This is a genomic window from Marivita sp. GX14005 (assembly GCF_023370775.1).
GTDB lineage: Bacteria > Pseudomonadota > Alphaproteobacteria > Rhodobacterales > Rhodobacteraceae > Marivita.
On record NZ_JAMCCQ010000006.1, the window covers coordinates 56,358 to 110,868 of the forward strand.

62 protein-coding genes and 2 pseudogenes (2 of these 64 only partly in view) are annotated in these 54,511 nt (G+C 60.1%); 23 read left to right on the forward strand and 41 right to left on the reverse strand.

All coding sequences use genetic code 11. From position 1 onward, the window contains the following. The 5 genes in view from M3465_RS16055 to M3465_RS16075 are tightly spaced (at most 43 nt apart) and all read right to left on the reverse strand, a layout consistent with a single transcriptional unit that may run on beyond the window. Nucleotides 1-1,880 carry the 5' portion of a VirB4 family type IV secretion/conjugal transfer ATPase gene (locus M3465_RS16055; protein ID WP_249502761.1) on the reverse strand. The gene continues 496 nt to the left of window position 1, outside the view, so the window shows 1,880 of its 2,376 coding nt (coding positions 1-1,880); the start codon lies at nt 1,878-1,880; its stop codon lies beyond the left edge, outside the window. After that, a complete protein-coding gene (locus M3465_RS16060) occupies nt 1,870-2,148 on the reverse strand; it encodes a VirB3 family type IV secretion system protein (protein ID WP_008282962.1) in 279 nt (92 codons plus the stop codon). The genes M3465_RS16055 and M3465_RS16060 overlap by 11 nt, the downstream gene beginning before the upstream one ends. Further along, nucleotides 2,141-2,434, reverse strand: coding sequence for a TrbC/VirB2 family protein (locus M3465_RS16065; protein WP_008282963.1), 294 nt, complete (start codon nt 2,432-2,434; stop codon nt 2,141-2,143). The genes M3465_RS16060 and M3465_RS16065 overlap by 8 nt, the downstream gene beginning before the upstream one ends. Beyond that, entirely contained in the window at nt 2,431-3,045 is a 615-nt protein-coding gene (locus M3465_RS16070; RefSeq protein WP_249502762.1) for a lytic transglycosylase domain-containing protein, read from the reverse strand. The genes M3465_RS16065 and M3465_RS16070 overlap by 4 nt, the downstream gene beginning before the upstream one ends. A gap of 43 nt (nt 3,046-3,088) precedes the next feature. Continuing rightward, nucleotides 3,089-3,442: a hypothetical protein gene (locus M3465_RS16075; protein ID WP_076535508.1), complete on the reverse strand. Its 354-nt coding sequence runs from the start codon at nt 3,440-3,442 to the stop codon at nt 3,089-3,091. Between the two features lie 210 nt (nt 3,443-3,652). Here M3465_RS16075 and M3465_RS16080 point away from each other — a divergent pair, with 210 nt between their 5' ends. Together M3465_RS16080 and M3465_RS16085 are read left to right on the forward strand one after the other, a co-directional pair. After that, nucleotides 3,653-3,904 (forward strand): hypothetical protein, encoded by a 252-nt coding sequence (locus M3465_RS16080; protein WP_349305047.1) that lies wholly within the window; start codon nt 3,653-3,655, stop codon nt 3,902-3,904. A gap of 124 nt (nt 3,905-4,028) precedes the next feature. Then, nucleotides 4,029-4,286 (forward strand): helix-turn-helix domain-containing protein, encoded by a 258-nt coding sequence (locus M3465_RS16085; protein WP_017470289.1) that lies wholly within the window; start codon nt 4,029-4,031, stop codon nt 4,284-4,286. Between the two features lie 517 nt (nt 4,287-4,803). On the opposite strand, the gene M3465_RS16090 is transcribed toward M3465_RS16085, so the two are convergent. The 6 genes from M3465_RS16090 to M3465_RS16115 all read right to left on the reverse strand — a co-directional run bounded on the left by M3465_RS16090 (nt 4,804) and on the right by M3465_RS16115 (nt 8,855). Further along, the gene (locus M3465_RS16090; RefSeq protein WP_249502763.1) at nt 4,804-5,499 is read right to left on the reverse strand and encodes a hypothetical protein; all 696 of its coding nucleotides are present in this window, start codon (nt 5,497-5,499) and stop codon (nt 4,804-4,806) included. Between the two features lie 353 nt (nt 5,500-5,852). Further along, nucleotides 5,853-6,164: a SpoIIAA family protein gene (locus M3465_RS16095; RefSeq protein WP_007803481.1), complete on the reverse strand. Its 312-nt coding sequence runs from the start codon at nt 6,162-6,164 to the stop codon at nt 5,853-5,855. After that, nucleotides 6,136-7,101, reverse strand: a complete 966-nt coding sequence (locus tag M3465_RS16100) for a cation diffusion facilitator family transporter (RefSeq protein WP_249502764.1) — start codon at nt 7,099-7,101, stop codon at nt 6,136-6,138. Before M3465_RS16100 ends, M3465_RS16095 begins: the two co-directional genes overlap by 29 nt. Beyond that, nucleotides 7,091-7,654, reverse strand: coding sequence for a transglutaminase-like domain-containing protein (locus tag M3465_RS16105; RefSeq protein WP_007803479.1), 564 nt, complete (start codon nt 7,652-7,654; stop codon nt 7,091-7,093). The genes M3465_RS16100 and M3465_RS16105 overlap by 11 nt, the downstream gene beginning before the upstream one ends. A 69-nt stretch (nt 7,655-7,723) precedes the next feature. Then, nucleotides 7,724-8,344 (reverse strand): cation efflux transmembrane domain-containing protein, encoded by a 621-nt coding sequence (locus M3465_RS16110; protein WP_008327361.1) that lies wholly within the window; start codon nt 8,342-8,344, stop codon nt 7,724-7,726. Nucleotides 8,345-8,426: 82 nt separating this feature from the next. Continuing rightward, on the reverse strand, nt 8,427-8,855 hold the full coding sequence (locus M3465_RS16115; RefSeq protein ID WP_007803476.1) for a MerR family transcriptional regulator: 429 nt from the start codon (nt 8,853-8,855) through the stop codon (nt 8,427-8,429). 213 nt (nt 8,856-9,068) lie between these two features. On the opposite strand from M3465_RS16115, the gene M3465_RS16120 reads away from it, so the two are divergent. The 10 genes and pseudogenes from M3465_RS16120 to lnt all read left to right on the forward strand — a co-directional run bounded on the left by M3465_RS16120 (nt 9,069) and on the right by lnt (nt 16,520). Next, nucleotides 9,069-9,635: an SCO family protein gene (locus M3465_RS16120; protein ID WP_007803475.1), complete on the forward strand. Its 567-nt coding sequence runs from the start codon at nt 9,069-9,071 to the stop codon at nt 9,633-9,635. Between the two features lie 5 nt (nt 9,636-9,640). After that, nucleotides 9,641-10,063: a disulfide bond formation protein B gene (locus M3465_RS16125; protein ID WP_007803474.1), complete on the forward strand. Its 423-nt coding sequence runs from the start codon at nt 9,641-9,643 to the stop codon at nt 10,061-10,063. After that, on the forward strand, nt 10,060-10,719 hold the full coding sequence (locus M3465_RS16130; protein ID WP_054540605.1) for a DsbA family protein: 660 nt from the start codon (nt 10,060-10,062) through the stop codon (nt 10,717-10,719). The genes M3465_RS16125 and M3465_RS16130 overlap by 4 nt, the downstream gene beginning before the upstream one ends. 22 nt (nt 10,720-10,741) lie before the next feature. Beyond that, nucleotides 10,742-11,212 carry a copper chaperone PCu(A)C gene (locus tag M3465_RS16135; RefSeq protein WP_008327335.1) on the forward strand — a complete coding sequence of 157 codons (471 nt, stop codon included), beginning with the start codon at nt 10,742-10,744 and terminating at the stop codon, nt 11,210-11,212. Next, entirely contained in the window at nt 11,212-11,838 is a 627-nt protein-coding gene (locus M3465_RS16140) for an SCO family protein (RefSeq protein WP_007803468.1), read from the forward strand. The genes M3465_RS16135 and M3465_RS16140 overlap by 1 nt, the downstream gene beginning before the upstream one ends. After that, entirely contained in the window at nt 11,835-13,208 is a 1,374-nt protein-coding gene (locus M3465_RS16145; RefSeq protein WP_249502765.1) for a M23 family metallopeptidase, read from the forward strand. Before M3465_RS16140 ends, M3465_RS16145 begins: the two co-directional genes overlap by 4 nt. Before the next feature lie 3 nt (nt 13,209-13,211). Beyond that, a complete protein-coding gene (locus M3465_RS16150) occupies nt 13,212-13,670 on the forward strand; it encodes a DUF411 domain-containing protein (protein WP_007803465.1) in 459 nt (152 codons plus the stop codon). A 22-nt stretch (nt 13,671-13,692) separates the two neighbouring features. Continuing rightward, nucleotides 13,693-14,475: a ZIP family metal transporter gene (locus M3465_RS16155; RefSeq protein ID WP_249502766.1), complete on the forward strand. Its 783-nt coding sequence runs from the start codon at nt 13,693-13,695 to the stop codon at nt 14,473-14,475. Between the two features lie 4 nt (nt 14,476-14,479). Next, complete coding sequence (gene lspA, locus M3465_RS16160) at nt 14,480-14,953, forward strand: signal peptidase II (protein WP_007803461.1); 474 nt, start codon at nt 14,480-14,482, stop codon at nt 14,951-14,953. Further along, a pseudogene (gene lnt / locus M3465_RS17170) lies at nt 14,950-16,520 on the forward strand (apolipoprotein N-acyltransferase). Before lspA ends, lnt begins: the two are co-directional and overlap by 4 nt. A 261-nt stretch (nt 16,521-16,781) precedes the next feature. Here the strand turns inward: lnt and mntR are convergent. Continuing rightward, complete coding sequence (gene mntR, locus M3465_RS16170) at nt 16,782-17,240, reverse strand: manganese-binding transcriptional regulator MntR (protein WP_008327326.1); 459 nt, start codon at nt 17,238-17,240, stop codon at nt 16,782-16,784. A 97-nt stretch (nt 17,241-17,337) separates the two neighbouring features. Here mntR and M3465_RS16175 point away from each other — a divergent pair, with 97 nt between their 5' ends. Continuing rightward, entirely contained in the window at nt 17,338-17,613 is a 276-nt protein-coding gene (locus M3465_RS16175; protein WP_012187175.1) for a hypothetical protein, read from the forward strand. On the opposite strand, the gene M3465_RS16180 is transcribed toward M3465_RS16175, so the two are convergent. Then, nucleotides 17,607-19,961 carry a heavy metal translocating P-type ATPase gene (locus M3465_RS16180; protein WP_249502767.1) on the reverse strand — a complete coding sequence of 785 codons (2,355 nt, stop codon included), beginning with the start codon at nt 19,959-19,961 and terminating at the stop codon, nt 17,607-17,609. The genes M3465_RS16175 and M3465_RS16180 overlap by 7 nt on opposite strands. A 177-nt stretch (nt 19,962-20,138) precedes the next feature. Here M3465_RS16180 and M3465_RS16185 point away from each other — a divergent pair, with 177 nt between their 5' ends. Continuing rightward, nucleotides 20,139-20,426: a hypothetical protein gene (locus M3465_RS16185; protein ID WP_369817429.1), complete on the forward strand. Its 288-nt coding sequence runs from the start codon at nt 20,139-20,141 to the stop codon at nt 20,424-20,426. A gap of 47 nt (nt 20,427-20,473) precedes the next feature. Here the strand turns inward: M3465_RS16185 and M3465_RS16190 are convergent, their stop codons facing one another. From M3465_RS16190 to M3465_RS16200, 3 genes and pseudogenes are all read right to left on the reverse strand, one after another. Further along, entirely contained in the window at nt 20,474-21,139 is a 666-nt protein-coding gene (locus M3465_RS16190) for a L,D-transpeptidase (protein WP_007803448.1), read from the reverse strand. Nucleotides 21,140-21,332: 193 nt separating this feature from the next. Continuing rightward, nucleotides 21,333-22,055 carry a cytochrome c biogenesis CcdA family protein gene (locus M3465_RS16195; protein WP_007803446.1) on the reverse strand — a complete coding sequence of 241 codons (723 nt, stop codon included), beginning with the start codon at nt 22,053-22,055 and terminating at the stop codon, nt 21,333-21,335. After that, nucleotides 22,043-22,162, reverse strand: a pseudogene (locus tag M3465_RS16200) (IS5/IS1182 family transposase); the annotation flags it as partial. The gene M3465_RS16195 and the pseudogene M3465_RS16200, both read right to left, overlap by 13 nt. Before the next feature lie 109 nt (nt 22,163-22,271). Between M3465_RS16200 and M3465_RS16205 the strand changes: the two are divergent. Next, entirely contained in the window at nt 22,272-22,916 is a 645-nt protein-coding gene (locus M3465_RS16205; RefSeq protein WP_249502768.1) for a hypothetical protein, read from the forward strand. Nucleotides 22,917-22,923: 7 nt separating this feature from the next. Here M3465_RS16205 and M3465_RS16210 read toward each other — a convergent pair whose 3' ends face one another. From M3465_RS16210 to M3465_RS16230, 5 genes are all read right to left on the reverse strand, one after another. Further along, the gene (locus M3465_RS16210) at nt 22,924-24,261 is read right to left on the reverse strand and encodes an APC family permease (protein ID WP_249502769.1); all 1,338 of its coding nucleotides are present in this window, start codon (nt 24,259-24,261) and stop codon (nt 22,924-22,926) included. Nucleotides 24,262-24,309: 48 nt separating this feature from the next. Beyond that, nucleotides 24,310-26,598 carry a copper-transporting P-type ATPase gene (locus tag M3465_RS16215; RefSeq protein ID WP_222864283.1) on the reverse strand — a complete coding sequence of 763 codons (2,289 nt, stop codon included), beginning with the start codon at nt 26,596-26,598 and terminating at the stop codon, nt 24,310-24,312. A 135-nt stretch (nt 26,599-26,733) separates the two neighbouring features. Continuing rightward, nucleotides 26,734-27,654: a prolipoprotein diacylglyceryl transferase gene (gene lgt / locus M3465_RS16220; protein WP_007803438.1), complete on the reverse strand. Its 921-nt coding sequence runs from the start codon at nt 27,652-27,654 to the stop codon at nt 26,734-26,736. Between the two features lie 105 nt (nt 27,655-27,759). Then, nucleotides 27,760-28,146, reverse strand: a complete 387-nt coding sequence (locus tag M3465_RS16225) for a DUF302 domain-containing protein (RefSeq protein WP_007803435.1) — start codon at nt 28,144-28,146, stop codon at nt 27,760-27,762. Nucleotides 28,147-28,286: 140 nt separating this feature from the next. Continuing rightward, nucleotides 28,287-28,895 carry an EF-hand domain-containing protein gene (locus tag M3465_RS16230; protein WP_235974531.1) on the reverse strand — a complete coding sequence of 203 codons (609 nt, stop codon included), beginning with the start codon at nt 28,893-28,895 and terminating at the stop codon, nt 28,287-28,289. 343 nt (nt 28,896-29,238) lie between these two features. Between M3465_RS16230 and M3465_RS16235 the strand changes: the two genes are divergently transcribed. Further along, nucleotides 29,239-29,850 carry a hypothetical protein gene (locus M3465_RS16235; protein WP_054540624.1) on the forward strand — a complete coding sequence of 204 codons (612 nt, stop codon included), beginning with the start codon at nt 29,239-29,241 and terminating at the stop codon, nt 29,848-29,850. A 76-nt stretch (nt 29,851-29,926) separates the two neighbouring features. Here the strand turns inward: M3465_RS16235 and M3465_RS16240 are convergent, their stop codons facing one another. The 4 genes from M3465_RS16240 to M3465_RS17115 all read right to left on the reverse strand — a co-directional run bounded on the left by M3465_RS16240 (nt 29,927) and on the right by M3465_RS17115 (nt 33,230). After that, nucleotides 29,927-30,592 carry a L,D-transpeptidase gene (locus tag M3465_RS16240; protein ID WP_054540601.1) on the reverse strand — a complete coding sequence of 222 codons (666 nt, stop codon included), beginning with the start codon at nt 30,590-30,592 and terminating at the stop codon, nt 29,927-29,929. A 42-nt stretch (nt 30,593-30,634) separates the two neighbouring features. Beyond that, nucleotides 30,635-31,147 carry a disulfide bond formation protein B gene (locus M3465_RS16245; protein WP_502846124.1) on the reverse strand — a complete coding sequence of 171 codons (513 nt, stop codon included), beginning with the start codon at nt 31,145-31,147 and terminating at the stop codon, nt 30,635-30,637. A gap of 113 nt (nt 31,148-31,260) precedes the next feature. Further along, nucleotides 31,261-32,523, reverse strand: a complete 1,263-nt coding sequence (locus tag M3465_RS16250) for a multicopper oxidase family protein (RefSeq protein WP_249502770.1) — start codon at nt 32,521-32,523, stop codon at nt 31,261-31,263. A 125-nt stretch (nt 32,524-32,648) separates the two neighbouring features. Continuing rightward, entirely contained in the window at nt 32,649-33,230 is a 582-nt protein-coding gene (locus M3465_RS17115) for a L,D-transpeptidase (RefSeq protein ID WP_012187183.1), read from the reverse strand. A gap of 179 nt (nt 33,231-33,409) precedes the next feature. Here M3465_RS17115 and M3465_RS16260 point away from each other — a divergent pair, with 179 nt between their 5' ends. Then, nucleotides 33,410-34,246, forward strand: coding sequence for a DUF305 domain-containing protein (locus tag M3465_RS16260; protein ID WP_012187184.1), 837 nt, complete (start codon nt 33,410-33,412; stop codon nt 34,244-34,246). Nucleotides 34,247-34,258: 12 nt separating this feature from the next. Further along, entirely contained in the window at nt 34,259-35,023 is a 765-nt protein-coding gene (locus M3465_RS16265; RefSeq protein WP_173585990.1) for a MauE/DoxX family redox-associated membrane protein, read from the forward strand. Between the two features lie 21 nt (nt 35,024-35,044). Here the strand turns inward: M3465_RS16265 and cueR are convergent, their stop codons facing one another. Then, a complete protein-coding gene (cueR, locus tag M3465_RS16270; RefSeq protein ID WP_038008399.1) occupies nt 35,045-35,443 on the reverse strand; it encodes a Cu(I)-responsive transcriptional regulator in 399 nt (132 codons plus the stop codon). A gap of 12 nt (nt 35,444-35,455) precedes the next feature. Beyond that, nucleotides 35,456-37,966 (reverse strand): heavy metal translocating P-type ATPase, encoded by a 2,511-nt coding sequence (locus tag M3465_RS16275; RefSeq protein WP_054540621.1) that lies wholly within the window; start codon nt 37,964-37,966, stop codon nt 35,456-35,458. A gap of 152 nt (nt 37,967-38,118) precedes the next feature. On the opposite strand from M3465_RS16275, the gene M3465_RS16280 reads away from it, so the two are divergent. Further along, nucleotides 38,119-38,319, forward strand: a complete 201-nt coding sequence (locus M3465_RS16280) for a heavy-metal-associated domain-containing protein (protein WP_007803412.1) — start codon at nt 38,119-38,121, stop codon at nt 38,317-38,319. A 42-nt stretch (nt 38,320-38,361) separates the two neighbouring features. Here the strand turns inward: M3465_RS16280 and M3465_RS16285 are convergent, their stop codons facing one another. The 7 genes from M3465_RS16285 to M3465_RS16315 form a co-directional block, all read right to left on the reverse strand. After that, entirely contained in the window at nt 38,362-39,093 is a 732-nt protein-coding gene (locus M3465_RS16285) for a DsbA family protein (RefSeq protein WP_009807488.1), read from the reverse strand. A gap of 1 nt (nt 39,094) precedes the next feature. Then, nucleotides 39,095-39,577 (reverse strand): c-type cytochrome, encoded by a 483-nt coding sequence (locus tag M3465_RS16290; RefSeq protein WP_007803408.1) that lies wholly within the window; start codon nt 39,575-39,577, stop codon nt 39,095-39,097. Next, on the reverse strand, nt 39,574-40,968 hold the full coding sequence (locus M3465_RS16295) for a multicopper oxidase family protein (protein WP_249502771.1): 1,395 nt from the start codon (nt 40,966-40,968) through the stop codon (nt 39,574-39,576). The genes M3465_RS16290 and M3465_RS16295 overlap by 4 nt, the downstream gene beginning before the upstream one ends. A 43-nt stretch (nt 40,969-41,011) precedes the next feature. Further along, the gene (locus M3465_RS16300; protein WP_054540598.1) at nt 41,012-41,929 is read right to left on the reverse strand and encodes a c-type cytochrome; all 918 of its coding nucleotides are present in this window, start codon (nt 41,927-41,929) and stop codon (nt 41,012-41,014) included. A 2-nt stretch (nt 41,930-41,931) separates the two neighbouring features. After that, on the reverse strand, nt 41,932-42,504 hold the full coding sequence (locus M3465_RS16305) for a c-type cytochrome (RefSeq protein ID WP_054540597.1): 573 nt from the start codon (nt 42,502-42,504) through the stop codon (nt 41,932-41,934). Nucleotides 42,505-42,876: 372 nt separating this feature from the next. Further along, nucleotides 42,877-43,335 carry a c-type cytochrome gene (locus tag M3465_RS16310; protein WP_054540596.1) on the reverse strand — a complete coding sequence of 153 codons (459 nt, stop codon included), beginning with the start codon at nt 43,333-43,335 and terminating at the stop codon, nt 42,877-42,879. A gap of 28 nt (nt 43,336-43,363) precedes the next feature. Next, nucleotides 43,364-43,924, reverse strand: coding sequence for a L,D-transpeptidase (locus tag M3465_RS16315; protein WP_054540595.1), 561 nt, complete (start codon nt 43,922-43,924; stop codon nt 43,364-43,366). A 201-nt stretch (nt 43,925-44,125) separates the two neighbouring features. Between M3465_RS16315 and M3465_RS16320 the strand changes: the two genes are divergently transcribed. After that, nucleotides 44,126-44,383 carry a DUF2933 domain-containing protein gene (locus M3465_RS16320; protein ID WP_239521101.1) on the forward strand — a complete coding sequence of 86 codons (258 nt, stop codon included), beginning with the start codon at nt 44,126-44,128 and terminating at the stop codon, nt 44,381-44,383. Between the two features lie 283 nt (nt 44,384-44,666). After that, complete coding sequence (locus M3465_RS16325) at nt 44,667-46,796, forward strand: protein-disulfide reductase DsbD family protein (protein ID WP_249502772.1); 2,130 nt, start codon at nt 44,667-44,669, stop codon at nt 46,794-46,796. A 28-nt stretch (nt 46,797-46,824) separates the two neighbouring features. On the opposite strand, the gene ccmI is transcribed toward M3465_RS16325, so the two are convergent. The 7 genes from ccmI to M3465_RS16360 all read right to left on the reverse strand — a co-directional run bounded on the left by ccmI (nt 46,825) and on the right by M3465_RS16360 (nt 53,512). Further along, nucleotides 46,825-47,976 carry a c-type cytochrome biogenesis protein CcmI gene (gene ccmI, locus M3465_RS16330; protein ID WP_054540592.1) on the reverse strand — a complete coding sequence of 384 codons (1,152 nt, stop codon included), beginning with the start codon at nt 47,974-47,976 and terminating at the stop codon, nt 46,825-46,827. Then, entirely contained in the window at nt 47,973-48,446 is a 474-nt protein-coding gene (locus tag M3465_RS16335; RefSeq protein ID WP_054540591.1) for a cytochrome c-type biogenesis protein, read from the reverse strand. The genes ccmI and M3465_RS16335 overlap by 4 nt, the downstream gene beginning before the upstream one ends. Next, nucleotides 48,443-49,009 (reverse strand): DsbE family thiol:disulfide interchange protein, encoded by a 567-nt coding sequence (locus tag M3465_RS16340; RefSeq protein WP_054540590.1) that lies wholly within the window; start codon nt 49,007-49,009, stop codon nt 48,443-48,445. Before M3465_RS16340 ends, M3465_RS16335 begins: the two co-directional genes overlap by 4 nt. Nucleotides 49,010-49,017: 8 nt before the next feature. Further along, nucleotides 49,018-51,018 (reverse strand): heme lyase CcmF/NrfE family subunit, encoded by a 2,001-nt coding sequence (locus M3465_RS16345; protein WP_054540589.1) that lies wholly within the window; start codon nt 51,016-51,018, stop codon nt 49,018-49,020. A gap of 64 nt (nt 51,019-51,082) precedes the next feature. Next, nucleotides 51,083-51,388 (reverse strand): SHOCT domain-containing protein, encoded by a 306-nt coding sequence (locus M3465_RS16350; protein ID WP_235974530.1) that lies wholly within the window; start codon nt 51,386-51,388, stop codon nt 51,083-51,085. Continuing rightward, complete coding sequence (locus M3465_RS16355; RefSeq protein ID WP_054540588.1) at nt 51,324-52,790, reverse strand: ATP-binding protein; 1,467 nt, start codon at nt 52,788-52,790, stop codon at nt 51,324-51,326. Before M3465_RS16355 ends, M3465_RS16350 begins: the two co-directional genes overlap by 65 nt. After that, the gene (locus M3465_RS16360; protein ID WP_054540587.1) at nt 52,790-53,512 is read right to left on the reverse strand and encodes a response regulator; all 723 of its coding nucleotides are present in this window, start codon (nt 53,510-53,512) and stop codon (nt 52,790-52,792) included. The genes M3465_RS16355 and M3465_RS16360 overlap by 1 nt, the downstream gene beginning before the upstream one ends. 188 nt (nt 53,513-53,700) lie before the next feature. Here M3465_RS16360 and M3465_RS16365 point away from each other — a divergent pair, with 188 nt between their 5' ends. Continuing rightward, nucleotides 53,701-54,174: a rhodanese-like domain-containing protein gene (locus tag M3465_RS16365; RefSeq protein WP_054540586.1), complete on the forward strand. Its 474-nt coding sequence runs from the start codon at nt 53,701-53,703 to the stop codon at nt 54,172-54,174. Between the two features lie 88 nt (nt 54,175-54,262). Continuing rightward, nucleotides 54,263-54,511: the 5' portion of an ion channel gene (locus tag M3465_RS16370; RefSeq protein ID WP_040104431.1), read on the forward strand. Its footprint extends 189 nt past the window's final position; the window shows 249 of its 438 coding nt (coding positions 1-249); it begins with the start codon at nt 54,263-54,265; the stop codon falls past the right edge of the window.

Here is a 54,511-nt window from a genome sequence, read left to right on the forward strand (position 1 = left end):
GCCATCCGTTCCTTGTCGGCCTCGCTGTCGAGAATGCCGGTCAGATCGAAGCCCACCACATCGCCCTTGAGCGAGAACGTGTCCTCGAGGCTCTGCCCGAAGATCCAGCCATAGCGGCCGTCCTCGGTCCATTCGAGCAGGCGCTGGTGCAGATCGCCGCCATCGTCGGTGGACACAAAAAGCGATGCGAAATCCCGCCAGTTCCGCAGGGCCGGGTTTGTGGCCTGCGCGTTCTGGCGCACGACTTCCTGGATGCGATTGGTCTGGGCAGGAGTGAGCGGCTTGTCGGCGCGGTAGAGCAGGGTGGCAAGCCAGTCCGAGAGCCAGGCGGTGCCGCGCGCATCGGTCTCGGTCCAGAGCGGGTTGAGGCCCGTGGGCTGACCGGCGTTCAGGGACGCGTAGCGCCCGCCATTGGCGCGGACCGCCATCTCCATACCAAGACGGTAATCGAAGACGAAGATCCGCGCGCCTGCGCGACGGGCTTGCGTCATCAGAAAGGCGGACAGCACCGATTTGCCCGACCCGGGCCGACCCATGATCAGGGTATGCCCGCTGGTCGGTTCTTTGTCCGGGCTGCCCTGCTCGTGGTAGGAAAACCGGTAGGCGCTCTGCTCCGGCGTGGGCAAATAAGTGACGACCCGGCCCCAAGGGGTAAGTGCTGCGGGTTTGCCGAGCTGCGTCCGGTGGAAGGCCGCAAAATCCGCGAAGTTGCGATTGGTGACGGCGCTCGCGCGGACACGCTTGGGCTGGTTGCCGGGGTGCTGGCTGAGGTAATGGGCCTTTGCGGCGACCCGCTCGCCGATCATTTTCACGCCCTCGGTCGCGGCGGCATTCACGATCTCGGCGCTGAGCGTCTGCAGCTCTTCGAGCGTTTCGCAGAAGATCGTCACGACCATGTGGTGCTCACCGAAGCTCTGCCGCTTGGCCTCCAGATCATCGGCGGCGATGTCGAGCGCTTCCATAAGCGATAGGGCGGCGTCCTGGCTCGCCTGCATCTGGCGCTTTTGCCGCTTGATGCGGCCCGCCATGAGGTTCGAATTGATCGGCGTGAAGGAGTGCGTCACGATCATGTCGACTGGCAGGTTCAGCATGTCGAACATGGTGCAGGAGGTGCCTTCCGAGTATTCTCCGATGGTGAAGCTCTTGCCGTAGCGGTGGCCCACGACGCCCTCGGAGAGCTCGAAATGGTCGCCGTGAAACGTCACGCGGGTATTGGCGACGTTGAAGGACAGAAAGCCGTAGGTGTTGGCCGGGTAGAGCGGCAGCTCGGTGCCCGTGTTCAGCGCGCCCAAAAATCCCACCAACTCTCCCGATCCTGCTGACAGCAGGCGCGGCTTGAGCTCGGTAAGCCCCGAGAGGAAGACGTTCACGGCCTCACCGAGGCGCTGCAGGCGTTTGCGGGTCTCCTCCTTCAGTCGGTCCGGCGCGCTGCGGCTCAGGAACGGCAGGAGGCTTTTCGGGGGCGGACGGTGAATGACGGTGAGCGTCAGCGTCTTGTCGCGCAGCCCGCTGGTCTCGAGTTTTGCGCGCCAGCGCCGGTCCACCTCGCCTGCGAAGCTGTCCTCACGGATCGGGTCGAGATCAGGTTTGATGGCCTTGGAGACCTTGTGGACGTAATAGCTGAATTCCGGCCCGAGCTGCGCGACGATGCGGGCAAAAAGCGCCGTCACCTTGTCGAGATAGGCATCGTCGGTCGTGTAGCTGTTGATCCCCTCGAGCCGAATGCAGCGGAAGAGTTCGTTCACCCGGGTCCGCACGGTCTGGTCGTCGACGAGGCTTACATAGGGCAGCATATGCGCGAGGCGGGTCTCGCGCCCATACCAGTCTGGCGTCATTGTGCGGGCATCGAGCGCAGCACCACGGGCGTCATCACGGGGCATAGCTGTCCCCGCCATGGATGGACCTGTTGCGCGTGGGCGGTGTCTCCTGCAGGGCCGTCATCATCACGTCGATGAAACGCGGGTCCCAATCTGCGGCCTTCCACAGCACCGGATAGAGCAGGGCGGCGAAACCCAGCACCGCGATGTGCTGGACCCAGACGAACAAGAGCACAGAGCCGAAGAGCCAGACCATCGCGTACATGATGGGCAGGCCCAGAAGCTTCGGCGGGCGCACGAGGCCCAGAAAGAGGGGCGAGCGTTCAGCCACCGGCGAAGACCGCGGCAACAATGGTGGGAGCGGCGGCAACACCAGCGATGCCCACGAGGACCCAAAGCGCTTGGCGCAGGTCGATGATGTTGAAGAACCAGCTCAAGAAAACGCCGAGGACCGCGAGTGTGGCGATGACCACACCAAGAGGGCCGGTCAGCGCATCGACAATGCCCTGCAACAAGCTCTGGATCGGGGAGAGATCGATGCTCTGTGCAAGGGCGGGCTCGGCAATGAACAGGAATAGCGCCAGCGAGGCGACAAAGAGGTTTGAAATCTGTTTCACGAATTTGATCCTTCCAATCGGGCCACGACGGCCATGACACGGGCCACGTGGTTCTGGGTTTCTCGGTAAGGGGGAATGCCACCGTGTTGGCGCACGGCGTCGGGACCGGCGTTGTAGGCCGCCAGCGCCAGATGCGGATCGCCGAAGCGCTCCAGCATCATCGCGAGGTAGCGGGCAGAGCCGTCGAGGTTCTGCAGCGGATCACGCGGGTCGACGCCCAGATCACGCGCCGTCGCAGGCATCAATTGACCAAGGCCAATAGCACCTGCACTTGAAATCGCATCCTGCCAGTAGGCGCTCTCAACCTCGATATTGGCCCGATAGAGAGCCAGCCAATCCGTCACGGAAAGCCCCGCGCGACGCAGGCCGGGATGGCCGGCATAGCGCAAGGCCGTGGTCTGAATCCCGGAGAGGACATCGGCGCGGGGCAGGGGAGTCGGGCGGGCAAGGGCCGCGACTTGGACGCCCTCTTGCTCGGCCTCTACCTCGCCGAAGATCGCGATCCCATCGGAGGCCGAACCCTGACCAATCCCGTCATTGTAGTTTCGAGCAAAGCTGCTTTGGGAGCGTGACGGGATCAGGGAGCCGTCGCTCTCCATGACCAGGACCATTTGAGCTGAGGCAGGTGCTGCGACCAGCCAGAGACAGACGAGGTTAGCTGCCAGCGTCCTTGTCTGATGGGGCGAGCTTGTGGCTCCGGCTTGTCCCCGCTTCAAGCGGCAGGTCGACATGCGCAAAGCCAAGGCCAATGAAGAATGACACCACGCCGGAGATCGTCTTGAACTCGCGGATCTTGATATCGTTGTAGGTCGTCCGCGTGCGGGCGGTGACGAGGAGCTTTTCCACGCCCTCGTCAGAGACAACGCGCATGATCCAGACCCCGTAATAGCTGGGGCCTTTCTTATGAGCCGACTCCTGGCACAGGATTTCTGCGCTATAGCCGCTTTCCACGAGTTCGCGGAACCTGGCTTCCGTAACCACATTTGGTGCTTCGATGTCCCAGTTCATGGCCCGGCTCACGCTTTCTCCAATGGCGCGACCCCAGGCATTCCTACTTGAAGCCCAGAGTTACGATAGTATATTATCAACCGCAAGATGTAATATCGTGCTTTAGCTGTAGTTTGGTTACGCAAACACTAGTCACGGCCAGTGTCCGCGATCAAGGAGATAACAGGTTTGAGAAACCCAAGGTTGACATGCCTGCTCCCATTGCAAGCTATGGCCCTTCTGATCTGCGTTCCTGGGCCGGTTTTGGCGGAATCCTGCTTCGCCCCGGCCCGTCCTTTCCTGCCAAGCGATTCGCAGGCCGCGCGGGACTATGCGGATATCATCCGCGGCGACTTCGAAGATTACATTCAGGATATCCAGAGCTACTTCCGTTGCCTCGACGGTGAACGGGCCCGCGCCTTCGAGGAAGCGCGCGAAGTCAGCGAGGAATATGGCCGGTTCCTGCAATTGGTAGGGGATTGATGGGCAACCTCGGGAGCATCAGACTTGCAGCCCATGGAAACCAGACGCCGATAACACCCTCATATATCTACTTTTTAGATAACAGATTTCATCCGCTAGCGACGTCACAAAAGGTATGTGACGCGTGGCAAAGACAATCAGAAGCAAGGGACAAGTGGCACTCTGTCAGGCGTTGGTCGACGCCCGTGTCAAAGCGGGCCTTGGTCAGAAAGACCTGGCAGACAGGCTCAGATGCCACCAGTCCCTTATTGCCCGCCTTGAGAGCGGCCAGCGCCGGGTCGACGTTGTCGAGCTGGTCGTCTTGGCGCGCGCCATCGGCTTTGACCCGTTCGAGGTTCTGGCGATCGTTGAAGCCGCCACGGAGCCCGACCACAGGATTTGAAGCCAATGAATTGTTGAGAACACGGGAACCCACTTTCCCGGTCTGATGATCATTTCCTCATCGAGGACCAGGTAGCCAACATCAAAAAAGCCCGGCGCGCGGTCGTAGTGAACGCTCTGCAATCCCACGCCGCAATTCGCAGCGCCACAGTGCAGGAAGTCAGTAAACAGTGAACGATGATAGGGGTGAGGGCGTCGCGATCGCCAATCTGATCGGGACCGATGGGTGCAGTGTTGTTGGTTGGGTTTATCGCTGGAGTACAGGCTCACATGCGGTGATGTGGGACGTCCAAGGGCCCCAGCCGGTATCGGAAACCCGGCCGGATATAAGTGACTAACAGAAGCAAGAAATCGACTTCGATGCGCTGACGAGGATCGGAAGAAGCGACGACGGGTGAACAGAGCGAACCAGCGGTGTTTGCCTAAACGCCAAACAGCATGTGGACCGCGAAGCGTATGCGGTGCGGTCGTGCAAGCCAAAGAAGCCGTCTTCCATGACAAATCTACGTGGCGGCAGGTCAGTAGTTCACCTGCTCGAACCCGTAGTTGCCGTCATAGTCACGCCAATCGACGAAGACGGATCGGTGATAAATGCCAGGGCAATGCTCGCCCCAACGTTCAAGTCCCACATGGGCCTCGGGCATGGCAGTTATCGAAGATCGCTGCCATGAGAAATCGCCTTGGGTCCCGTAGGTGCCGAGGACCACGGTCGCGCTTCGGTTACAATCCCCATCGCGCCCGGACTCGTGCTGTCGTGCATACCGTACATCGAAGACGCGGATGGACCGCACGAAATTGAACTCTGGCCCGCTGATATCGATGTCCGCGCGGTCCTGAACGAGCCGCAGGGCGAGGTCGGTGGGAACGAGATTATCTACTGGCAAGGATTGAAGCGGTCGACGGCTGTCGGTTCGGTACAAGGCTTCAAAGATGCCGCCAGCGTTGTTTTGTAACCGATCGTTCTCGTAGGAGGCGCCCATGGGACAGCGCCAGATTTGCAGCGGTGGTTCGACCGGCCAAGGTGTAATCCGCCGGATAAATTCGGCGCGGGCTCGGGCGCAAGGGACGGAAGCAGGCCAGCCGCCAGACAGGCACAAGAGGATCGCGCAATCGATCGGGTATGTCTGCGCGCGGGCAGGTATTGGCAGCGAAGAACCTGTCACGGTCAAAGCGACTGCGACCGAGGGGAGGAGCTTCTTGAGTAAATGGCGCATGCTGTGGAGCCTCCGTGATAGGAGTTCAGCATACATACAATAATATACTATCGCAACGCTAAGTATAAATTCGCATAATGAAGTTTATGTTAACCAACTGGCGCCCTGAGCCGCTAAAACATTACGATTTGATAATGCCCCGGCAAGGGCAGTGCCACCGTACCAAAGTTACTCCTTTGCGAAAGGAGCGACCATGTTCAGAACTTTCGGATTGCTCTTGGGTCTCGCAACTGCTGTAGTTCTTTTGTTTATGGTTTCGAACAGATGCTGTCTTCTGCGAAGGCATCTGATTGAAAGCTACTCTACCTTTCACTTGCCCAGGCGATTGCCGCCTTCATTTCCGCCGGGTCGAACTAACGGAGTTCTGCCGTGGTCAGCACGTCGGCGAACCTGGTTCCCCACTCCAACAAAGCCCCTTCGCCCACCACAGCGACGCGGCGGAAGTCATTCCTATGGGCTGTGTCGATTTTCAGATCTTCGAGCAGAGCGGACGGCCCATCGTAGCCTTCGAACCTCGTGAGATCGAGAACCAGGCCGGGCTTACTTGTCTCTTGCAGGCGCTCATGAAGCAGGGCGTGCATCCGTTTCAGGTCGCTTTCGCTGAGCTTGCCCTCGCAGGCGAGGCCAATCGTGTCGTCATGAGCTGTCAGTGTCTCGGTGAACATGGTTTTCCTCCTCTTTTTCCGGTTTGCCGTGACCGTAAAGGTCAGCGTTTTCGTGTGCGCGGTCTTCGTGCTCAAATTCCAGACTCGAATGACCGATGCTGAAATCGTCCTTCAGCCGGTCCTTGATCGCGGCCTTGATCTTTTCGATTTGACCCCAGCCGTCCGCTGTCAGCACGACGTGGCAGTCCAGAGCCGCCTCGTGCTCCTGCATCTGCCACAGATGCACGTGATGAACGTCCGCGACACCATCCACACCCCGCATCGCCTGAACGACGGTTTCATTATCGATGTCCGGTGGACTGCCGAGCATCAGCGTCCGAATCGGACCGCCGATCTCGGTAAATGCGAGGTAGAGGATGTAGAGAGCGATGCCGATGGTGATCGCCGGGTCGACCCACCGCATGTTGTAGAGGAGGATGAGCGAGCCGCCGATGATGACCGCCACGGAGGCAAAAGCGTCCGATAGGTTGTGCAGGAAGAGCGCACGGATGTTCACGCTGCCTTTCTGCATCGAATAGGTGAGCAGCGCCGTCAACGTGTCGACGACCAGTGCCACACCGCCCAGGATCACCACCGTCCAGCCCTGTACCTCTGGTGGGTCGATCATGCGCATGCCACCCTCGTAGATCAGGTAGAAGCCGATCAGGATAAGTGTCGTGTAGTTGATGAGCGCTGCGACGATTTCTACCCGCCCATAGCCGAAGGTCATGCGCTTGTCCGCCGGGCGGCGAGCGATCTTACGCGCGAAGAAGGCGATCACCAGCGACGCCATGTCCGAGAAATTGTGGAGGGCATCCGCGATCAGCGCGAGGCTGCCGGAAAGGATCCCGCCGACGATCTGCGCGACCGTCAGGAGGCCGTTGGCCCAGATGGCGATGGAGACGCGACGATCACCGGATTGAGGATCGATGTGGGCGTGGCCGTGATCATGCGGCACGGTTCGTCTCCTCATGGCGGTGGTTCGGCCGATCGAATCCGGGGACCGGCGGCAAGATTCCGCGGCGGATGCGGCGAACCCTGGCATTCATCCAGTGACGGATGACGTGGCGATAGAGCAAGTCGCGCACAAATCCGAAGTTCTGGCGGTGATTGACCCATCCGTCGCCCAAGTCCACCTCTACCCAGGAGTGGAGGATTTCGGACGGCGCGAGGGGATAGACGAGTTCCGGAACGACGCCTCTCTGAAGCGCCTTGTGGATTGTGAACCCGTGCAGTCGGCAGCGAACTCCCACGCCACGCAGCAGGGCCATGAGGAGCGTGCCCTTGGTGTTGCACTGCCCGTGGCCATCTGCGAGGACCTCGGACGCCGGAATGTCGTCGGCGCGGTTGTAGCCGAAGGTAATCTCGTTCCTGACGAAATCGTAGATGGCCCCAATTCGGTCGTCGCTGGGAAGGTCTGCCCAGCCGCGCTCCTCGATCAGTTTTGCAATTGAGGTCGCGTCAAAATCCAGCAGCCGGGTTTTGGCCAAATGAGGGTCGGCGGGGTTCACGGGATACCTCCTCGAATCGTTCACGAGAATATGTAGTTGCTACAGTCACTGTAGCTTCAAGCCCCGATTTCAGGCCGAGTCCTTGGTTACCTGATCGTCATTGTGCACCGCCTTGTGGTGTTCACCATGCGCGTCTCTCAGGATTCCGACGCCACCCCAGGCCGCGATGCCGGCGACAATCACGCCCACGACAAGGTCCGGCCAATTCGTTCCGAGCCAGGCTACGAGCCCGCCTGCGACGACGATTCCGAGATTGGCCGCGAAGTCGTTCCAGCTGAACGTATTCGCCGCTCGGATGTTTACGTCTGGATCGCGAAGCCGTGCCAGCAGCCAGACGCAAAGTGCGTTGATGGCCGCCGCTACCAGCGCCATGACAATCATGATCGTGCCAAGAGGATCCGATCCGCCGACGTAGCGGCGCCACGCGTCATACAGGATTCCAAGGGCGAAGAGGATCAGCAGGCCGCCCGAAACGTTCGCCGCTCCGCGCTTCCACTTGGCGGAGCGGGACAGCGCGAAGAGGCTGATCGCGTAGACGAAACTGTCCGACAGATTGTCGAGGCCATTGGCGATAAGCGCGCTTGACTCGCCGAATGCGCCCGAGGCGAAGAAAGCGACTGCCAGCCCGATGTTGAGACCCAGCACGATCCAGAGTGTGCGTCTTTCCGTTGCGTTTCTCTGCTCCGCCATGCCGGGTATCCAAATTAGTGAATTGCCAATGAGTAACTAACACCGGGCTTTTTGCGTTCCGATCAAAGGTCGTCGAAATTGCTCAGGCGCCGATCTCTTCATGGTCGGTCAGGCATTCGGAATGGTCGCGCAGTACCTCGAGCACACGGCAATCAGAAGTCTGTCCGCCGCTGCACTCATGCACCATCCGCTTCAATTCCGTCCGCAGCGCCTCGAGCCGCGCCAATCGTTGCTCGACCTGTTTGAGTTGCCGACGGGCTATTGCATCCGCCTCAGCGCAGGACTTTCCCGGATGATCGCTGAGATCGAGGAGCTCACGGATCGCGTCCAACGAGAACCCCAGTTGCCGTGCGTGCCGGACGAATGACAAGCGGTCGAGTTCGGCGTCGCCATAGCGTCGTTGGCCCCCCTCGGTCCTGCCGGGCTCAGGCATAAGTCCGATCTGCTCGTAATACCGGATGGTCTGCACCTTTGTTCCGGTCTTCTTCGCCAGCGTCCCAATCGTCAGCATTTCCGCTCCCCACATTACCTACAGTGGGTGTAGCTTTATGCGGTGCGCATCACAAGCTTCACCCGAGTTTCACAGATCGGTGATTGTTGGCCGATCGATGACAATCACGCTTGAACCTACAGTAGCTAGAGGATGTAAACGCACACAAAATATAGAATCAGGTTCGGGCGGAGCGGCGTGAGGCTTTCAGGTCTTCAGAAGGTATTGTGGGTGTTGGCGGGCGCGGCGGCGTTCGTTTTCATCTGGCTGTTGCTATGGTCCGACTACCGTGCCGATCTTGCCCGCACCGAGAGTGAACCACCGTTTCTTGCTGATTTCGAACTGACCGATCATCGCGGCATGGTCCAAACGGACGAAGATTTCGCAGGGCGCTGGATGCTGGTCTTCTTTGGCTTCACCAATTGCCCCGACGTCTGTCCGACAACACTGTCCGAAGTCGCGGCCGTGATGGAGGGCCTGGGCGATGAGGCAGCAATGGTTCAGCCGATTTTCATAACGATTGATCCGGAGCGGGATACGCCGACTGCACTTGCCGAGTATGTGCCCCTGTTCGACGCAGGGATCATCGGGCTGACCGGTACACCGGAGCAGATCGCCGCGACATCCGAAACCTTTCCGATATTCTTTGAGCGGATCGAGCAGGCGACTGCGCCGGGCGGATACACGATGGGTCACACGTCGCATCTTTTCCTTTTCGACACGCAAGCAGGCTTCGCGGACTCCTGGCCCTACGGCACGCCCGCCGAAGAGATCCTCGCCGATCTGAGACAGAGGATCTGATCGTCATGACCCGACTTTCCGGAGAGACGGCCCTTGGCCTGGCCTGGATCATCGCGCTCACCGCGTCGCTTGCCGTGCTCTTCATCGGCGAGGTTCTGGGGCAGACACCTTGCGTGCTCTGCTGGTTCCAGCGTGCCTTCATGTTCCCCTTGGCCATCATCCTCGGGCTTGGGCTGTGGTGGCAGGATCGGCGCGTGGGTCGCTACGGGATCGCGCTGGCTTTGGGCGGTGCCGCCGTCGCGCTTTGGCACTTGGGCCTCTATGTCGGCGTTATCCCCGAGCGTATCCAGCCCTGCACGGCGACCGGCCCATCCTGTACCGACGACAATCAACTGGTCTTCGGCATTCCGATTCCTTTGATGGCGCTCGTCGCCTTCGCGATGATCGGTCTGCTGTCGGCTCTCTCACTGAAGGAAACACAAAAATGAAACGACGCGGCCTCATCCTGTCCGTTCTCGCGCTCGGGGTCGCCGGTTTCGGCGGTGCCGCCTGGTATGCCACCCGCCCCGACCCGATTGCCGCGTCCGATCCCATCGACCCTGAAATGGCCGACGCGCTGATCCGACCCTATTCCCCGATCCTCGGGCCCGAGGATGCGCCCGTAACCATCGTTGAATTCTTCGACCCGGCCTGCGAGGCATGCCGCGCTTTCTATCCGGTCGTCGAGGATATCATGGCGGAGCACGGAGACGCGGTGCGCGTTGTAATCCGCTATACGCCTTTTCACGGCGAGGCGTCGGTAGAAGCGATCCGTGTGCTCGAGGCGGCGCGCATGCAGGACGTGTTTGAACCTGTGCTCGAGGCAGTCTTGCGAGAGCAGCCCAGATGGGCGTCTCACGGGACCCCGGCACCCGGATTGATCCTTGAGATTGCAGCAAGCGGAGGTCTGGATGTCGAAGCTGCCCGGACACAGATGCTGGCCCCCGGTGTTGTGGCGGTGCTCAACCAGGACCGCGCCGATGTCGAGACAGTCGGGGTCCGCCAAACGCCCACGTTCTTCGTGAACGGCAAGCCTCTCGATCCGTTCGGTGAGGCCGAATTGCGGAGGCTGGTGGCAGTGGAAGTTGCGGCAAGCCAAAGCTGATTTGCGGAGGCAGGAGAAACGAGTGGTGAAGAAGTTGAGATATACCAATGCATTGGCCGTGCTTTTGACGGTTGCAGGGCTGTCGGCCCCCGCACTGGCCGGTTCGGAGGATGTCGTGGTCGAGAATGCGTGGTCCCGCGCCTCGATCGGCGTCAACAGGCCAGGTGCCGCCTATATGACCGTGCGCAACACGGGTGAAGACGCCGTTACGCTGACCGGACTTGCGACACCGCTGGCAATGATGCCCGAGATCCATGAGTCGAAAACCAACTCCGATGGCGTCAGTTCCATGGCGCCTGCAGGCGAGATCACGATTGAGCCCGGCCAAAGCGTGGCATTGGAGCCGGGCGGGTTGCACGCCATGCTCATGAAGCTGCAAGAGCCGATGACCGAAGGCGAGAATTTCCCGCTGACACTGACCTTCTCGGATGGCGGCAAGGTGACGGTCGAGGTCCCAATCCTCGGAATCGCCGCGCGTGGACCGGAGGGCTGATGCAACGTCGGCAGCTCCTTCTATACGGCGCAGCCGGTGCCGGCGTTCTTGGCCTGACGCTCTTCGTGGGCTGGTGGCGGGTGGACGGGCCCGGTGCGCCTGAACCAAAAGGGCAGCGGCCCCTGCCCCTATCGGCGATGGAGTTCCGGCTGACCGACCACGAGGAAAATGAGGTAGGGCCTGGCAACCTGATCGGTCGTCCCACAATGGTGTTTTTCGGGTTCACCTACTGCCCGGACGTCTGCCCGACGACCCTATCGGATATTTCCGGCTGGCTTGAGGAACTGGGCGACGAAGCATCAGAGATGAACGTGGTCTTCATCACGGTCGACCCGGAGCGGGACACGGTCGAGGCCATGGCCGAATATGTCGGCTATTTTCATCCGGTCATTCGTGGCTGGACGGGGCCGGAAGACCAAATTGCCCGCGCTGCAGAAGGGTTTCGTGCCTCATTTGAGCGCGTCCCGACTGAGGGCGGCGGCTATACGATGAACCATACGGCAAGCGTATTCCTGTTCGATGCCGAGGGTGAGCTCGTCACCATGATCGACTATCACGAGCAAAGAGAATTCGCGGTGCCGAAGATCCAGCGCGCACTGACAGAAGACGTAGAGGGGGCAACATGAAGATAAGAACTGTCTTGGCGGCCGTTGCGGTCGCAGGCGCATTTTCGGTGACCGCCATCGCCATCTCTGGCGTTCTGTCCAAAGAACCGGTGCCCCCTGCGATTGCTGAAGCGACCCTCTGGACTCCCAATCCGCTTGCGCCGCCTCGGATTACCGAAACCAATTCGGTCCGCCCTACACTCGCCCAGGCGGATATCGCATTCGAGTTCAGACCCCGGCCGCTCCTGACCGTTTCCCCCGCTGATACCTCCTTGCCATCTATCGAGCCCCCGCTGGTCACCTGGTCGCGGGAGATTGCGTCCGGCGAGACGCTTGATGCGGTCCTTTCCGATGCGGGGCTGGATGCTTCGGATTGCGCCGAAATCGCCTTGGCGATTGGCACGGAATACGATCTGCGCCGTCTGCGTCCGGGTCACATCATTACGGTGGTTTCCACAACGGACGACAACCCGCGTCGTGTAGAGCTCGCCGTCGAAGACGGTGTCCGGATAGAGGCGGTCTTCGGCGAACAGCTTGCCGCCCGCGTGTTGGACCCGGATCCCGAATTGGTGACTTTCGCCGGCGAGGCGGTGATCGAGAGCTCGATTTTCGCCGCCCTGAACACGGCAGACATCCCCGCCCGTTTTGCGGTGGACCTGGCGCAGATGCTGGGCGGCACCGTGGATTTCCGTCGTGATCTTGCGGGTGGCGAGACGATGCGCCTCCTTTGGCGCGAGGCCCGAGACGGGAACAAGAGGATTGGTCAGCCCGAGCTTGCCTTTGCCGCACTGGATATCGATGGCTCGGTCTATGAAATCGTCTGGCCGAACGACGGCAGCGGCCAAGCGACGATCTATGTCGACGGAGAAGTCCTGCGCGTGTTTGCGCAACCGGTCGAAGGTGCACGGCTGAGTTCTGTGTTCGGGCGCCGCACCCATCCGGTCTACGGCAATGTACGGATGCACACAGGAGTCGACTTCGCGGCGGCGCGCGGCACGCCGGTACAGGCGACGGCGCCGGGCCGCGTTAGCTTCATCGGCCGACGCGGTGGGTATGGCCGGGTCGTCGAGATCGCTCATGGCTCCGACACCCTGACGCGCTATGCGCATCTGAGCGCCGTACCGGACGGGCTCACACAAGGGCAACGCGTGATGGCCGGAGATATGATCGGGCGGGTCGGTGCGACGGGTACCGCGACAGGCCCCAACCTACATTACGAAGTGCTGGTGGACGGTCGCCCAACCGACCCTCTCTCTGACGACCGATTGGCAGAGGCGGCCGAGCGTGAAGCGGACGACACGGCCGCGCTTGAGCGACTGCGTGAGGCGCGTTCACTTCTTGCTGAGAGGCTCGCCAGCGAATTTGCACAGACGACAACCGAAAGGCTTTGATCCATGAAACGATTTACTCCCGCCCTTGCCATCGCATTTGCCTTGCTTCCTGCGGCGCAGGCCGTCGCAGAGGCGATTCAGATCGACGTCCGGAAGACAAACGGCTGCGGCTGTTGCCTGTCCTGGATGAAGCACCTCGAGGAGAATGGCTTCGCGCCGATGGGCGAGGACATGTTCGGAGGATCTCTTGTGCGCTTCAAACTCGACAATGGCGTGCCGCAGCGCATGGTCTCCTGCCATACGGCTTTGGTCGACGGCTATGTGATCGAGGGCCACGTGCCGGCGGCTGACATCCAACGCCTGCTGGAGGACCGGCCAGACGCGGTAGGCCTGGCGGTGCCGGGAATGCCCTACGGGTCGCCCGGCATGGGACCGGAGGACGACCGGGAGGCTTACGATGTCTTCCTGATCCACGAAGACGGATCGACCGAGGTCTACACCAGCTACTCGGCTCCTGACTGAACTCGCGGCAGAACCTTAACAATTGGAACCCCTCTCCCCCATAGCGCTTGGCTTTCTTGGAAGCCTGGCCGCCGGATCGCTGACCGCGGTCGGGGCGGTCCCCGTTCTTTTTGGGCGCATCCCGTCCCGGGCCACGCGCGATCTGCTGCTTGGCTTCGCGGCGGGTGTCATGCTCGCGGCTTCGTTCTTCTCGCTGATCATCCCGGCTCTCGACGCAGCTGAAGGACAGTTCGACAACGGTGCTCTCCCGGCGGCCATCGTATGTGTTGCGATCCTGCTTGGCATGGGCGCGGTCGCTCTGATGAACGAACGGCTACCGCATGAACATTTCAAGACGGGGCGGGAAGGTCCCGACGCCGCATCGCTGCGGCGCGTCTGGCTTTTCATCATCGCGATCACTATCCACAATTTTCCCGAAGGGCTTGCCGTCGGCGTCGGGTTCGGGGTTGACGGTTTGTCGGGCGGGTTGCCACTTGCGATCGGTATTGGATTACAGAATGCCCCCGAAGGTCTGGCGGTGGCGGTTTCGTTGCTCGGCGAGGGCTATTCCAGGCTTCGCGCCTGGGGCATCGCCGCTCTGACCGGTCTCGTCGAGCCCGTCGGTGGACTTCTCGGCGCAGGGATTATCAGTCTTTCGCAACCGCTGCTGCCCTGGGGTCTCGCCTTCGCAGCAGGTGCGATGCTCTACGTCATCAGCCACGAGATCATTCCGGAAACCCACCGATCCGGCCATCAGAACAGGGCGACGCTCGGCCTCGCCGTTGGTCTTGTGATCATGTTGTTCCTCGACGTCTGGCTGGGATAAGCTGATGAGAACTTGCCTCTTCGTCGGTCTGCTTGCTGCGCTGATCGCCTTTCTTGTCGATCAGGCAACGAAGGCAATCGTTGTGTCCAATGCGACTGTTCTTAGTTCCGGCGTATCGGTCTTTCCCGGCTTCAATCTCATCTACCTGCGCAATGACGGAGTGACCTTCGGGCTTCTCGGCGGCGCGCCGTGGTGGAGCCTTGTCTTACTGGCGCTTGGCATCTGCGTCTGGCTGGCGTTCATGCTGGTCCGTACCAGCAGCCGGGTCGAGGCCATTGCCTATGGTGCGATCATCGGCGGTGCACTCGGCAATATTCTGGACCGCCTGCGCTATCGTGCGGTGACGGATTTCCTCGATTTCTACATCGGGACGGCGCACTGGCCTGCCTTCAACATGGCCGATGTTTTTGTGGTTGGCGGCGTGATGCTGCTGCTCATTGCGCCGTGGGTTGGCGCTCGACTTCAGACCGATTCATGAAGCCGGGATTGCCGCAGTTCGTTAGTGAGGACCTGAACCTGTTCCAGCGCATGGGTCTTGCCCTTGCTGCCGGCGGATTGACGGTTTTGACTCTTCCGCCGTTTTCTTGGCTCATCGCGGTCCCTGTCGCCTTCTCCGTGCTCTTTATCGTTCTCCGGAACATCTCAACCTCGCGCGCTTTCCTTGTCGGTTGGGCTTTCGGACTGGGCCAATTCGGGATTGGAATTTCCTGGATCGCCGAGAGCTTTTACGTCGATGCCGAACGTTTCGGCGCACTGGCGATTCCGGCGGTCGCGGGTCTGTCCGCCGGACTTGCCATCTTCCCGGGCATGGCGGCGATGCTTTTTGCCGCCATCATGCAGCGCCGAGCTGTCGGCGGCATTGCGGCGGGCCTGCTGTTTGCAACCTGCTGGGTGGCCACGGAATGGCTGCGGGGTCATGTCCTGACAGGGTTTCCCTGGAACCTTGCCGCTTATGCCCTTGTCGACTATGCCGCCCTGCGCCAACCCGCCGCCTGGGTCGGAAGCTACGGTTTGGGCTTTCTCACGGTCTTCATCGGCATATTGCCAGGTGTGTTGACTGTGGCGGCGCCAAAGAGACGCGCGCCTGTTCTCGTGCTCTTCGCCGTTGCTGTGGCGGGTTTCTGGGTTGGCGGTGCGCTTCGGTCAGGGCAGGACGTGCCGCCGACAGACGTTGCTTTGCGCATCGTCCAAGGCAATGTGCCACAAGTCGAGAAGTGGGTACCGGGCAGCCGCCAGCGAACCTTGGAAAAATACCTGGGCTTGTCCGCGCAACCCGGACGTTTCGATTTGCTGCTTTGGCCGGAAACGGCCTTCCCCGGCTTTCTGGACGAAGATGCTGCGGCACGCGCGCGGATATCTGCAGCTTTGCCAGACGGCAGGATCCTACTGACAGGTGCGCCTGACCGAGTGGAGGGCGATGGGGGAACCAGATATTTCAACACGGTTCAGGCCTATGACGCAGCGGCGAGGTTCTGACGGGGTATGCAAAACATCATCTTGTTCCGTTCGGGGAATATGTGCCCCTGAAAGGCTGGCTGCCCATCGAGCGGCTGACCGAAGGGTTGGGCGATTTCACGCCGGGACCAGGGCCGCGCACGCTGGCGATCCCTGGCGCGCCTCTGGTCGCGGTGGCGATCTGTTACGAGATCATCTTTCCGGGCCACGTGGTCGATGACCTTTTCCGCCCCGACTGGATATTCAACGCCACAAATGATGCCTGGTTCGGAACCAGCATCGGACCCGAGCAGCACCTCGCCTCCGCGCGGATGCGCGCGGTCGAGGAGGGACTTCCCGTGGTCCGGGCGGCCAACACTGGGATATCCGCGATCATCGACGCCAATGGAAATGTCGTCGCGAGTCTTGATACCGGGGAAACAGGCACCATTGATGCCGGCCTGCCGGGCGCGCGTACTCCAACGCCCTATGCGCGGTTCGGCGACTGGACCTTGTTGGTTCTTGTTTTTGGGTGCTGGGTCTTCGGCTGGCTGGCCAGTTTGCTCGGACGAGATCCCGATGCGCGGCATTTTGGAACGGAGGTATCCTGATGCTTGTGATCGTGAGCGCTATCGGAGGCGCGATCTGGGGTGGCTATCTGGCACGACGGAGGAGGGGGAATCACCTGGATATCCTCCAATATGCGGTAGCGTCTGCGATCGCCTTCGGACTTGTCGCCCTGTTTGCAACCATCGTGCTGTCGCGGGTTCTCGGCTAGCGAGCTTCGAAATTGCGCAAACGTGTCAGCGGCTTGAAGACCTGATAGCTCGAGGTCCCGATAGAGAATCGCGCGAATGTGCATCTAGGCGAGCTCATTTCTGATTGAGCCGTCGCTCGAACGCCTCCAATGTCGTCCCGCTGACGTGATGCTCGATCCCTTCCGCATCGCGTTCCGCGGTCTCTTCGTCGATTCCCAGGCTCAGAAGAAAGGCGACGACGACCCTGTGGCGGCGTCGACAGATCTCCGCGAGGTCCTGCCCGGCATCGGTGAGGAATATCGCGCGGTATGGCTCCCGCCGGACCAGACCAGCAGCCTTGAGCCGCGAGATGTTCTTGGTCACGGTCGGCGGCTTCACGCCAAGCCGCTCGGCGATCTCGACCGGTCTGGCCTCCCCGCGCGTCTCGATCAGTTCCGCGATCAGTTCGACGTAATCCTCCGCCATCTCGCTTTCATGTGCCTGACGCACGGTCGCAAAGCCATCGGCCTGCGCCTCGGGAGCCCGGTCGACCGCTTCGAATGGCTCACGCCCTTGTGATTGTAGCTTTGTCATACTCGGGACTTTGCAGCGAAACAGCGGGATTGACAACTTGTTTGCTTCGGGTAGATAAGTTAGCCATGTCTAACTTTTTACTTTGGAGGCCGTGGTGATGCGAAATATTATGAGAGTGCTGCTCGCCACACTCGCAAGTGCGCTCCTCCTGTCCGGGCCTGTCGCCGCGACGCCGGCCAAGGAGGCGCCTTGGCTTCCCGAGGCAGCGGCCTACCGTCTGACGCTCTTTCTTGGAAATCTCGAGCCTCTGCCCTGGGACGACATCGAGACCGCCTGGACGGAACCCTACCGGGGTTCGGAATTCTCTGTCGGGGCGCTGGCGTGGCTGGACCGCAAAAGCGATATCGAGCTACCGAAACCGCCGGATCAATGACCGTGCGCCAGTGCTCCTTTCGCCATCTGCTCGCCCACCGGTTCTCCGCCTGAAGGCCCGGCCTCAACCTGATGGCCGTTCAGGAGCCGAAGTGCGTTGGCGACCACCAGCAGAGACACGCCTACATCCGCAGCAATGGCGCCCCACATTGAGGCCATACCGAACGCGGTCAGCCCGACGAACAGCGCCTTGGTCGCCAGCGATATGCCGATATTCTGGTGGATGATCGTCATGGCACGGCGCGAATGGCCGATAAGCCAGGGTACCTTGCCGATGTCGTCGGTCATCAGCGCGATGTCGGCCGTCTCGATCGCGGCATCCGATCCGACAGCGCCCATGGCGATGGCATAATGCGCCCGCGCCATGGCCGGTGCGTCATTCACACCGTCGCCGATCATCGCCACCATGTCGTGGCTTTCGACGAGTTCCTCAATGGCCGTCACCTTGTCTTCTGGCAAAAGTTCGGCGCGCACCTCGTCGATGCCGACTTCGGCTGCCACCGCGCGCGCGGTGCGTTCGTTGTCGCCCGTCAACATCACGATGGTCTTCACACCCTGCGCATGCAGACGCGCAACGATCCCCTTTGCATCTGGGCGGATGCGGTCGCGAAGCTCCAGTACGCCGGTCACGCCGGTCTCGTCACCCACGGCAACGAGGGTGCTCCCTGCCCCTTCGATCCGATCCCGCAGATCCGCCGGAATGGCATTGCCGAACCCCTTCTCTTCGGCGAAGCGATCCGAGCCGAGCCAGATAGCGCGCCCGTCGGCGCGTCCTTCCAGACCGCGCCCGGGCACGGTACGGGTGTCCTCTGCGGCAGACACGGAAACACCATCGGCTTCGGCGCGCGAGAGGATGGCGCGTGCCAGCGGGTGTGAAGACCGCGCCTCTAGGCTTGCTGCCAGCGCCATGAGATCGCGTGCGGAAACGCCGACCAGTGGGTGAACCGCCGCCACCTCAGGCTCGCCCATGGTGATCGTCCCGGTCTTGTCCATCGCCAGTGCCGTGGTCCGCCCCGGCGCCTCGACATAGGCGCCGCCCTTGATGAGCACCCCCGCCCGTGCCGACGCGGTCAGCGCTGCCACGATGGAGACCGGCGTAGAAATGACCAGCGCGCAAGGACATGCGATGACCAGAAGGACCAGAGCATTGTAGAACCAGTAGTCCCAGGCGCCGCCGAGCAGCAGTGGCGGCACCAGCGCGATGGCGATCGCCAAAGCCATCACGATGGGTGTGTAGATGCGCGCGAACTTGGCCACCCACTGTTCGACCGGCGCGCGGCGGGCATGGGCATCGCCCACCATGCGAATGATTTTCGCGAGCACCGTGTCCGAGGCGGCCTTCGTCGCCCGCACCGTCAGTGTGCCCTCGCCGTTGATCGTGCCGGCATAGACCTCGTCGCCTGGTTCCTTGGGCACTAGCGCGCTTTCCCCAGTAATTGGGGCCTGATCGACGGCCCCTGCCCCGTCCACGACCTCACCGTCGAGGGGGATCCGGTCGCCGCCGCGCACGATAAACCTTGCATTGACTGCCACGGCCGCGGCCGGAACGTCGGATTCAGATCCGTCGTCGTAAAGAACCCGCGCCGTTGGCGGCGCCAGATCGAGGAGCGCGGAAACCGCATTACGCGCCCGCCCCACGCTCCAGCTCTCAAGATAAAGCGAAAGCGAGAAGAAGAAGGCGACCGTCGCGGCCTCAAAAAACTCGCCGAGGCCGATGGCGCCCGCGACGGCCACCACCATGAGCAGGTTCATGTCGGGGCTAAGCCTCCGCGCCGAAGACCAGGCCTTGGGCGCGACAAGCCAGACGCCAAAAAGAATCGCGACGGCGAAGATCCCTGCTTCCACCATAGGCATAGGCACCTCGCCATGGCCCGCAAAGAGCCCGAGCGCGCCGCCCATGCCGGTCTCGACAATGTGAAAAAGGAATCCCGCCGCCCAGAAGCCGCCGCTCAACGAGGTAAAGCGCTTCTGACGTGCCAGATGCGCCGCCTGGTCCTCTGCTGCGTTGTCGGCATCCCATGGCTTGGCGCTCATGCCGGTCGTTGCGACCAACTGCGTGACTTCGTCGTCTGGTATCCTCACGGCGCTATCGAGGATGGTCATTCGCCCGTTGATCACGTCGAATGCCAGGTGTTCGGTTCCGCCCACTTTCGGCCCGACAACCCGGTTCAGGATCGCCACCTCTTCGGCGCAATCGAGCCCGGAGACCTGAAAGCTCCTTCCGCCAGACGGCGCTGGCGCCGTGGACGCGACGTCCTTGCTGGCGTCGCAACAGGAGTTGCCTCTTGGGTCAGAATGCTCTTGATCACCCGGATGGCCGTGATCGTTGCGGTTGCCGTCGGAAGACATGGATTGACCTCAGGATTCATTGATTCCACATTGACATAGCCCCTACAGTAACTAGAGCTTCAAGGGCAACAAGTGGATATTCGTCCAGCAAGAAAGGCGCCCTGCGGAGGCTTGAAGCTAGCCGCCCCCTTGAAACGACGCGGTTGGAGCAACGCTTGCCGGTACGAAGCGATCAGAATGAGTGAGGTAGACATGCAGAAACGAAACGCGCCGATTATCGCAGCGACATTGGTGCTTGCTGGCTGCGCGGTGCCAACGCTGGACGACGGCGGCGCTCGCAACGAAGTGGGAAGTGTTCCCGAGGCCGTCATTGCCCTTGCTGCGCCTGGTCAGGATCTCACCACGGCGCGGCTTCGTCCCGAGGATGGCTGTTATTGGTATGAACACAGCGGTCCGGTGGAAAACACCTTGGTTCCGCTACGCTCGGCAGGTGGCAACCCCATCTGCACTTCGCGCCAGTCCTGATCAGCCCATAGATGCGTCAAGCCCACGCGTAACACATGATGCGCCAGTCAACTTCTCGGGGTGACGCTGTCTTCCGCCGAGTACAGGAATGCCGTCGAGCCAATCTCGACGTTGGGATAGAGATCATTGATGTGTGCCATGACCATTCGGACGCAGCCGGAACTCGCACGGCCGCCAATGCTTCTTGGATACGGTGTCCCGTGAATCCTTAGATAGGTGTCTCGGTCGCCGACGAAGAGATAGAGGGCTCGCGATCCGAGCGCGTTTTCAGGTCCGGGTTCCATACCGTCAGCGATATCGGCGTAGAGCTCTGGGTCGCGGTCGATCATGTTTTGTGTCGGCTGCCAATGCGGCCACCTGACCTTGCGCTTGATCGTATAGGTGCCCGGTTCGTAAAGTTTACCGCGCGCGATCGCCACGCCATAGCGCATCGCCGTGCCGCCTTCTTCGATGTGGTAGAGATAGCGCGCAACAGCATCGACATGGATATCACCGGGTACAAGTCCGTCCTTCGCGAGGACCCGCTGTGGCAGGAAGCGAGGGTGAAGGCCCCAAGGGTTGGACGTGGCCGGGTCGTAGCCGGGAGGTGTAACCTGTGCGTCCCAAGCTGCCTTCTGCGCATCGGTAGGCCACGTGTCTGCAAGGAGCGGGCTGGATATCGATGCCGAAAACAGCGCGGTGGTCGTCTGGATGAAATGTCGTCTTGTCAGCATATAGATTGCTCCGTTCACGCATTGGACGGCAAACCGAACCTTACCCCGAACGCAGTGTTGTTCGCCCGGGAAGGAGTGAGGCGTTATTGGCAACTTGCTCCATGGTGCCGTTCTTTGTCGGTGGCTTAACTCCTAAAGCTACTAGAGGTTCAAGAAAATTTTCTGTTATCAATAGACGCTGCTACTAATGGAGCTATCCGATCCGTCCCAGAACCGGAAATACGTCGAGCATCCAGTATGACAGCGCGCTCAACTGCCCTGTCATCATCGCCAGCCCCATCAAGATCATCACTATGCCCGCAAGCTGGTGGAGGCGGCGGCCAACCCGGCCGATGGCCCGCAACCGTCCCGCGATCTGGTCGGTGAATCCGGCCACGATCAGAAACGGTATTCCAAGGCCGGCGGAATAGACGGCAAGCAGCATGATACCTTCGCCCATCGTGGCACTCGCCGCACTGGCTGTCAGGATCGCGCCGAGGATCGGGCCGATGCACGGAGTCCAGCCGAAACCGAAGGCAAGACCGAGGACATAGGACGCAGCGGGTTGGCCCCCGGGGATGTTGAGATTGAATCGGAAGTCGCGTTCCATGACCGAAACACGCGCGGCTCCTATCATGAAGAGCCCGAAGAAAATGATGATGCCGCCCCCAACGAGGTTGAGTTCATACCGCCACCGAAGCAGGGCCTGACCCATTGCAGTCGCGGATGCGCCAAGTCCCATGAAGATGGTGGAGAAGCCGAGGACAAAACACAGGCTTAGCCAGACCGCGCGCGACGGCGAAGCGCCGACCACCCCGCCCTCAGCGGCTGTGCGCCCGGTTACGTAGGAGACATAACCTGGCACAAGAGGTAGCACGCAGGGGGACAGAAATGATATCGTGCCGGCTAGGAGGGCGGCGGTGAGGGCGCGCGCCAAGTGATGTCTTCGTCGACCCAGATCAGCAGGGACCCCCGCTTGCGCAGCGATGCGTTGTAGCTGGACCAGTTGGTCGTACGATAGCGGGCGGGAGATGGGTTGCTCATGGAATGCGGCTAACAGCATGGGTTCGCGAAGGGAATCCTGAGGCGTCAGACTTGTGCAACAACGCCCCGTATCATCGACCTAGTGGTGCCCACATGGCAGGCTATTTCAATGGATAGATTTTTCTCTATCAGTATGCCCGCGGCTCAGTTTGTTAGAAATGTCCTGCTGTTCAGTTTCGCTGCATTACTGCCGGTCCTGTTGTTCTATGTTTTACTGGCTCCGGGCTTTGCTCCGGCTCTTGCTGCCGGCGGACCAGCACTCATGCGCTTTCTAAGGCAGGTTGCGACCAACGGTTTGCCCGTGGTTTTTGCCGTCAACTACGTCAGGTTTTTCCTTTTCGCCATGACAAAGCAACCAAAGGCGGGCTCAAGAGACACGGCGTTTTTCGTGCTGGTCGATGTCTTGCTCAGAGCCCTTCTCTTTCCAGGTCTCCACGTGCTGATATACGTTCTATCTGCCGACTGGTTCGGGTCATTCGGCGGCAATCGTTCAACCGCTTTGGCGGTTGTATCCCCGACTCTTGCGCGTTCGGCGTTTTTCGAGAACATCTCCGGCGTTTACCTCTATGCGACTATGATAAGCGCGTTGCCGCTCTACGTCTCGGCTTTCGGGCGGTCGGAATTTCTTGGACCGGTTGTACGTCGCTTGCCCATGAACACGGGCGTGATGCTGCTTGCCCTGGCTGCGTTTGCCTTGTCGGTCGGGCTGATCACGATCGGCGCACAAGGCATCGCATCTCTTCAGGCCAGGTGATGGCAGGCTAATCACCGTGGGCGTGGGCGGGGGCGGGGGCGACTTGCGGTGCCACCCATTGCGACAAGTAAACGCGCTCGAAGGCGAACACAGCGATCATCCCGACAGCGGCGTAGAGAACGATCATCGGGTCGCTTTGAAGCTTCATCACGGTGAAAGCTGCCAGTACTATCGCATCGAGCGCCAGGGCAGTCAAAAGCGCGATACCGAAGGCGCCGACGTCTGCTCGACGATAGCGGAACACGCCCCAATGTATGATCATGTCCATGACGAGGTAAAAGAAAGCACCGAGGGATGCGATCCGGCCTAAATCAAAGAGCACGGCCAACGTCGCGGCGATGACGACAGTATAGACCAGGGTGTGGCGTTGGATGGGACCTGGCATACCGAAGTGGCTGTGCGGGATCATTTCCATGTCGGTCAGCATCGCCAGCATACGCGACACCGCGAAGACGCTGGCCAGAACGCCGGACGCCGTTGCGACAGCGGCCAGGATCACCGTGAGTATGAAGCCGGTTTGTCCAAGGGCGGGCTGCGCCGCTTGTGCCAGCGAATAGTCACGCGCTGAGATGATCTCCTCGATCGTGAGACTCGAACCGACCCCGTAGGCGACCAACAGGTAGACGACGACGCAGATTCCGATAGAGAACATGATCGCTCGGCCAACATTGCGATTTGGTTCAGTGATCTCGGCTCCGCTGTTGGTGATCGTGGTGAATCCCTTGAACGCAAGGATGGCCAGCGCCGTAGAGGCGATGAACCCCGTGAGCCCGTAGGATTGTGAGGTCTCGGACGCCGCGGCGAACGCAAAACCACTGGACCACAGGGCCGCGATGCCAAACAGAGCTATGCCTCCGATCTTGATCGCGGCCATGATCAACGAGAACAGCCCGACCGAGCGGTTTCCGGCCATGTTCACCAAAAAGGCGAAAACGATCACGGCCACAGCCAGAGCGGGGACCAATGGGCCACCTTCGATATCGAAAGGGCGCAGGACATAGGTGGCGAAGGTTCGCGCGACGAGGCTTTCCGCGATCACCATGCTGAGCGCCATCAGCAGTGCGGCCCCGCCCGCGATGGCTCCGGGGCCATAGCATTTCTGCAGGATCATGGCGATGCCACCCGAGGACGGCCATTTGTTCGACATCCTGATGTAGCTGTAGGCGCTGAAGCTTGTGACGACCGCGCCGGCGATGAATGCAAGCGGGAAAAGCGGGCCGGCGAGCTGCGCGATTTGCCCCGTCAACGCAAAGATTCCAGCGCCGATCATCACGCCTGTCCCCATCGCAACGGCTCCGCCCAGACTGATGGAATTTTCGCGGTACGTTTCTTTTTCGCTCTGCATAAATGGCCCCCTTTTAATTTTGGTTCATCCGAACGCTGTTGCGCGCTTCTAGATACGAACGCCGCGAAGGCGCAGCGAATTGAGCACCACCGAGATTGACGACGCGCTCATGGCGAAGGCAGCAAACATCGGACTGATGAGGATGCCAAAGAAGGGAAACAGAACTCCCGCCGCGACCGGCACGCCGGAGGCGTTGTAGATCAGCGCGAAGAACAGGTTCTGGCGGATGTTGCGCATCGTGGCCCGGGCGAGCCGCCGCGCACGCACGATACCATCAAGGTTGCCCTTGACCAGCGTGACGCCCGCGCTTTCGATGGCCACATCGGCGCCGGTGCCCATGGCGATGCCGACATCGGCCTGCGCGAGCGCGGGGGCGTCGTTGACGCCATCCCCGGCCATGGCGACCTTGTGGCCCGCCTCTTGCAACTCAAGGATGATCCGCGCCTTGTCCTCCGGCAGCACGTCGGCCCGGATCTCATCGATTCCGAGCCGCGTGCCGATGGCCTTGGCCGTGCGTTCGTTGTCGCCGGTCGCCATGATGACGCGGAACCCCAGTTCATGCAGATCCTCGATGGCTTCTGGCGTGGTCTCCTTCACTGGGTCGGCGACAGCAACTAGACCGGCGATCTCGCCATCCAGCACAACGAACATGACCGTCTCGCCTTCGTCGCGGCGGGCATTGGCCTTGGCGGTCAACGCGCCCGCCTCGAGCCCCAATTCGCGGATCATCGCCAAATTGCCGAGCGCGACCGCTTTGCCGTCAACGACCCCCTTGACGCCCTTGCCAGTGACCGCCTCGAAGTCCCGTGCCTCGTCCATTTTGACATCTCGCTCCTCCGCACCCCTGACGATCGCTTCGGCCAAGGGGTGCTCCGATCCGCGCTCAAGCGATGCGGCGAGACGCAAGACCTCGGCTTCGTCGTGGCCGGGTTGCGGGAGTACGTCGACAAGCCGCGGCTTGCCTTCGGTCAACGTGCCGGTCTTGTCGACGATCAGGGTATCGACTTTCTCGAACCGCTCCAGCGCCTCGGCGTTCTTGATCAGCACCCCTGCCTGAGCGCCCCGTCCTGTCGCTGTCATGATCGACATCGGTGTCGCCAGGCCAAGCGCACAAGGACAGGCGATGATCAGAACCGCCACCGCCGAAATCAATGCGTAGGAAAGCGCAGGCGCGGGCCCCCAGATCGCCCAGGCGATGAAGGACAGGACCGCGATACCGATGACGGCCGGAACGAAATATCCCGCCACCTTGTCGGCGTATTTCTGGATCGGGGCGCGCGAGCGCTGCGCGTTCGACACCATCTCGACAATTTGAGCCAGCATCGTGTCGGACCCGACACGCGTCGCCTCCATCACCAGACTGCCGGTGCCATTGATCGTCGCGCCGGTCAGCGGGTCGCCCTCGGTCTTCTCGACCGGCACGGGTTCACCGGAGATCATGCTTTCGTCGACCGAGGACCGGCCGTCCAGAACCACGCCATCGACCGGCACCTTGTCACCGGGCCGCACGCGCAGCCGGTCCCCGACTTGCACGTCCTCCAGCGGGATTTCCTCCTCGGATCCGTCGTCCCGGATGACCCGCGCGGTCTTTGCCGCCATGTCGAGAAGCGCGCGGATCGCCTTGCCGGTCCCCTCGCGGGCGCGTAGTTCCATCACCTGGCCGAGCAGCACCAGCGTCACGATCACCGCCGCCGCCTCGAAATAGACGCCGACATGGCCTTCGGAGTCTCGGAACCCATCAGGGAATATGTCCGGTGCGAGAACGGCAACGACGCTGAAGAGCCAGGCGGCAAGAACGCCCATGCCGATCAGGGAGAACATGTTGAGGTTCAATGTGCGGAACGAAATCCATCCGCGTTCCAGAAACGGCCAGCCGCACCACAAGACCACTGGCGTTGCCAGGATCAATTCGATCCATTGTGTGGTGCTTTCGCCAAAAAAAGTCCGGACTGCGGGGAAACCGACGAATGGCCCCATCGTGAGGACAAGGAGCGGGATCGTCAGGACTGTGCCGACCCAGAACCGCCGTGTGAAATCCACCAGTTCGGGATTTGGACCTTCATCGCCCGGCACACCGGATTCCAGTTCCAATCCCATACCACAGATCGGACACGCGCCCGGATCAGGCTGCCGCACCTGAGGGTGCATCGGGCAGGTGAAAATGGGACCATCATGTCCTGTAGGAACCAGATCATATCGGCCATCGGCCGGCGTGGCACCCGCGTGGTGTTCGTGATGATCATGTGCTGAATGGACCTCGAGCTCCGATTCCGGCACTAGGTGCATCCCGCATTTCGGACAATTGCCGGGCTCGTCCTGCCGCACCTCAGGGTGCATGGGGCAAACGAATACCGAAGAAGCTGCTGTGGTTTCAGAACTGTCGGGAGTGCTCATTTTGCGGTCCTTTCCGAGAATGCTTCTCTTGCCTAGGGCTTCCATCCGCGGGAGGGTCAAGAGAGATCAGTACGGCGATTACATTGCGGCTCTGCGGGGTGGCGCTGTCCGGCCCCGTTCCCGCCGGGCGAACACGATCAACGCCAGCCCGACCAGCGCCATTGGCATGGAGAGCAACTGGCCCATGGTCAAACCCCACTCACCAAAATGAAGCGCATGGCCGATCGGGTTGTCCGCCGTCACAAATTGTTGGTCCGGTTGCCGGAACATCTCGACGAAACTTCGGGCAAGACCATAGCCGGTCAGAAACACGCCAGCCAAGGCACCGGGCATTTTCAGCCAGCCCCGGCCCCAAGCGAGATAAATGAGCAGTATTCCAAGAATGAGCCCCTCCAATACCGCCTCGTACAGCTGGGACGGGTGTCGGGCGCAGAGGCCGCTAACCCCTGGGCAGGCCTGCGCGACTTCGCCGGGAAAGATCACCGCCCAGGGAACGTCCGTTGGACGCCCCCACAACTCATTGTTGGTGAAGTTCGCCAGCCTTCCAAGAAACAAGCCTGGTGGTGTTGCCAAAGCCAGCAAGTCGCCAGTGCTGAGCAATGACGCGTTCTGTCTAAGGCAGAACAGCAAGGCCGCGATGACAACTCCCGCGAACCCCCCGTGGAAAGACATGCCGCCTTGCCAGACCATCAGAATTTCCAAGGGATTGGCGAGATAATATGCGGGCTGGTAGAACAGTACAAAGCCCAGGCGACCACCAGCAATCACGCCGATGATGATCCACGTCAGAAGATCTTCGATCTGCGTTCGGTCAAGCGGCGGTCCAGCTGACGTCCAGAGCGCGGGACGGCTTATGGCACTCGAACAAATGCGCCAGCCAATCAGGATACCGAAGATATAGGCTAGCGCGTACCAGCGGAGTGCGAATGTGACCCCCCCGATGTCGAAGGAGAAGAGGTCGGTTCCAATATCCGGAAATGGCAATCCCGCTGGCAGCACTGGGTGAGTTCCTTATCAGGAATTTACGTGGGGATTAGATGGCATTGATCGAGCACCGCTAAAGGCGCTCGATCTGCGACAGGGCATCCAACGCCCATCCCGCCATCACGCGGTGTCGAGGGCGTCCCGAAGGAGATCGCGGACTTCGCCGGCGACCGCGTCCAGGTCTTGGTTCTGCACCGCCTGCATCGAAGCGACAGGATCGACCGCGCTGACCTCGGTGTCGCCGTCCAGTTGCCGCAGGATAACATTGCAGGGAAGCATCGCACCGATGCGAGGCTCGATCTCGATGGCTTTGTGCGCCATGCCCGGATTACAGGCCCCCAAGATGCGGTAAGGCGGCATGTCCGCATCAAGTTTCTTTTTCATCGTCGCTTTGACGTCAATCTCAGTCAGAACGCCGAAGCCCTTGTCTGCCAAAGCATCCCGAACACGCATCTCTGCGTCATCGATTTTGGTGTCTTTCAGGACGCGATCATAGGTATAGGCCATGGGAATTTTCCTTTCCGTGTCTCTATTTGTTGGCATACCGAGGCTAAACGGTTCAGGTCGCGGTTCGGTTCAATGTCCCGACCGCGAATGGTTTTGGGGTTGTGAGGACGGGTGCCGGAAAAAAACCGGCACCCATTGGCTCAGTTGTCCTGCATCATGGAGCCGTTGCCCATGCCCTGACCGTTGCCAGGCCGCGCAGGCGCATCTGCCATATTCGACCGCATCATCTGCATCCGCTCCATCCTATCGGCAGGAGCGGCCATCTCTTCCGGCGTCACCGCGCCGTCGCCATCGGCATCGAGGTGTTGGAAGCGATCCACCATCATTTCGCGGATCATCGCGCTGTGGAGAGCTTCAAATTCAGTAATCGAGAGGTTTCCATCCCCGTCGCTGTCAAACTCGGAAAGCTTGGCCTCCAGCTGCGTGCGCATTTCTTCCGGCGTCGTTGTGCCGTCTCCATCAGTGTCGAACATTTGCATCATGCCGCCAGCCATGCCTGGGCTCATCATACCACTGCCCATGCCTGCGCCCATCATGCCTGCGCCCATCATGTTTCCGTGCATGCGCTTCATCATGTCCATCATTCCGCCCATGTTCCCCATCATACCGGGACCACCGTTCTGCATCATGCCTGGTCCGCTCTGGGCGCCAAATTGTCCCCCACGCCCGTGGTTGGCGTCCGCGAATGCGGCACCGCCAAGGGCGGTTGCAGCCAGGGTCATTGCAGCGAGTAAAGTGTTGCGTTTCATTTCGATCACCTCGTGTCAGTGTTGCGATACCCAGCATATGGGGGGCACCTGCAGATGCGGAATGCCACGCGAGCCGGTGTTTTGTATCGCGAGGTCACAAAGGCGGGGTCTGTTACAAATTGCGACAAATCAATTCGGGGCGAACGCTCCTCTTCATCTGAAACATGCGATATCCAGAAAAAAAGGTGTCGAGGATCCGTATACCAACCGAAACCGAACCCATGTTTCGGTAGAGGCGAAATCCGGAAGAGTTGATGTCGAGATTGCTAGAGGCCCTGAATATCCCGAAAATTCAATCATTCAACTCATGGCAGGAGGCTGCAAGGTGCGCTTTTCCAATCGCATTTTCTCAGTTCTAACCGTGGTGATTTTGGCGGGGTGCGGTGCAGGAAACGACATGCGCCCTGATGCTTCAGCCGAAGTCATCAGTAGTGCATCCTACCGTCACGACGGACCGGCCGCGCTGACGCTGTACACCATGATCAGCAACAGATCCGGGGCGGGTGCGCATAGCAGCGTCATGATCAATGGGTCGCAGCGCGTTATCTTCGATCCGGCAGGAACGGTCCGGCTGAGCGCGGTACCGGAACGGGGAGATGTGCTTTATGGCATTACTCCACAAGTGGCCGATTTTTACGCACGGGCTCATGCACGGGAGACCTACCACGTCGTCATACAAGAGATCGATGTGTCCCCCGAAGTCGCGGAGCAGGCCTTGCGGCTTGCAATTGCCAGCGGCCCAGCCGCTTCCGGTTTTTGTAGTGCCAGTACCTCCGCGGTACTCAGACAATTACCAGGATTTGAATCCATCGGACGCACATTTTTTCCAAAGCGCCTGATGGCGGATTTTGGCAAGTTGCCGGGCGTGCGAACCACAAAGCTGTTCGAGAACGATGAGGACGACAAATCCGTAGCGATCGCACAGTTCGAAAGTTCACTTGCGACACAGCCGTGAGTGTTCGTCCAACAATTCATTGGAAGATGTCCCTGCACGACGCAGTCCTCGGCGTGTGAGCCAAAGATGCAATAGGTTAGCTTCGAGCGGTAACGCTGTCTTCGGCCGAGTAAAGAAACGCCGTCGATCCGACAGCGACATTCGGATAGAGATCATTGATGTGGGCCATCACCATGCGCACGCATCCCGAACTGGCCCGGCCGCCAATGCTGCGAGGGCTCGGCGTTCCGTGAATTCGAAGGTACGTATCCCGATCTCCGACGAATAGATACAAAGCCCTGCTGCCCAAGGCATTGTTGGGGCCGGGCTCCATACCGTCGGCAAACCGCTCGTAAGCCTCCGGATCGCGTTCGATCATCGACTGCGTTGGCGTCCAGTGCGGCCATTCGACCTTTCGGCGGATCGTATAGGTGCCGGGTTCATAGAGATCGCCCTTGGCAATCGCCACCCCGTATCGCATCGCGGTGCCACCCTCCTCGATATGGTACAGATAGCGCGCGATCGCATCGACGTGAATGTCACCCGGGCGCAAACCTTCATTCGCCAACACGCGTTGCGGCAGCAGCCTGGGATGCAGCCCCCATGGGTTGGTTGTTGCCGGGTCATAGTTGGCGGGCGTGACCTGCGCATCCCAAGCTGCTTTTTCGGCTGTTGTCGGCCAGGTCTTTGCGAACGCGGGTGAACTCAGAGACGCTGAAAACAGCGAACCGGAGAGTGCAAGAAAGTGTCGTCTTGTAACCATGAAACGAAGCCCTATGTTTGTTTACGATGAATGCGGGACGATTCAAGAAACGTCCGCGACCCCATGCCACCGAACCTTTTGATGTCTTGCGATCGCGACCAACCAGAGGCAAGCAAGGTCACCGCTCAGGATCGCGTTCCAACTCGCCATGGACAACGTCAGAAATTCCCAGACAACCTCATCGCACAGAACAAGAGTGGACGCATTTGAACTGGCAGAGGGCAGCAATTCCGATACCGACATTTGGGAGACATCGAGGCCGGATCCCGTGCAAGAAGTCGGTCCCTCCCACCAGCCGCGCTCGACACCGGTATGAAACACTCCCAACGCGGATGTGCTGAGTGCCGACAGGGCACCGATTATCAGGATTGGCAAAATCGGCAGAGCAAAGAGCAACATAGCGCCCGTTCCAATGGCGATTGCGTGTGGGTAGCGTTGCCAGATGCACATTGCGCACGGCGCGTAGCCAAGAGCCTGGAAAACGAAGGCCCCTAACAGCAAGGCGGCTGATCCTGCCGCCGCAGTCATGCCGAGAGATTTTGGTGTCAGGGTCAATGAACGCTCCCGTTGGCAATCGATGGACCTGTTTCTCGCTTGTCAGGTTACGTAAACGGCAGAAGGGCTGTTATCATTCAGAGATTTGTAACGGTATGTATCCGTCGCGACCCTCAGCCGACTCTGATCCACGTTGCCATACCGTCGGCTTGATGGCTCAACATGTGGCAATGAAGCATCCAGGATCCCGGATTGTCCAGGACGACGAGAATATCCCGCGTCTCGCCGGTATCCAGATAGGTCGAGTCCCGGTATGGACCGGCTTCACCCGCCGCATCGAGTTCCCAGAAATGGTGGCCATGCAGATGCATGACGTGTGGAAATCCGGTTTCGTTGCGGATCGAAATGCGCGCGGTCGTCCCCTGCGCGACAGATAGGAAAGGGGTTCGAGGCAGGCCCGATACGTCATTGAGCGCCCACGTCCCTGTGCCGTTGTGGGACGCGCTTCCCGCACCTCCCTGAAGCACCAGCTCCGCGGTTTGGCCGGGGTCTTGCGGGGCGGGCATTCGGTTGGCGGGCAACGCGGTGATGGGCGCTTTCGCAGGCTCACGAGAGCCGGAAACAGCGATTTCGCCAAGGCTCAACGTCCGCTCTCCAAAGCTGTCGTCAAATCTAATAGGCCCGGTCGCATCACCAATCACATCGCATCTTTGCCCCGGAGCTAGGAGGATGGGTTCGAGTGTCTGTGGCTGCGCCAGGGGCATACCATCCAGTGCAACGATCTTGCCTGCCAGACCGTCCAGCCCGACACGGTAAACCCTGTCGATAGAGGGATTTATCAGGCGCAAGCGCAGGCGGTCGCCTTGTCTCACATTCTTGCTGGTTCCATTGGAAACAAGCGCCGTGACCGTATTGCCGATACGGCCCTCGGTCGCGAAATGAGCCGGGTTGAACCCTTCGTCGTACTGTCCGGACTGATCCAACAAGACATCGAAGAACTGAACAACGATGTCATGGTCGACAGCCGGCGCATTTTGCTCCTCGACGATGAAGGCGCCGAAAAGACCGCGGCTGACCTGATCGTAAGACAGGTAATGCGAGTGATACCAATACGTGCCGGCATCCGGGACGCCGAATTGATAACGATACGGGTCGCCCGGAATGACCACATCCTGAGTGAGGACGTTGACACCATCCATCCGATTTGGAACCCGCAACCCATGCCAGTGAACGAGAGCGCCCTCCTCCAATCGGTTATCGAGGGTGATGCGGGCGGTTTGTCCTTGTCGCATTCTGACTTCTGGGCCCGGCAGACCACCGTTGAAGCCCAACATCGACACGTCGTACCCAGCAAGGTGCGCCTTGATCGATTGGGGCGCGAGGATCAACTCGTGTGTCGCTGCTGGCAAGCGGGTACCAGCCAGCGCAACGGTCATCCCGCCAAGGAAAGACCTCCGGCTCAAAGACAATTCCGTCACCTCATGAATGATAGACTGGCTTTCGCCAACTGCCGCACTTGTGCCATTTCCGGAAGAGGAACTTCAAGGCGACAGAACACTCCTCACGCCGTTGTCACTTTGGGATACAGGAAGACGCGGGCGCCGATTTCAACGCGTTCGTACAGATCCTTCACATGTTCATTCGTCAACCGCGCGCATCCATTCGACACGGCAGACCCAATTGTCTCCGGGGCGTTCGTTCCATGAATGCGAAGATAGGTATCGCGTCCCTCGGCATCGTAGAGATAGAGCGCGCGGGCCCCGAGCGGGTTGTTTGGCCCGCCTTTCAGTCCATCCTTGTACTTTGCGTATTTGCGTGGCTCGCGCCGGATCATGGCGTTCGTTGGCCGCCACCATGGCCATTTGGCCTTGCGCGCTACCGTGAACTCTCCGGGTTCGTACAAACCTTTGCGCCCTACCCCGACCCCGTAGCGGATCGCCATCCCGTCCTCGAGCATGAAATAAAGGAAAAAATCGTCGGGAACGACGTGGACATCGCCTTTAACCCAGTCACCACGACGGGTGTTTACCAATTGTGGTTCAAACCGTTCGGGCAATTTGACTTTGTGGGCCCAGGCAGTTGTGGGCAGAAAGCAACCCATCGCTCCGGCACAAATTAATTCTCGTCTCGTGAAATTCTGCATGGCGCGATCTCCTCGGACCCATGAAAATTCAGTGCGCGTCAGGGGCAAAGAAAAGAAGCCGTGAACCGGGGCAAACGACGCGCCTTTGTTGCCTTGAAACTACGAAAATTCGTGCTTTTGGAACTCTCCAGCGCTGGAATGTTGTTGTTTTACAGAGAACTGCAAGGAGGTGACTGGAAATGCACTACTCACGATTCTTTATGATGATCGGAACATCGACCGTGGTCATGTTCGTTCTGATGTACCTGAACACCTATCTTTGGGGCCATATCTTCTTTTCGGAGACACGCCTTTACATGGCCATCCTGATGGGGGCGACCATGGCCGTGATCATGTTGGCGTACATGTTGTCCATGTATCAGAACACCAAAGCCAACATCGCGATTTTCGTTGGCGCAATAGTCCTTTTCGCGGCGAGCCTCTGGCTGGTTCGCGGGCAATTCACGGTGCAGGACAGGTCCTACATGCGCGCCATGATCCCGCACCACTCGATCGCCATCATGACGTCGACTCGTGCCGAGATCACCGACCCGCGCGTCCGGGGGCTCGCAGACGACATTATCTATGCGCAGGACAAGGAAATCGCCGAAATGCGCTACCTTATTGCTGACATTGGAGCAAACGGCGAAGCATCGGCCACGCGAAGCGAAACGCCGGCGCAGGTTGTGGATGCGCAACAGGCGCTTCAAACGGAGGTCGTGTCGAAGGTCGATCCTGAGTTTCTGACGGAAGACGAAATCGCTGCGGTGTTCCCGAATGGCGGAAATTGCCGCTTTGCTTACACCTCGGACAGTCCGGCTGTACTGGTGACTGGTGAAACCGGCGAAGGGTCTGCAGCCGCAATGAAGATCAGCGGTGATCTGGTGCGCCTGAATGCGCAGGGCGAAAATGCATTTTCTGAAGGCCCGCTGTCGGCCGAGATCGCAGAGACGAACGGTGACCTGACCGATCTGATCGTCAGCGCGGGAACCGACTACGAAGCCGGGTTCCGTGGTCAACTTACGTGCAGCGGATAAGGAGGAAAGGACATGCCCCGCGACACAGACAGCAAATCCGCGCAGCTTTATCGCATGGTCATGCCGGGCCATGTCTGCCCCTACGGTCTGAAATCGAAAGACCTGCTGGAGCGGCAAGGCTTCGAGGTGGAAGACCATCCGCTTGACACCCGTGAAGACACCGATGCTTTCATGGAGAAGCACGGGGTCGAGACGACGCCGCAGACTTTCATCGGGGACGAACGGATCGGCGGTTACGATGATCTCAGGGTGTTTTTCGACATTGACCCACCCGAGGAAGAGCAAAGCGACACGACCTACCAGCCGGTCATCGCGATCTTTTCTGTCGCCGCGCTGTTGGCATTGGGCCTGTCTTGGCACCAGTACGGGTCGGTCCTTACCTTGCGGGGGTTCGAATGGTTCATTTCGCTGTCCATGACCATTCTCGCGATCCAGAAATTGCAGGATGTCGAAGGGTTTTCGACGATGTTCCTCAACTACGATCTGCTGGCGCGCAAATGGGTGCGATACGGCAAGGTCTACCCGTTCGGCGAAGCGTTGGCAGGTATCCTGATGACTGCCGGCGCGCTGCTGTGGCTCTCGGCTCCGGTTGCCTTGTTTATCGGCACGGTAGGCGCTGTCAGCGTGTTCAAGGCTGTTTATATCGACAAGAGAGAGCTGAAATGCGCCTGCGTCGGCGGTGACAGTTCCGTCCCGCTGGGGTTCATTTCGCTGACGGAAAACCTGATGATGATCTTCATGGGTATCTGGATGCCGGTCCGCGCGATCTGGTTCTGAGGTACAGCCCCTTCTTGCCTGTCACTTGGCCAACCGCTCCGGCGACAGATCCTCGATGATGGGGCAGTCGGGCCGGTGATCCCCGGCACATTTTTCCACCAGTTCGGCGAGCGTCGCGCGCATGGATTGCAGTTTCGCGATCTTTTCCTCGATCTGGCGCAGATGGTCTTCCGCAACCGCCTTCACTTGCATGCTTTCGCGGTTTTCATCCTCGTAGAGCGACAGGAGCGTCCTGCAATCTTCGATGGTGAACCCCAAGGCCCGTGCGCGACCGAGAAACGCCAGCTTGTGAACGTGGTTCTCGGTGAACGCGCGATAGCCGTTCTCGCTACGGTTCGGGCGGATCAGACCGATGTCCTCGTAGTAGCGGATCGTCTTGGCGGGCACACCCGATTGTCGGGCAACGTCTCCGATGTTCATGTCGGACCTCCGTTATTCTGCTGGAGCAGGAGTGGCGGCTGCCATCTCTGCCGGGATTGCGCGCTGCTCGTCCATCGCAGGCGCGATGCGCCGCAGCCGCAGGGCATTGGTCAGGACAAACACCGAGGACAACGCCATCGCACCCGCCGCAAGGATTGGTGACAGGAGCAACCCAAAGGCCGGATAGAGCACCCCGGCAGCGACCGGAATAAGTGCCACGTTGTAGGCAAAGGCCCAGAACAGGTTCTGCCGGATGTTGCGCATGGTCCGCCGCGATACTTCGAAGGCGTTCACCACGCCGCGCAAATCGCCCGACATCAGGACGACATCCGCAGATTCGATGGCCACATCGGTGCCGGTTCCAATGGCGATGCCCACATCGGCATGCGCCAGCGCCGGGGCGTCATTGATCCCGTCGCCGACAAAGGCGATGCGCTTGTTCCCTTGGCGCAAACTGTCGAGCGCCGCAACCTTGCCGTCCGGCAGGACGCCGGCGATGACGTGGTCGATACCGGTTTCGCGGGCGATGGCTTCGGCGGTTTCGCGTTTGTCGCCGGTGATCATCGCAACCGCAAGACCCTTTTCGTGCAGCGCTGCGATGGCTGCGCGGCTTGCCGGTTTGACCGGATCGGCCACGCCGATCACGGCGGCGACACGCCCATCTATGGCAGCGTAAAGCGCCGTGCGACCCTTGCTTGCGATCTTCGTTTCCTCTGGAGACAATGCCGAGACGTCAATGCCTTCGCGCGCCATGTAGCGGTCGGCCCCAACCAACACCTCCACGTCTTCGACCACGGCGCGCACGCCGTAACCTGTGACCGATTGAAAGCCTTCGGCCGCCACAAGAGGTGCGCCCTCGGCCCGCGCGGCCCGCACGATGGCGTCCGCGACAGGATGCTCGGAGAGCGACTCTACGGCGGCCATCTTCGAAAGCGTTGTTGTACGATCGAACCCTTCCGCCAGCACAAGGTCAGTCAGTGCGGGTCGCCCCTCGGTCACCGTGCCTGTTTTGTCGAGGGCGACCACATCAACGGAATCGAGCTGCTGCAAGGCGTCACCTTTACGGAACAGGACACCCATTTCCGCAGCACGTCCCGTCCCGACCATGATCGAGGTCGGCGTCGCAAGCCCCATCGCGCAGGGGCACGCGATGATGAGCACCGACACACCGGCGACCAGCGCCATCGTCAGGGCCGGATCAGGCCCGAAAAACAGCCAGACCAGCACGGTCGCCGCCGCGATCGCCATCACGGCAGGCACGAACCACAAGGTGATCCGGTCGACCAATCCCTGGATCGGCAGTTTGGCGCCCTGGGCCTCTTCGACCATGCGAATAATCTGCGCCAGGGTCGTGTCGGCGCCGACCCGCGTGGCGAGGAACTGCAGGCTTCCGGCGCCGTTGACCGTCCCGCCGGTCACCGTATCTCCGGCACCTTTTTCAGCGGGGATCGGCTCGCCTGTCAGCATGCTTTCGTCGACGCGGCTGGTCCCCTCGATGACCTCGCCATCGACCGCGATGCGTTCACCAGGGCGCACGATGACGATGTCACCCTGAACCAGCGCATCGATCTCGATCTCGACGCTTTCTCCGTCCCGCATCACGCGTGCAGTCCGCGCCTGAAGCCCTAATAGCTTCTGGATGGCCGCGCCCGTTCTCCCCTTGGCGCGCGCTTCAAGAAACCGCCCCAGAAGGATCAGAACGACGATGACCGCTGCCGCCTCGAAATAGACGGTGCGCAGCGTGTCAGGCAGGACCGACGGTACGAATGTCGCAACCACGGAATAAAGGTAAGCCGCCCCGGTGCCGACCGCGACGAGGCTGTTCATGTCGGGGGCACCCCGGAACAAGGCCGGGAAACCCTTGGTGTAAAACGTCCGGCCTGGGCCGAAGAGAACGATTGTCGTCAGCACGAACTGAAGAAGCCAACTCGTCTGCTGGCCAATCGTGGTCTCGATCAGCATATGAACGGCCGGAATGACGTGGCCACCCATTTCGATCAGGAAGACCGGCAAGGCGAGGATGGCCGCAAAGGTGACCCGTTTGGCAAGCGCCTGAGCCTCTTCCTCCTTGCGCGCAACTCTGTCGTCACCGGCCTGGGCCGTTGCCACGGTTGCTGGATACCCTGCCGCGCCGCTTGATTCGATCAGATCGGATGTCGTGACAAGACCTTCGACGTAAACGACCGTCGCCGTCTCTGAGGCGAGGTTGACGTTCACCTCGACCACCCCGGGCACCGCGGCAAGCGCCTTATCGACCCGCCCGACGCAAGAGGCACAGGACATCGCTGCAATCGTGAGTTCGGCCCTGGCCTTCCGCGCGGGGTAGCCCAGCTCGCGAAGGGATTCGATGATGTCGGGAATGCGCTTGAGCGCGTCCACGCTCATGCGAGCAGTTTCCGAGGCAAGGTTCACCGACACATCCTCTACGCCGTCGATTGCATTCAATGCGCGATCGACCCTGCCAACGCAGGACGCGCATGACATGCCTTCGATCGGCAGGCTGATCTGTTTGGGTTCGGGCATATGTGTCACCTGTTTTTCCATTCGAAGTGGAATATGAGGCTTCCAGTTACTGGAGGGTCAATGGGAGGGCGCCAAATAAATTTCTTCACTTGACCTTCCAGCGGGGGGAAGCCCCATGTCACCGATAGAAATCAGATCAAGGAGTGGTTCCGATGAAGTTCAGCGTTCCGGACATGAGCTGTGGGCATTGCACCGCAGCAATCGAAAGCGCGGTGAAGAGCGCAGATCCGAATGCAGGCGTGGAATGTGACCTTTCTGCCCGACAGGTGCATGTCGACAGCGTGTTACCAGCCGATCAGGTCCAAGCGATCATTCGGGATGCGGGCTACAACGTGGAACCTGCGGCCGCTTGATGCAGTGCCTGGACCACCCAAGGGTGGTCCGGGCACAGAATTTCAGTCTTCGACTTTGCGGGCTTCCTCGACCAAGTCGGCAAGCTGCGCCTTTTCGACGAAGCCCGGGACCAGCGCATCCCCGATCACGAAAGACGGCGTGCCGTTAAAGCCCAGAGCTTGGGTCAGTTGCATGGAGGTCGCAATGTGCTCTTCGACCTCGGGGGCCTCCATGTCCTTGCGCAACTGCGCGATATCCAGGCCGATCTCCTCGGCCACGCGCAGCACGGAGGCCTCTTCCGCGCGGCCTTCCAGCCCCATCATTGCCCAGTGAAACTCTTCGTATTTGTCCTGCTTGCGCGCTGCCAAGGCCGCTTTCGCGGCAAACACCGATCCGTCTCCGAGAATGGGCCATTCACGATAGACGAGGCGAATGTTGGGATCGTCTTCGATCAAAGCCCGCACCTCGGGTTTGACCCGCCGACAATAGGGACAGTTGTAGTCGAAAAATTCCACAACAGTGACGTCCCCTTCCAGGTTGCCGAGAACCGGCGCATTCGGATCGTTCTCGATCAGATCGCGCTGGTCATTCAGAACTTGGGCCTGACTGAGCTCCTGCGCTTGCGCCTGCCTTTGTTCGAGGATCGCCACGGCCTCCATGACAATCTCCGGGTTCTCGCGGATTGCCTCGAGCACAAGTTCCTTGACCCGGGACTCTGACAGTTCGTCCGCGAGTGCCGGTATCGGAAGCAAGGCAGCTATCGCGACCGTCGTGAAGGCTTGTCTGAAACGCATTTTAGTTCTCTCCCCGTTGTTCGTCGGCTTCTGTCCGCGCGGCCTGGACTTCGCGGATGCGGTCTGGCCAGGTGGACCGGATGAAGGCCAGGATGTTGTGAATTTGCTGGTCGGTCAGCACGTCTGCGAAACCGGGCATGCCACTGTCGAATTCGACGCCCTGACGCGCCAGAAGCGCCGCACCCCCCAGTTTTGTGTAATCGAAGAGCAGGCTGTCAGGATGATGCCAGGTGTGACCCGTCTCATCATGTGGTGGTGCTGGCAGGCGCCCATCCGCGCCGGGCGTTCGCCATTCCGGCTGGCCTTCCAGACCCGCGCCATGACAAGACGCACAGTTTTCTGCGTAGAGCAACGCGCCTTCTTCGATGTCGTAGCTCTCCGCCCTGGACGCGCTGCCGACATCCGAGGATGCACTGGTCGAGAGCCAATACGTGAAGGCGGCTGCTGCGACAGTGATCGGAAGGGACCAAACGAGATATCTCATGTGACCCGTATCCAGGTTGTCATGCCAGATGCGGCGTGGCTGAGCATGTGGCAATGGAACAGCCACTTGCCGGGATTGTCTGCCGTAAAGGCGATCTCCCGGGACTCGTTGCCGGCCAACAGGATCGTGTCCCGCATCGGCCCGAACGCGCCGTCGGGGCGCAGCTCGCGGAAATGCATCCCGTGCAGGTGCATCGCATGTGGGAAAACGGTCTGGTTCTCGATCTTCAGGCGCACCGGCTCGTTCAGGGATAGATCGGCCAGTGGCGTGTAGGTCATTTCGGCGACATCATTCAGGGCCCAGAATTTGCCCGCTTGGGCAAGCTGACGGAATCCAAGACGTTCCCCGCCAAGCAATGCGGACTGCATTCGCCCCATTGCCCCGCCGGACATGACCAGTCGCAAATCACGCGCATCGGCAAGGTCCGGGGCGTGTGCCGCGGGGTTCGGCGGCAACGGCAGTGGCTTGCCTCTTGGTACTGAACTGGCTGTGCCGTTGACCAGAAAACTCACCAACGGGGTCAGTTGATCATCATCGCCGATGCGAAGCAATTGGGCGGTGCCGCCTTCGCCTTCGGTCACATCCACAATTAAGTCGACGCGCTGTGCCGGGCCGAGGATCAACTCGCCGTCAACCGACTGGGGTTGGCCGGTTGGCATTCCATCCACGGCCACCGTCCAGCCACTGAATCCAGAGAGCCTCAGCGGGAAAATTCGAGCGCTTGCTGCGTTGATGATCCGCAAGCGAATGCGTTCGTTGCGCTTCGCGGGCAAGGTCAGGTCATAGCGCCCATTGGTCGTGATAAAGTTGCCGATGCGTCCACCGTGGCTCATCATCATAGGCTGTTCGAAATTGTCGAACAGCTGCCCGCTCTCAGGGTCGAGCAACCAGTCCTCCAGAACGATGACTTCCTCGCGGTCTATGTCCGGTCCATCGACCTCTTCGACGATCAAGGCACCGCGCAAACCACGCGCGACTTGCTCGTATGAGCGATTATGCGCGTGATACCAATAGGTGCCCGCGTCCGGTACGACGAAGTCGTAGTCAAAGGTTTCACCTGGTGCCACGGCTTTCTGGGTCAGTCCTGAAACGCCATCCATCGCGTTATCGATCCGGATTCCGTGCCAGTGAACCGAACTGGGATCGGGTACCTCGTTGCGGAACCTGCGACGCACCCGATCGCCTTGTGCAACCCGGATTTCCGGGGCCGGAACAAGACCGTCATAGCCCCAGATCTCTGTTTCCGGGTAGGTGTCCGGAAGAAGTTGTCGACGCGCAACCTTGGTAACCACGTCCTCGAACGGGGTTGCGGCATAAGCCGACCGCGGGATGGCGGCCGCACAGGCCGCCAGAGTTGCATTGCGCAAGAAATCCCTACGTGTTTGCATCATTTCGATCCTCGAGAAAGCGGGGGCGTGTCGCCCCCGCGTGATGTTAGTTCGAAGCGGAGTTCTCCGCCTCGACCGTGTCCTTGTTCAGTAGGAAAAGCGCCATCGCTTCGCGATCGGCAGGTGTCAGAAACCGAGTTCCGTCGCGAACGACTTCCGCCATGCTGCCGCCGAACGCATCGCCCGAAGGGGTGATGCCGGTCTGGAGCGCATAAGCGAGGTTTGAAACCGTCCAGTCATTTTTGGCCAGGTCTTTTGGCCGTATCGCGGGTGCCTTGCTGCCACCGGGAAGCTGGGCGTTGCCTGCAAAGGAAGCACCGATATCGCGGCCTCCCGCAAGATTGCGCGGCGTATGGCAGGCTCCGCAATGTGCCGCACCGCGCACCAATTCCCGTCCGCGATTCCATGAGTCGCTTCGCCCTTCAACCGGTTCGGTATCCGGATCGTAGAAGAACGCCGCTCGCCAGAGCTTCAGCCCCCATCGTTGGTCGAATGGGAAGCTGACATCGTTTTCTGGTGCAGGCTTGTCCACGGGCTGCACGGTTTGAAACGCCGCCCAGAGGTCAGCGATATCCTGGTCAGAAAAATCCGCATAGAACGTATATGGGAAAGACGGATAGTAGGGCGTTCCATCGGGGCCGATACCCTGCCGCACGGCTTTTGCGAACTGTTCTGCCGTCCATTCGCCCATGCCATGTTCGGGGTCTGTCGTCAGGTTGGGCGGATAGAACGTTCCGAACGGGGTTTCGAGCGGCGCCCCTCCGGCAAGTGGCGCGCCGCCCGCTTCGAAATTGGTATGACAGGCAATGCACCCACTGGCGCGCGCCAGATACGCGCCCCGGTCGACATTGCCCGCTGATGCGATCGGCGCCACCGCACTGCCGACAGGCCATGCAATCACCGCGCCGAGGCCGGCCGCGCCCAGCACGGCGACCCCGCTGACCAGTGTCAAAAACCGTCGCATGGTCAGTCTTCTTCCGCCCGGAAGCGTTCATGGCACGCGGAACAGACCTGGGTCGTCATCGCGAATGCCGCGTCGGCGGGCATTTCGGCAATGGCGGCAGCATCCATCATGCCGCCTCCGCCCATCATCGTGCTCCCGCCCATCATGGACCCACCGCCCATCATCGAGGTGCCACCCATGGAGGTATTGCCGCCCATGCCGCCCAATCCATTGTCGGCTGCGCGTTCCAGGCCTTCGGAATATTCTTCCAGCTGACTCGCCAATGCTGCGAAGCGGTCCCAGTCGGTCCACACCTCGTCTTTGGCTTCCGAGGGCATGCCCCCTGTGCCCTCAGGGAACAGGTTCGTCATGCTCTCACCGGCGTGCTGCTGGAACAGGCGCGCGGCATCGCGCACTGTTTCTGCGTCATAGGCCGTTTCGCCCCTCATCATCGGGGCCACGGTCTTGACCGCCTTCCCCATTGCAAGCATGGCGTCCATGCGCTCTTTCACGATGCCGGTGGCACCGCTATGCGCGAATGCCGTGACCGCAGTACCTGCAATCAACACTGCCGCTACGATAGTCGTCTTTTTCATGTCTTCGATCCTTCTTTGGGTCTGCTTTTCGAGCGATGTGAAATCAGACCCACCGTCGTGGCGGTGGAGGATCGCTGGCGGAGCGCAACTCGGTTCGTTGGGTCGCGACGTCTTGCATGACTGCCGTCAGAAACTGCGGCTCGTAAACCACGTTTGGCTGGAGAAACACCACCGGCGTGACAGAACAATCGAGTCCCGGATGACAGTGGCCAGAGGCCTCGTTCGTCGATGACCCTACATCTTCGTGAGCGTGAAATTCTTGCGCCAAGGACGCTTCACCATGAAAAGCTGGCGCCTCAGGCACTCCGAGAACCACTAGGAAAAGGCCGAAAACGGCCGACAGAATCCATCGGTTCGTCTTCGACCAACGCATCAGTTGATCCCGTTGGCCCGCTGCAATTCGCGGACATAGGCGGCCACCATCTTGACGTCTCCTTGGGTCAATCCCTCGATCTTAGGCATATTACCGAAATTCCAGTGATGTGCACGGACGCCGTTTTGAGCTGCCAGAACAAAAGCCATGTCCGAATGGTGGCTCGGTTCGTAGATCTTGTGCACGAGAGGCGGCGCAACACCGTTGCGACCGGCGGCATTTTCGCCGTGACACTCGGAACATTTTGCCTCAAATATGTTCTTCCCAAGCGCCGCCTGCTGCGAGAGTGCGTCAGGCAGCTGGACCTGGACGATCGGGCCGCCTTCAGCGATCTCACTTGTGTCGGGTGGCGTCATGGAGTGGCCAACCGCTGTATCTTCCGCTCCAACGAACTGCCAAACGGCAAAACCCCCGCCGATAACAAAAACGGCACCAATCAGCGCAGTCAATTTGTCCATGCCTGTATCTTCCGCCTTGCCCGTTGGGTCAGATGAGTTTGACTTGAGTGCCGACAGGTGCCCGCTCGTAGACTTCCTCGATCTGTGCGTTGAACAGGCCGATGCAGCCGTTTGACGACCGGCGGCCGATCTTGCGCGTATCCTGTGTCCCGTGAATACGGTAGTACTGCCACGACAGGTACAGTGCACGAGTACCCAATGGGTTGTCCGGATCACCCCCCTCGACACGAGCCGGCCATTCCGGATTGCGTTCCCGCATGGAGGGCGTTGGCGCCCAGCTGGGGTTTTTGCGTTTTTCCACCACTTCGGTGTAACCGCGTTTGGTGAGTTCGTCGGTCAGCGGAACGGACGTTGGGTAGATCCGCATTTCGCCATCTGATGTCCAATGCTGGAGCGCCTTCGTCACGGTATCGGAGATGATGATCCCCTTTCCGAGTGCGTCGAAGTGATCTTGCCAGTCATGAACTCGAAAAGAAGAGATGTTGCGGCGAATGGTTTCGGCTCGAACCACGCTTGGTGCAACCAAAGCGACAGCCGCATATCCCAATAGGCTTCGTCGATTAACCTTGTTGTTTCGCAAAATTGTCATGACACACTCCTAGCCTCGGATTTGTTGCATCTCTTTTACGGGAGACCCGGCATCAGGCAACCTGACAAGGCCGCGAGAAGTGTATCCATTTGTATCCTTGACCTTACCCTGCTGGAGGGCCGCAAATGACGCCGGGAACGAGACAATGGGGGTGTCATGGACCACCGGAACCACAGAAAAAAGCCGATCACGGACAGGCTCATGCATTACGGAATGATGGCGTGTTGCGTCGTCATGCTGCTGCCCATTGCGGGATTTTTTCTTGCCGGCGGCACATTGGCGGGCATGTGGGGCAATGCAGCGGCTTTTGCCCCGCTCCTGCTGTGCGTGGGGGCGCATCTCGTGATGCACAAATTCATGGGAAAATCGTGCCATTCCGACAAGGCAAAGGATACTATCGAGGAAACGACCGAGCCCATAACCTCCGCGATTCCAGTCGTGGTCCGCGACAGGCCGTGATGTGCGCGGGAAGGTACGCGTAGGCGCGTTGCTGTTGTCGGGTTTCATGCTTGGGGGATGTGCCGGAAGTCTTGAAGACTGCTCGGATCGCGGCGCTATCGTGTCCACGAAGCAAGCGTCAGACCTTCTGCCGGATGGGTGTCGAACCCTTTCATCTTCTGCGACTGGCGTTGCGCGAATTGTCTGTGCGGACGGTCGTCAGGGTTTTGCCACAGGTGGACTTTGACGCAATTTCCGCCGTCCTGGCGAAATCTGCGGAAAATATGGGAAGGAAGCAGGTATCTTGATCGATTGCCTTTTGATCCTGCGACGGGTTTTGCTTATTCCCTTCGTGCTCTTGGCCCTTGTCTCTGGAAGTGTCTCGGCAGCAACCTCTGCTGAATACCAAAGTGCGCCACTTACCGCGTATCTCATCAGTGTACAGGACGGCGTTCCCGAGAACACACGGACTCTGTCAGCCGGGCTTCATCTTCAACTGAACGAAAACTGGAAGACCTATTGGCGGTCGGCGGGCGAGGTGGGAATACCGCCTTCGGTCGAATGGAGCGGTTCCGAAAACGTCGCAGATGTCGAATTCATGTGGCCCGCCCCAACGCGCTTCACCGCCTTCGGCATCGAAAATTTTGGTTATGCGGGTGACGTCGTCTTTCCGCTGCGCATAACGCTCAAAGATCCCGGCGCACCTGTGACTCTTTCCGCGCAGGTCAAACTGCTGGTGTGCTCCAATGTCTGTGTCCCGGAAGAGTTTGACCTGTCACTTCGCCTCGGACGGGGCAACGTCATCGACAGCACTTCGGCTGGGCTGATCGGTACGTTTTCCGAGCGCGTCCCCGAAGGGGCCAAGACGAGCGGCGTCAGCGAGGCAAATGCCTTCATCGACGAAGACCTCACGGAGTTGATCGTCAGCCTTCGCGTCGATGAACCACTCCAGTCGCCGGATGTGTTTCCCGAACTGGGTATGGGTGTTGCGCTTGGCAAACCCGATATCCGTTTGGGAGAAGAGGATCGTTTGCTTTGGGCGCGCTTGCCGATCCTCTCGTCGAATACGGATGTGACAGTGGCTCCGTCGATTACCGTCACCGACGGCGAGAACCGGGCGTTTACCGTGATTGCGGATCGCGTGGCGCAAGGCATCGCGCCGCCTTTCGAACTGGCCGCCACGACACCGGACATGATGGAACTGCTTTGGATTGCCGCGATCGCGCTGCTGGGTGGATTGATCCTGAATGTGATGCCCTGCGTGCTGCCGGTGCTGTCCATCAAGGTGTCGTCTGTGCTCAAACACACCGATCACGACACAACCCGTGTCCGGTTCGGTTTCGTCGCTGCCAGCGCCGGCATCATGACGTTCATGTGGGGTCTGGCGCTCGTCCTCTGGGCGCTCCAGACGGCAGGCCTCAGCGTCGGGTGGGGTTTGCAGTTTCAAAGCCCGCTGTTTCTTGCGGCGATGATCGCTGTCCTGCTCGTCTTTTCGGCAAATCTGTTCGCAGCGTTCGAGTTCGCCCTTCCACACGGCATGCAGACGCGGCTTGCAGGGGCCGGAGGACGCAACGGGTATTCCGCCGACTTTTTCACTGGCATGTTCGGTGCCGTCATGGCGACGCCTTGTTCGGCACCGTTCCTCGGCACCGCGGTGGCCTTTGCTTTGGCCGGGCGTGGCGTGGACATCCTCATCGTCTTTACGAGCCTCGGGCTCGGCCTCGCCCTGCCCTATCTCGTCATCGCCGCGTTCCCGCGTCTGGTCGCATTCATGCCCAAGCCTGGTCGATGGATGCTGATCATCAAAAGCGTCATGGGGGTTTTGTTGCTTGCAACCGCCGTGTGGCTGTTCTGGGTGCTCGACGGTGTCGCCGGGCTTGCGTCTGTCATCGCGGTCGCGGCGTTGTCCGGTCTCGCCGTTCTGATCTTGTCCCTCCCGAATGTGCAGTCCCAATTCAGGTGGTCTATTGCCACAGCCAGCCTTGTCCTGGCTCTTGCCGCAGGTCCTGTCCTGCAGCAATCAGCGCCGGCCCGTTCAGAGTCGCAATCGGCATTGGCTTGGATCGCATTTGATCGTTCGGACATAGCGAAACGCGTGTCCGCAGGAGAGGTCGTCTTTGTCGATGTGACCGCTGACTGGTGCCTGACGTGCAAAGCGAACAAGACACTTGTCATCGACCGTGATCCGGTCCGCAGTGCGCTGGACACGCCGGGCGTCACGCCGATGCAGGCAGATTGGACACGCCCGGACGCGCGCATTTCCCGTTACCTTGAGAGTTTCGGCAGATATGGCATCCCCTTCAATGCCGTCTATGGACCGTCGGCACCAAACGGCATTGTGCTGTCCGAATTGCTGACGACCGAGGACGTGATGAACGCCTTGGCGCAAGCCAGGGGTCGGGATATTTCCGCAAAGGTTGCCGGACAGGAGTGACCTGCCCGGGCGGGACACCGACCAGTAGTCAGCCGCCGAGCCGCTCAAGCGCGGCACGGACCGCCGCACGCCGAGGATCACTGGCAGGCTGCTGTTCCAACAGCGCTTCAGCCTTACGGTAGGCGGCGATGGCGCGATCGGGCTCCTGAAGGACGGTATAGGCGTTTGCCAGCCGCATCCAACCATCCAGATCGTCCGGATCATCCTCAAGACGCTCGGCCAGCCGCGAGACCATCGACCGGATGAACTCCGCGCGGTCCGCGTCATTCATCTCCGACGCCGCCGCAACATCTGCCGCACTCGGGCCGGGTTGTGATGTCGGCCCGCTGGGTAGATCGACGACCGGGAGGTCAGCTGCCGCTGCAATCCGGTTGATCTGCAAAACGTATGTTTCCATCCAGGGCACGAACGTCTTTTCCTGGTTCAGCCGGGAAACGAGCAGATCGTAGGCCTTACGCGTCTCTTCTTTTTGAAGATGGTAGAGAGACTCGAAATAGGTTGCCGCAGGATTGGATGGGTCAAGTTCCAAAGCGCGATCAATGGCCAATTTTGCCCGTGGAATAACAACGCCATCATTGGCAACCGCGACAGCCTCCGCCAGCATGGAGAATGTCGCGGAGGTGGCATCCTCCCGTTTGGCGACAACTTCGAATGCTTCGACAGCATCAACTGTTCTGCCCATGCGCTGATAGGTCTGGCCCAACAGCATCCACCCTTCGCTGGGGCCGCCGGTCGGATCGGATACAAGCCTTTCGCGAAGTTGTATTGCCAGCGCCGTCACTTCATCAGTCTGTGCGCGCTCCTCTGCACGGGCAGCGAAGGCCATTGAAGGCACCTCCGGCGATCCCATTGTCAGATAGTAGCCCGCGGCAATAACCGGCGCGAGGACCGCCGCGACAACAAGAGTGCCTCTGCCACCACTACGGGACGATCCGGCTTTTGCTTCCAAATTGCGGGTCGTCGCGAGGATCCGTTTCTTGATCTCGAGTCTGGCTGCTTGAGCTTCTTGTTCAGAAATCAAACCGCGGTCCATGTCTCGTTCGATTTCCTGCATCTGATCGGCGAGGATGGCCGGTACCGCATCTCCTCTGGTGAGAGTGTTCGATTTGGACAGCAGCAGCGGGTAGAGGACTATTCCGATCGCGACCAGCGTCAGAAGACCGAAAATACCCCAGATCATGACGCATCCCCCGCTTCGTTTTGTCTGAGAATTTCGGACACGGTGTTCTCATCCTCCGAGCCCAAGTCTTCAAATGCCTCTTGCTTTCGCCGACTCATCAGTAGCCCGCCACCAACGAAAACCCCGATCAGAACGAAAGCGATCGGAGCGAACCAAAGCGCGTAGGTCGCAGGCTCCAGAGGCGGTTTCAGCAGCACGTAATCCCCGTACCGCGCCCGTATGTATTCGATCACCTCGGTGTCACTGTCTCCGGCGACCAAGCGCTCGCGTACGAGCAGACGCAAGTCCCGCGCCACACCCGCGTTCGAACTGTCGATGTCCTGATTTTGACAGACGACACATCGCAGATCCTTGGAAATCTCCCGCGCACGCTGTTCCAATACCGGGGCGGTCAGCATTTCGTCCGGTTCCACCGCATTGGCGGCAATGGGAAGGAGCCCGATGCAAAACGCGAAAATCAACTGTCTCATGATGCTGCTCCATTTGGCAGTGCGCCTGCCTGCTTCAGGGCTTGCGTGAACCGTTCGACGGCGTCCGGACCCACGACCGGCCCGACATAGCGAAACAAAACGGTGCCATCGCTATCGACGATGAAGGTTTCCGGCACGCCCGACAGGCCCCATTCGATCCCGGTCCGGCCCGACAGGTCGGACCCGATCCGCTCGTAGGGATTGCCGAGGTCATTGAGCCACTTCACGGCATCCTCAGGTTTGTCTTTGTAGTTTATTCCGAACAACCGCATGCCGTCTCGTTCGACAAATCTTGTCAACACGGCATGTTCCGCGCGGCAGGGCACGCACCAGGACGCAAAGACATTGACCACGACCGGTCGTTCGTTGCCGACAAGATCGCTTCGGGCCAGGCCGGGTGTCTCCAACCCCGGCACGGGATCGAGGTCGAACGCCGGGGCCGGTTGCGAGATCAGGACGGAAGGGATCTCGTTGGGATCCCGGTCGGGATTGAGCCCCCAGAGAAAAAACCCCCCGAATATGACCGCCGCAATAAACGGCAGCCCGGCAATGAGACGTTTCATCTTCTCTCCTACTCGGCAGGAACGGCATCGGTGGCTGGCTGTTTGGCACGGCGCGGCGCCCCGACCCTCAAACGGCGATCCGACAAGGACAAACAGCCACCGATCACCAGCAGGATCGAGCCGATCCAGATCAGGTTGACGAGCGGTTCATAGAGGATCCGAAGGGTCCATGCTCCGGCGTTGTTCACTTGATCGGAGGCTGGCGTTGCAATCGACGTATAGAGATCACCCGCCAATGTGGAGCGGATGGCCGACTCCGTCGTCTGGCTTTCCGCGACCGGGTAATACCGCCGTTCCGGGAAAAGTGTCGTGACCAATTCGCCATCCCGACGCACCACAAGGGTGCCGCGATCCGCGATGTAGTTCGGCCCTTGAACCTTTGCGGCCCCTTCGAAGGTGATGTCGAACCCGGCGATCGTGACTTCGGTCCCGGGGGCGGCAAAGACGATCTCCTCACTCTTCCATCCGGTCGAGCCGATCATCCCCATCATCAACACAGCGACGCCGGCATGGGCAAGCGTCATACCGTGAGAGGCGCGTGGCAGGTTGCGCACGCGTCTCGCGCTCTCTGCAAGGGAAACCTCGAACAGACGGATGCGTAGCGCCCATTCCCGCAGGGTCGCAAAAAGCAGCCACGCTGCGCCGAGGATGGCAAGATAGGCCATGATCGGCCCGCCATACAGAAGATACCACGCGGCCAAGGCGGCGACGACCGCCAGCACGGCCACGAACCGAATGCGATCGAGCAAACCGGCGAAATCAGCCCGCTTCCACGACAGGAATGGACCAAGACCCATGAACACGACCAGCGCCAGCATCATCGGAATGAAGGCCGCGTTGAAGAAAGGTGGACCCACCGAGATCTTGTCCCCCGTGACAGCCTCGAGGATCAGCGGATAAAGCGTCCCGAACAGGACCGTTCCCGTAGCGGCGGCCAGAATGAGGTTGTTCACGAGCAGCCCGGCTTCGCGGCTGATCGGGCGAAACAGACCGCCCGGCTCCATTTCGGGTGCCCGCCAGGCGTAGAGCGCCAGCGACCCACCGATGGACACGGCCAGCAGACCCAGAATGTAAAGCCCGCGCTCCGGATCGACGGCGAACGCGTGTACCGATGTAAGCAGGCCTGACCGGACAATGAACGTCCCGAGAAGTGAAAGCGAGAAAGTCAGGATGGCAAGCAGGATAGTCCAGCTTTTGAACGCATCGCGCTTTTCCGTGACGATGGCCGAATGCAACAGCGCTGTGCCCAGAAGCCAAGGCATGAAGCTTACATTCTCGACCGGATCCCAGAACCACCAGCCGCCCCAGCCCAGTTCATAATAGGCCCACCAAGACCCGAGGGCGATACCCGCCGTCAGGCTGATCCAGGCGGCCAATGTCCATGGCCGGACCCATCTGGCCCAGGCCGGATCGACGCGACCCTCTATAAGAGCCGCAACGGCGAAGGAAAACACGATGGAGAAGCCGACATACCCGAAATACAAGAGCGGCGGGTGCATGGCGAGACCCATGTCCTGAAGCAACGGGTTCAGGTCATTGCCGTCGAGCGGCGGCGGAAACACCCGCTCGAAGGGGTTCGACGTCAGCAGCAGGAAGGACAGGAAGCCGACACTGATCCACGCCTGCACCGACAGGGTGCGCGCCTTGGTCTCGGCGGGGATGTTCGATCCGAACCAGGCGACGCCCGCGCCGAACACCGCGAGTATCAGGATCCAGAGCAGCAGCGAACCCTCATGGCTGCCCCAGGTCCCGGCCACCTTGTAGAGCATCGGCTTGAGCGAATGGGAATTCTCGACGACGTTCCTGACGGTGAAGTCGCTGACGATGAAGGCCTGCATCAGCGCTGCGAAGGCTATGGCCACAAACAGCACTTGTCCTATTGCCGTCGCCTGGGCGGATTTCATCCAGACGGCGTTTCCACGCGACGCACCTGCAATCGGCAGAACGCTTTGAACAAGCGCAAGCGCAAGCGCGAGGGCCAGTGCAAAGTGACCAATTTCCGGGACCATGGCGTTCTTTCCGATCTAAAGTTAGTGACGTCGCGTGGGACGGTGTTCAAATTCGTGATGTGGACTACTCGTCCAGTGTTGCTTTCAGGCGACGAAACTCTTCTTCGTCGATTTCCCCATTCGCAAAGCGACGCCTCAGCGTTTCCCGCGCGTCCGATTCCGGCGGGGGAGTGCCATTGTCCCGCAGCCTGAGCACCAGAAACACGATCAATGCGATCACGGCGCCCCAGAAGGCGAGCATCATGAAGCCGCCCATAAAGCCATAGCCACTGCCCCACATGTGCCCCGTCCAGGAGCCTGGTCCATCAGCCTGCGCCATGCTGGCGGGCAAGCTGGCCAGCAACGTTGGAATGAGCGTTTTCAGTTTCATCTGTTTCTCCTTCGATTAGTTCGCTTTCATCCAGTGGGATGGTGACAACAGCGCGCAAACCCGCGCTGTTCTGGTTGACCAGCTGGATATCGCCGCCATGGGATTGGACGATTGTCCTCGCGATCGAGAGCCCAAGCCCATAACCGCCCGTTTCCAGAGACCTCGATTGCTCGAGGCGATAGAAGGGATCGAAGACCTTTTCCAACTGGTCGACGGGAATGCCGGGCCCATTGTCATCGATGTTGAGTACGAGGTTCGAACCGTGGGTCGCCCAGCTGACTTTTGCGGCACCACCGTAGCGAACGGCGTTCTCAAGCAAGTTCCTCAGTGCCCTTCGGAACGCGTTGGGTCGAAGCCGCACGGCAACATCATCACTCGGGGCAAAGGTGCAGTGTGCCGCCATATCGCTGCACAAGCTGTCCAGAAAATTGCGCAGATCGACCACTTCGGCACCCTCGGATCCGGTAAGGCCGCGTGCAAAGGTGAGCGTCGCTTCGACCATACTCTGCATCTCTTCGACCGATGCGATGAGGCTGTCCCGCGTCTCTTCTTCGTCAACCAGCTCCGCGCGGACACGCATGGCGGTCAACGGCGAGCGCAGATCGTGACCAAGGGCTGCGAGCATCCGTGTCCTATCACTGACAAACCGGGTCAGCCGTCGCTGCATGCGGTTGAAGGCGACGGTCAGATCCCTGACCTCGGTCGGCCCTGTGACCGCCAATTCGCCCACATCTTCGCCCCGGCCAAGATGGTCCGCGGCCTTGGAGAGGTGCCGCAAAGGACGCGTCAGGCGCGTCATGACAAACCAGAAGATCGCCACCAGAAGCAGTCCGGCGGAAATTCCAAAGGTCAGCATCGAATAGAAAGGCCATTGGATTGGCGGACGCTCGAACCGCGTTCCGACATTCAGCCAACGCGCCCCCTTGATCGCGATCGACAGGTTCATTTCAACCGCTGTCAACTCTCCGCGCATCATCGCTAGATGCATTTCCGTCATCTCGTCCGAGAGATTGGGAAGAGGCCGCAACTCGCCCTCGATCTCGTGCAATTCAACGCGAATGTCCCGGCTGTAGCTGTCGTCCATCAGGGCGCGTATTCGCGCTTCCACGATGCCGCCGTCCGAGTGACCGGTGTGATCCACGATCGGAGCGTCCGACAGATCGAACCGGATCAGAGGCGAATTTGCCGCGCGAAGGATCGAGTCCTGCAGATCCAACGGAGCCTCCTCGATCAACCGCGCGACATTTGCTGCGCGACCCGCGGCCTCGAACCCCAATGCGGCACGAATCGCAAGGCTGCGCTCGTCAGCGAACAGGAACAGGCTGATCGCCTGGGCCACGACAAGTGCCGCGACCACAAGCAGGATCAACTGGCCGCTCAGAGACCTCATCGCACGGCGCATCACGGCGCATCCTCGACATCGGCAGCCAGACAGTATCCGCCGTTCCGCACCGTTTTGATGACACTGGGCCTAAGTACATCCGGCTCGATTTTGCGGCGGAGGCGGCTGATCTGATTGTCGATGGTGCGATCCATCGGGCCTGCCGTCCGACCAGCGGTCAGGTCAAGCAACTGGTCACGGCTGAGCACCATCCTCGCACGTTCCAGCAGGACCGCCAGCAATTTGAACTCGGAGGTCGTCAATGGCGTCTCGGTGGTGGACTGGTCAATCAGCACCTGCCGGTCGGTATCCAGTATCCAATGCGCAAAAGAGACTTTCCTCCCCGCGAGCCTTCCGGCCACGGGTTCGTCACGGTTGCTTCGCCGAAGAACCGACTTGATGCGGGCGAGCAGTTCTCGTGGATTGAACGGCTTGGCGAGATAATCGTCCGCACCGATTTCCAGCCCCACGATCCGATCCGTTTCCTCACCAAGCGCCGTCAGCATGATGATCGGAAGATCACCCTCTGGCGCAAGTCTGCGGCAAACCGACAAACCGTCCTCGCCCGGCATCATGACATCGAGCACGAGGAGGTCGAAGTGACCGGTGGCCAGTTTGGCATCCATCTCCACGGCATCCCTGGCGACGGTCGTGCGCATTCCGTTCTTCTCCAGAAAGCGCGCGACGCTTTCGCGTATCTGAGCGTGGTCGTCCACGATAAGGATATGAGGTTGCGGTCCCATGGCGTCCTTCCTAGATCATCGTTGCATCGTGTTTCATGGGCAGAATTGTAGCCGTTTGTATCAGGTCAGTCCCTTGCTACAGATGGATACAAATCTGTGCCTGCACCGTGTCGTGCTCCCGGGTAGCGTCGCGCGTATGTTATGTGACCTTTGGGATCGCAACCGATCAAAGGATGAGGTTTTCGAATATGGCTCTTGATTTGAACCGGCGCCGTTTCGTTCTGGGTGCTCATATGACGGTGCTGACCGTCACGGCGTCACCGCTTTTGGCGCAGAGCCGATCTGTCTGGTCGGCAGAGAATGCCTTTGACGCGCTTCTATCGGATACGGCGCGGATCATCGATGTCAGAACGCACGAAGAGTGGCAAGAAACCGGCGTAGGTGCTGGTGTATGGCCGATAAGCATGCACGCGTCCGGTTTTCCGGACCGCTTGTTCAGGGCGAAGGAACTGAGCGGTGATCGCACTGTTGGACTGATCTGCGCCACTGGCGGACGCTCCGCATCGCTGCTTCGAGCGTTAAGACAAGCTGGTTACTCGGGCTACGCCGATATCTCGGAAGGGATGTTGGGATCAGGCGAAGGGCCTGGCTGGATCGCATTGAACTTGCCGACCGTTCCGGTGGATGTCGCCCTGAACGGGTTGCCCCCCGCGTTGACCTGACCTGTGAAGAATCAATCGGTTCCGTTGTGCTAAAAGCCTGATGTATGGTCAAATTGACCTGTTTGAACAGGTAGACGGGTTTGGGTGTATGACCGAGTTGATGGCCATGTTTGTCGGAATATGCGCGGCGATCCTGATGGGAATTGTCCATCATTATGCGTTGTCGGGCATTCTGAAGTTTTCCCCGCAGCGGTCGGATGGCTCCGGCTTTCGGATCATCCTGACGTTTTCCGCGTTGCTGTTGCTGCACGTATTGGAACTTGTGACGCTCGCCGTGTTCAACACGATGGTGGTGGCAAGCGTTCTGCCGCAATCGTTCAGCAACAGCCCGCCGATG

What these genes read in the sequence shown, in the direction of transcription:
- M3465_RS16210 (WP_249502769.1), bottom strand. Translation starts at nt 24,261, where the DNA reads ATGCAGAGCGAAAAAGAAACGTACCGCGAAAATTCCATCAGTCTGGGC.
- M3465_RS16305 (WP_054540597.1), bottom strand. Translation starts at nt 42,504, where the DNA reads ATGAAAAAGACGACTATCGTAGCGGCAGTGTTGATTGCAGGTACTGCG.
- M3465_RS16070 (WP_249502762.1), bottom strand. Translation starts at nt 3,045, where the DNA reads ATGGTCCTGGTCATGGAGAGCGACGGCTCCCTGATCCCGTCACGCTCC.
- M3465_RS16340 (WP_054540590.1), bottom strand. Translation starts at nt 49,009, where the DNA reads ATGAAACGTCTCATTGCCGGGCTGCCGTTTATTGCGGCGGTCATATTC.
- M3465_RS16230 (WP_235974531.1), bottom strand. Translation starts at nt 28,895, where the DNA reads ATGAAACGCAACACTTTACTCGCTGCAATGACCCTGGCTGCAACCGCC.
- M3465_RS16315 (WP_054540595.1), bottom strand. Translation starts at nt 43,924, where the DNA reads ATGACAATTTTGCGAAACAACAAGGTTAATCGACGAAGCCTATTGGGA.
- M3465_RS16320 (WP_239521101.1), top strand. Translation starts at nt 44,126, where the DNA reads ATGCATTACGGAATGATGGCGTGTTGCGTCGTCATGCTGCTGCCCATT.
- lspA (WP_007803461.1), top strand. Translation starts at nt 14,480, where the DNA reads ATGAGAACTTGCCTCTTCGTCGGTCTGCTTGCTGCGCTGATCGCCTTT.
- M3465_RS16125 (WP_007803474.1), top strand. Translation starts at nt 9,641, where the DNA reads ATGACCCGACTTTCCGGAGAGACGGCCCTTGGCCTGGCCTGGATCATC.
- M3465_RS16280 (WP_007803412.1), top strand. Translation starts at nt 38,119, where the DNA reads ATGAAGTTCAGCGTTCCGGACATGAGCTGTGGGCATTGCACCGCAGCA.
- M3465_RS16355 (WP_054540588.1), bottom strand. Translation starts at nt 52,790, where the DNA reads ATGCGCCGTGCGATGAGGTCTCTGAGCGGCCAGTTGATCCTGCTTGTG.
- M3465_RS16145 (WP_249502765.1), top strand. Translation starts at nt 11,835, where the DNA reads ATGAAGATAAGAACTGTCTTGGCGGCCGTTGCGGTCGCAGGCGCATTT.
- M3465_RS16300 (WP_054540598.1), bottom strand. Translation starts at nt 41,929, where the DNA reads ATGCGACGGTTTTTGACACTGGTCAGCGGGGTCGCCGTGCTGGGCGCG.
- ccmI (WP_054540592.1), bottom strand. Translation starts at nt 47,976, where the DNA reads ATGATCTGGGGTATTTTCGGTCTTCTGACGCTGGTCGCGATCGGAATA.
- M3465_RS16360 (WP_054540587.1), bottom strand. Translation starts at nt 53,512, where the DNA reads ATGGGACCGCAACCTCATATCCTTATCGTGGACGACCACGCTCAGATA.
- M3465_RS16140 (WP_007803468.1), top strand. Translation starts at nt 11,212, where the DNA reads ATGCAACGTCGGCAGCTCCTTCTATACGGCGCAGCCGGTGCCGGCGTT.
- M3465_RS16175 (WP_012187175.1), top strand. Translation starts at nt 17,338, where the DNA reads ATGCGAAATATTATGAGAGTGCTGCTCGCCACACTCGCAAGTGCGCTC.
- M3465_RS16240 (WP_054540601.1), bottom strand. Translation starts at nt 30,592, where the DNA reads ATGGTTACAAGACGACACTTTCTTGCACTCTCCGGTTCGCTGTTTTCA.
- M3465_RS16190 (WP_007803448.1), bottom strand. Translation starts at nt 21,139, where the DNA reads ATGCTGACAAGACGACATTTCATCCAGACGACCACCGCGCTGTTTTCG.
- M3465_RS16075 (WP_076535508.1), bottom strand. Translation starts at nt 3,442, where the DNA reads ATGAACTGGGACATCGAAGCACCAAATGTGGTTACGGAAGCCAGGTTC.
- M3465_RS16335 (WP_054540591.1), bottom strand. Translation starts at nt 48,446, where the DNA reads ATGAGACAGTTGATTTTCGCGTTTTGCATCGGGCTCCTTCCCATTGCC.
- M3465_RS16290 (WP_007803408.1), bottom strand. Translation starts at nt 39,577, where the DNA reads ATGAGATATCTCGTTTGGTCCCTTCCGATCACTGTCGCAGCAGCCGCC.
- M3465_RS16130 (WP_054540605.1), top strand. Translation starts at nt 10,060, where the DNA reads ATGAAACGACGCGGCCTCATCCTGTCCGTTCTCGCGCTCGGGGTCGCC.
- M3465_RS16205 (WP_249502768.1), top strand. Translation starts at nt 22,272, where the DNA reads ATGGATAGATTTTTCTCTATCAGTATGCCCGCGGCTCAGTTTGTTAGA.
- M3465_RS16250 (WP_249502770.1), bottom strand. Translation starts at nt 32,523, where the DNA reads ATGACCGTTGCGCTGGCTGGTACCCGCTTGCCAGCAGCGACACACGAG.
- M3465_RS16345 (WP_054540589.1), bottom strand. Translation starts at nt 51,018, where the DNA reads ATGGTCCCGGAAATTGGTCACTTTGCACTGGCCCTCGCGCTTGCGCTT.
- M3465_RS16275 (WP_054540621.1), bottom strand. Translation starts at nt 37,966, where the DNA reads ATGCCCGAACCCAAACAGATCAGCCTGCCGATCGAAGGCATGTCATGC.
- cueR (WP_038008399.1), bottom strand. Translation starts at nt 35,443, where the DNA reads ATGAACATCGGAGACGTTGCCCGACAATCGGGTGTGCCCGCCAAGACG.
- M3465_RS16225 (WP_007803435.1), bottom strand. Translation starts at nt 28,146, where the DNA reads ATGGCCTATACCTATGATCGCGTCCTGAAAGACACCAAAATCGATGAC.
- M3465_RS16115 (WP_007803476.1), bottom strand. Translation starts at nt 8,855, where the DNA reads ATGCTGACGATTGGGACGCTGGCGAAGAAGACCGGAACAAAGGTGCAG.
- M3465_RS16180 (WP_249502767.1), bottom strand. Translation starts at nt 19,961, where the DNA reads ATGTCTTCCGACGGCAACCGCAACGATCACGGCCATCCGGGTGATCAA.
- M3465_RS16365 (WP_054540586.1), top strand. Translation starts at nt 53,701, where the DNA reads ATGGCTCTTGATTTGAACCGGCGCCGTTTCGTTCTGGGTGCTCATATG.
- M3465_RS16215 (WP_222864283.1), bottom strand. Translation starts at nt 26,598, where the DNA reads ATGCACCCTGAGGTGCGGCAGGACGAGCCCGGCAATTGTCCGAAATGC.
- M3465_RS16260 (WP_012187184.1), top strand. Translation starts at nt 33,410, where the DNA reads ATGCACTACTCACGATTCTTTATGATGATCGGAACATCGACCGTGGTC.
- M3465_RS17115 (WP_012187183.1), bottom strand. Translation starts at nt 33,230, where the DNA reads ATGCAGAATTTCACGAGACGAGAATTAATTTGTGCCGGAGCGATGGGT.
- M3465_RS16310 (WP_054540596.1), bottom strand. Translation starts at nt 43,335, where the DNA reads ATGGACAAATTGACTGCGCTGATTGGTGCCGTTTTTGTTATCGGCGGG.
- M3465_RS16090 (WP_249502763.1), bottom strand. Translation starts at nt 5,499, where the DNA reads ATGCGCCATTTACTCAAGAAGCTCCTCCCCTCGGTCGCAGTCGCTTTG.
- M3465_RS16095 (WP_007803481.1), bottom strand. Translation starts at nt 6,164, where the DNA reads ATGTTCACCGAGACACTGACAGCTCATGACGACACGATTGGCCTCGCC.
- mntR (WP_008327326.1), bottom strand. Translation starts at nt 17,240, where the DNA reads ATGACAAAGCTACAATCACAAGGGCGTGAGCCATTCGAAGCGGTCGAC.
- M3465_RS16350 (WP_235974530.1), bottom strand. Translation starts at nt 51,388, where the DNA reads ATGAAACTGAAAACGCTCATTCCAACGTTGCTGGCCAGCTTGCCCGCC.
- M3465_RS16110 (WP_008327361.1), bottom strand. Translation starts at nt 8,344, where the DNA reads ATGGCGGAGCAGAGAAACGCAACGGAAAGACGCACACTCTGGATCGTG.
- M3465_RS16185 (WP_369817429.1), top strand. Translation starts at nt 20,139, where the DNA reads ATGAGTGAGGTAGACATGCAGAAACGAAACGCGCCGATTATCGCAGCG.
- M3465_RS16080 (WP_349305047.1), top strand. Translation starts at nt 3,653, where the DNA reads ATGGCCCTTCTGATCTGCGTTCCTGGGCCGGTTTTGGCGGAATCCTGC.
- M3465_RS16285 (WP_009807488.1), bottom strand. Translation starts at nt 39,093, where the DNA reads ATGCGTTTCAGACAAGCCTTCACGACGGTCGCGATAGCTGCCTTGCTT.
- M3465_RS16295 (WP_249502771.1), bottom strand. Translation starts at nt 40,968, where the DNA reads ATGATGCAAACACGTAGGGATTTCTTGCGCAATGCAACTCTGGCGGCC.
- M3465_RS16150 (WP_007803465.1), top strand. Translation starts at nt 13,212, where the DNA reads ATGAAACGATTTACTCCCGCCCTTGCCATCGCATTTGCCTTGCTTCCT.
- M3465_RS16265 (WP_173585990.1), top strand. Translation starts at nt 34,259, where the DNA reads ATGCCCCGCGACACAGACAGCAAATCCGCGCAGCTTTATCGCATGGTC.